Source organism: Pseudomonas peli (assembly GCF_900099645.1).
GTDB classification, from domain to species: domain Bacteria; phylum Pseudomonadota; class Gammaproteobacteria; order Pseudomonadales; family Pseudomonadaceae; genus Aquipseudomonas; species Aquipseudomonas peli.
Map to the genome: position 1 here is coordinate 1,136,253 of NZ_FMTL01000001.1, position 57,671 is coordinate 1,193,923.

At 61.3% G+C, this 57,671-nt stretch carries 53 protein-coding genes, 1 tRNA gene and 1 pseudogene (2 of these 55 cut by a window edge); 24 read left to right on the plus strand and 31 right to left on the minus strand.

Going from position 1 to position 57,671, the window contains the following annotated elements; translation table 11 throughout:
- From BLO50_RS05555 to BLO50_RS05630, 16 genes are all read left to right on the plus strand, one after another.
- Positions 1-2,299: the 3' portion of a hybrid sensor histidine kinase/response regulator gene (locus tag BLO50_RS05555; protein ID WP_208597422.1), read on the plus strand. It extends 482 nt beyond the left edge of the window; only the last 2,299 of its 2,781 coding nucleotides appear in the window; the start codon falls outside the window, past its left edge; it ends in the stop codon at positions 2,297-2,299.
- Positions 2,300-2,369: 70 nt separating this feature from the next.
- A complete protein-coding gene (locus BLO50_RS05560; protein WP_090249576.1) occupies positions 2,370-2,966 on the plus strand; it encodes a MarC family protein in 597 nt (198 codons plus the stop codon).
- 193 nt (positions 2,967-3,159) lie between these two features.
- Complete coding sequence (gene atzF / locus BLO50_RS05565; protein ID WP_169852816.1) at positions 3,160-4,962, plus strand: allophanate hydrolase; 1,803 nt, start codon at positions 3,160-3,162, stop codon at positions 4,960-4,962.
- A 4-nt stretch (positions 4,963-4,966) separates the two neighbouring features.
- Entirely contained in the window at positions 4,967-5,698 is a 732-nt protein-coding gene (locus BLO50_RS05570; RefSeq protein WP_090249581.1) for a GntR family transcriptional regulator, read from the plus strand.
- Positions 5,699-5,793: 95 nt separating this feature from the next.
- Positions 5,794-7,059 (plus strand): urea ABC transporter substrate-binding protein, encoded by a 1,266-nt coding sequence (gene urtA / locus BLO50_RS05575; RefSeq protein ID WP_090249584.1) that lies wholly within the window; start codon positions 5,794-5,796, stop codon positions 7,057-7,059.
- A 116-nt stretch (positions 7,060-7,175) separates the two neighbouring features.
- Positions 7,176-8,747 (plus strand): urea ABC transporter permease subunit UrtB, encoded by a 1,572-nt coding sequence (urtB, locus tag BLO50_RS05580; RefSeq protein ID WP_090249587.1) that lies wholly within the window; start codon positions 7,176-7,178, stop codon positions 8,745-8,747.
- Positions 8,747-9,835: an urea ABC transporter permease subunit UrtC gene (urtC, locus tag BLO50_RS05585; RefSeq protein ID WP_167354433.1), complete on the plus strand. Its 1,089-nt coding sequence runs from the start codon at positions 8,747-8,749 to the stop codon at positions 9,833-9,835. Before urtB ends, urtC begins: the two co-directional genes overlap by 1 nt.
- 145 nt (positions 9,836-9,980) lie before the next feature.
- A complete protein-coding gene (gene urtD / locus BLO50_RS05590; RefSeq protein WP_090249592.1) occupies positions 9,981-10,832 on the plus strand; it encodes an urea ABC transporter ATP-binding protein UrtD in 852 nt (283 codons plus the stop codon).
- Positions 10,833-10,879: 47 nt separating this feature from the next.
- Positions 10,880-11,578: an urea ABC transporter ATP-binding subunit UrtE gene (gene urtE, locus BLO50_RS05595; RefSeq protein ID WP_090249594.1), complete on the plus strand. Its 699-nt coding sequence runs from the start codon at positions 10,880-10,882 to the stop codon at positions 11,576-11,578.
- Between the two features lie 63 nt (positions 11,579-11,641).
- Positions 11,642-12,058, plus strand: coding sequence for a hypothetical protein (locus tag BLO50_RS05600; RefSeq protein WP_143003803.1), 417 nt, complete (start codon positions 11,642-11,644; stop codon positions 12,056-12,058).
- Positions 12,055-12,888 (plus strand): urease accessory protein UreD, encoded by an 834-nt coding sequence (locus BLO50_RS05605; protein ID WP_090249599.1) that lies wholly within the window; start codon positions 12,055-12,057, stop codon positions 12,886-12,888. The genes BLO50_RS05600 and BLO50_RS05605 overlap by 4 nt, the downstream gene beginning before the upstream one ends.
- Complete coding sequence (gene ureA / locus BLO50_RS05610; protein ID WP_003317023.1) at positions 12,888-13,190, plus strand: urease subunit gamma; 303 nt, start codon at positions 12,888-12,890, stop codon at positions 13,188-13,190. The genes BLO50_RS05605 and ureA overlap by 1 nt, the downstream gene beginning before the upstream one ends.
- 2 nt (positions 13,191-13,192) lie before the next feature.
- On the plus strand, positions 13,193-13,687 hold the full coding sequence (locus BLO50_RS05615; RefSeq protein ID WP_090249601.1) for a GNAT family N-acetyltransferase: 495 nt from the start codon (positions 13,193-13,195) through the stop codon (positions 13,685-13,687).
- A gap of 7 nt (positions 13,688-13,694) precedes the next feature.
- Positions 13,695-14,000, plus strand: a complete 306-nt coding sequence (locus BLO50_RS05620; RefSeq protein ID WP_090249604.1) for an urease subunit beta — start codon at positions 13,695-13,697, stop codon at positions 13,998-14,000.
- A 103-nt stretch (positions 14,001-14,103) separates the two neighbouring features.
- Entirely contained in the window at positions 14,104-15,804 is a 1,701-nt protein-coding gene (gene ureC, locus BLO50_RS05625; RefSeq protein WP_090249607.1) for an urease subunit alpha, read from the plus strand.
- 189 nt (positions 15,805-15,993) lie between these two features.
- A complete protein-coding gene (locus BLO50_RS05630; protein ID WP_090249609.1) occupies positions 15,994-16,434 on the plus strand; it encodes a hypothetical protein in 441 nt (146 codons plus the stop codon).
- 36 nt (positions 16,435-16,470) lie between these two features.
- Here BLO50_RS05630 and BLO50_RS05635 read toward each other — a convergent pair whose 3' ends face one another.
- The 6 genes from BLO50_RS05635 to BLO50_RS05660 all read right to left on the minus strand — a co-directional run bounded on the left by BLO50_RS05635 (position 16,471) and on the right by BLO50_RS05660 (position 21,348).
- Complete coding sequence (locus BLO50_RS05635; protein WP_090249612.1) at positions 16,471-16,737, minus strand: DksA/TraR family C4-type zinc finger protein; 267 nt, start codon at positions 16,735-16,737, stop codon at positions 16,471-16,473.
- Between the two features lie 74 nt (positions 16,738-16,811).
- Positions 16,812-17,675, minus strand: coding sequence for an isocitrate lyase/PEP mutase family protein (locus BLO50_RS05640; protein WP_090249614.1), 864 nt, complete (start codon positions 17,673-17,675; stop codon positions 16,812-16,814).
- 127 nt (positions 17,676-17,802) lie between these two features.
- Positions 17,803-18,795, minus strand: coding sequence for a type II secretion system F family protein (locus BLO50_RS05645; protein WP_090249617.1), 993 nt, complete (start codon positions 18,793-18,795; stop codon positions 17,803-17,805).
- A 43-nt stretch (positions 18,796-18,838) separates the two neighbouring features.
- Positions 18,839-19,558 (minus strand): substrate-binding periplasmic protein, encoded by a 720-nt coding sequence (locus tag BLO50_RS05650; RefSeq protein ID WP_090251278.1) that lies wholly within the window; start codon positions 19,556-19,558, stop codon positions 18,839-18,841.
- Between the two features lie 88 nt (positions 19,559-19,646).
- Positions 19,647-20,414, minus strand: coding sequence for a substrate-binding periplasmic protein (locus BLO50_RS05655; RefSeq protein ID WP_090249620.1), 768 nt, complete (start codon positions 20,412-20,414; stop codon positions 19,647-19,649).
- 88 nt (positions 20,415-20,502) lie between these two features.
- On the minus strand, positions 20,503-21,348 hold the full coding sequence (locus tag BLO50_RS05660) for a substrate-binding domain-containing protein (RefSeq protein WP_244152840.1): 846 nt from the start codon (positions 21,346-21,348) through the stop codon (positions 20,503-20,505).
- Positions 21,349-21,680: 332 nt separating this feature from the next.
- On the opposite strand from BLO50_RS05660, the gene BLO50_RS05665 reads away from it, so the two are divergent.
- From BLO50_RS05665 to BLO50_RS05680, 4 genes are all read left to right on the plus strand, one after another.
- Entirely contained in the window at positions 21,681-22,409 is a 729-nt protein-coding gene (locus BLO50_RS05665; protein ID WP_090251281.1) for a VC0807 family protein, read from the plus strand.
- Positions 22,410-22,433: 24 nt separating this feature from the next.
- Positions 22,434-22,871 carry a YqaA family protein gene (locus tag BLO50_RS05670; protein WP_090249625.1) on the plus strand — a complete coding sequence of 146 codons (438 nt, stop codon included), beginning with the start codon at positions 22,434-22,436 and terminating at the stop codon, positions 22,869-22,871.
- Between the two features lie 149 nt (positions 22,872-23,020).
- Positions 23,021-23,974, plus strand: coding sequence for a lysylphosphatidylglycerol synthase transmembrane domain-containing protein (locus BLO50_RS05675; RefSeq protein WP_090249629.1), 954 nt, complete (start codon positions 23,021-23,023; stop codon positions 23,972-23,974).
- A gap of 155 nt (positions 23,975-24,129) precedes the next feature.
- Positions 24,130-25,395, plus strand: coding sequence for an Hsp70 family protein (locus tag BLO50_RS05680; RefSeq protein ID WP_090249633.1), 1,266 nt, complete (start codon positions 24,130-24,132; stop codon positions 25,393-25,395).
- A 72-nt stretch (positions 25,396-25,467) separates the two neighbouring features.
- On the opposite strand, the gene BLO50_RS05685 is transcribed toward BLO50_RS05680, so the two are convergent.
- Complete coding sequence (locus tag BLO50_RS05685) at positions 25,468-27,783, minus strand: YgiQ family radical SAM protein (RefSeq protein ID WP_090251284.1); 2,316 nt, start codon at positions 27,781-27,783, stop codon at positions 25,468-25,470.
- A gap of 232 nt (positions 27,784-28,015) precedes the next feature.
- On the opposite strand from BLO50_RS05685, the gene BLO50_RS05690 reads away from it, so the two are divergent.
- On the plus strand, positions 28,016-29,893 hold the full coding sequence (locus tag BLO50_RS05690; RefSeq protein ID WP_169852815.1) for a diguanylate cyclase: 1,878 nt from the start codon (positions 28,016-28,018) through the stop codon (positions 29,891-29,893).
- 133 nt (positions 29,894-30,026) lie between these two features.
- Complete coding sequence (locus BLO50_RS05695) at positions 30,027-31,931, plus strand: diguanylate cyclase (RefSeq protein ID WP_090249636.1); 1,905 nt, start codon at positions 30,027-30,029, stop codon at positions 31,929-31,931.
- A 1-nt stretch (position 31,932) separates the two neighbouring features.
- Here BLO50_RS05695 and alr read toward each other — a convergent pair whose 3' ends face one another.
- From alr to rnr, 8 genes are all read right to left on the minus strand, one after another.
- Entirely contained in the window at positions 31,933-33,012 is a 1,080-nt protein-coding gene (alr, locus tag BLO50_RS05700; protein WP_090249640.1) for an alanine racemase, read from the minus strand.
- A gap of 100 nt (positions 33,013-33,112) precedes the next feature.
- Positions 33,113-34,507 (minus strand): replicative DNA helicase, encoded by a 1,395-nt coding sequence (gene dnaB, locus BLO50_RS05705; protein WP_090249643.1) that lies wholly within the window; start codon positions 34,505-34,507, stop codon positions 33,113-33,115.
- Positions 34,508-34,622: 115 nt separating this feature from the next.
- Positions 34,623-35,069: a 50S ribosomal protein L9 gene (rplI, locus tag BLO50_RS05710; RefSeq protein ID WP_090249644.1), complete on the minus strand. Its 447-nt coding sequence runs from the start codon at positions 35,067-35,069 to the stop codon at positions 34,623-34,625.
- A gap of 21 nt (positions 35,070-35,090) precedes the next feature.
- Positions 35,091-35,984, minus strand: coding sequence for a hypothetical protein (locus BLO50_RS05715; RefSeq protein WP_090249647.1), 894 nt, complete (start codon positions 35,982-35,984; stop codon positions 35,091-35,093).
- A gap of 36 nt (positions 35,985-36,020) precedes the next feature.
- Positions 36,021-36,251: a 30S ribosomal protein S18 gene (gene rpsR, locus BLO50_RS05720; RefSeq protein ID WP_069519637.1), complete on the minus strand. Its 231-nt coding sequence runs from the start codon at positions 36,249-36,251 to the stop codon at positions 36,021-36,023.
- A 28-nt stretch (positions 36,252-36,279) separates the two neighbouring features.
- A complete protein-coding gene (gene rpsF / locus BLO50_RS05725) occupies positions 36,280-36,702 on the minus strand; it encodes a 30S ribosomal protein S6 (protein ID WP_090249650.1) in 423 nt (140 codons plus the stop codon).
- A gap of 252 nt (positions 36,703-36,954) precedes the next feature.
- Positions 36,955-37,707, minus strand: coding sequence for a 23S rRNA (guanosine(2251)-2'-O)-methyltransferase RlmB (gene rlmB, locus BLO50_RS05730; protein ID WP_090249654.1), 753 nt, complete (start codon positions 37,705-37,707; stop codon positions 36,955-36,957).
- Positions 37,704-40,250 (minus strand): ribonuclease R, encoded by a 2,547-nt coding sequence (gene rnr, locus BLO50_RS05735; RefSeq protein ID WP_090249657.1) that lies wholly within the window; start codon positions 40,248-40,250, stop codon positions 37,704-37,706. Before rnr ends, rlmB begins: the two co-directional genes overlap by 4 nt.
- A 215-nt stretch (positions 40,251-40,465) precedes the next feature.
- Between rnr and BLO50_RS05740 the strand changes: the two genes are divergently transcribed.
- Positions 40,466-40,552 (plus strand) — tRNA-Leu (locus tag BLO50_RS05740).
- A gap of 106 nt (positions 40,553-40,658) precedes the next feature.
- On the opposite strand, the gene BLO50_RS22245 is transcribed toward BLO50_RS05740, so the two are convergent.
- The 14 genes and pseudogenes from BLO50_RS22245 to BLO50_RS05805 all read right to left on the minus strand — a co-directional run bounded on the left by BLO50_RS22245 (position 40,659) and on the right by BLO50_RS05805 (position 55,675).
- The gene (locus tag BLO50_RS22245; RefSeq protein ID WP_420875451.1) at positions 40,659-41,543 is read right to left on the minus strand and encodes a methyl-accepting chemotaxis protein; all 885 of its coding nucleotides are present in this window, start codon (positions 41,541-41,543) and stop codon (positions 40,659-40,661) included.
- Positions 41,517-42,446 (minus strand): annotated as a pseudogene (locus tag BLO50_RS22250) (HAMP domain-containing protein); the annotation flags it as partial. The pseudogene BLO50_RS22250 and the gene BLO50_RS22245, both read right to left, overlap by 27 nt.
- A 284-nt stretch (positions 42,447-42,730) precedes the next feature.
- On the minus strand, positions 42,731-44,026 hold the full coding sequence (locus tag BLO50_RS05750; RefSeq protein ID WP_090249662.1) for an adenylosuccinate synthase: 1,296 nt from the start codon (positions 44,024-44,026) through the stop codon (positions 42,731-42,733).
- A 64-nt stretch (positions 44,027-44,090) separates the two neighbouring features.
- A complete protein-coding gene (locus BLO50_RS05755; RefSeq protein WP_090249664.1) occupies positions 44,091-45,278 on the minus strand; it encodes an ATP phosphoribosyltransferase regulatory subunit in 1,188 nt (395 codons plus the stop codon).
- A gap of 37 nt (positions 45,279-45,315) precedes the next feature.
- Complete coding sequence (locus BLO50_RS05760; protein ID WP_090249667.1) at positions 45,316-45,501, minus strand: DUF2065 domain-containing protein; 186 nt, start codon at positions 45,499-45,501, stop codon at positions 45,316-45,318.
- Between the two features lie 100 nt (positions 45,502-45,601).
- Positions 45,602-46,471, minus strand: a complete 870-nt coding sequence (gene hflC / locus BLO50_RS05765) for a protease modulator HflC (RefSeq protein ID WP_090249669.1) — start codon at positions 46,469-46,471, stop codon at positions 45,602-45,604.
- On the minus strand, positions 46,471-47,628 hold the full coding sequence (hflK, locus tag BLO50_RS05770; protein ID WP_090249672.1) for an FtsH protease activity modulator HflK: 1,158 nt from the start codon (positions 47,626-47,628) through the stop codon (positions 46,471-46,473). Before hflK ends, hflC begins: the two co-directional genes overlap by 1 nt.
- Positions 47,629-47,724: 96 nt before the next feature.
- Entirely contained in the window at positions 47,725-49,026 is a 1,302-nt protein-coding gene (hflX, locus tag BLO50_RS05775) for a ribosome rescue GTPase HflX (RefSeq protein ID WP_090249674.1), read from the minus strand.
- Between the two features lie 14 nt (positions 49,027-49,040).
- On the minus strand, positions 49,041-49,301 hold the full coding sequence (gene hfq / locus BLO50_RS05780; RefSeq protein WP_090249679.1) for an RNA chaperone Hfq: 261 nt from the start codon (positions 49,299-49,301) through the stop codon (positions 49,041-49,043).
- Between the two features lie 101 nt (positions 49,302-49,402).
- On the minus strand, positions 49,403-50,380 hold the full coding sequence (gene miaA / locus BLO50_RS05785) for a tRNA (adenosine(37)-N6)-dimethylallyltransferase MiaA (RefSeq protein ID WP_090249682.1): 978 nt from the start codon (positions 50,378-50,380) through the stop codon (positions 49,403-49,405).
- Between the two features lie 28 nt (positions 50,381-50,408).
- On the minus strand, positions 50,409-52,286 hold the full coding sequence (gene mutL / locus BLO50_RS05790) for a DNA mismatch repair endonuclease MutL (protein WP_090249685.1): 1,878 nt from the start codon (positions 52,284-52,286) through the stop codon (positions 50,409-50,411).
- Positions 52,283-53,713: an N-acetylmuramoyl-L-alanine amidase gene (locus BLO50_RS05795; RefSeq protein ID WP_374725303.1), complete on the minus strand. Its 1,431-nt coding sequence runs from the start codon at positions 53,711-53,713 to the stop codon at positions 52,283-52,285. Before BLO50_RS05795 ends, mutL begins: the two co-directional genes overlap by 4 nt.
- Before the next feature lie 7 nt (positions 53,714-53,720).
- A complete protein-coding gene (tsaE, locus tag BLO50_RS05800) occupies positions 53,721-54,188 on the minus strand; it encodes a tRNA (adenosine(37)-N6)-threonylcarbamoyltransferase complex ATPase subunit type 1 TsaE (protein WP_090249687.1) in 468 nt (155 codons plus the stop codon).
- A complete protein-coding gene (locus BLO50_RS05805; protein ID WP_090249690.1) occupies positions 54,176-55,675 on the minus strand; it encodes an NAD(P)H-hydrate dehydratase in 1,500 nt (499 codons plus the stop codon). Before BLO50_RS05805 ends, tsaE begins: the two co-directional genes overlap by 13 nt.
- Before the next feature lie 60 nt (positions 55,676-55,735).
- Here BLO50_RS05805 and queG point away from each other — a divergent pair, with 60 nt between their 5' ends.
- Complete coding sequence (gene queG / locus BLO50_RS05810) at positions 55,736-56,797, plus strand: tRNA epoxyqueuosine(34) reductase QueG (RefSeq protein WP_090249692.1); 1,062 nt, start codon at positions 55,736-55,738, stop codon at positions 56,795-56,797.
- 45 nt (positions 56,798-56,842) lie between these two features.
- On the opposite strand, the gene orn is transcribed toward queG, so the two are convergent.
- Together orn and BLO50_RS05820 are read right to left on the minus strand one after the other, a co-directional pair.
- Entirely contained in the window at positions 56,843-57,385 is a 543-nt protein-coding gene (gene orn / locus BLO50_RS05815; protein WP_090249695.1) for an oligoribonuclease, read from the minus strand.
- Between the two features lie 75 nt (positions 57,386-57,460).
- Positions 57,461-57,671, minus strand: the 3' portion of a protein-coding gene (locus BLO50_RS05820; RefSeq protein WP_090249698.1) for a class I SAM-dependent methyltransferase. The gene runs 569 nt beyond the window's last position; the window shows 211 of its 780 coding nt (coding positions 570-780); its start codon lies off the right edge, out of view; its stop codon occupies positions 57,461-57,463.

Below are 57,671 nucleotides of genomic sequence, written 5' to 3' on the forward strand. Positions count from 1 at the left end.
TGCGCAGGCGATGGTCGCCGATGACAAGCGCCCATTGATGTTTGGCTTACTACTCGGCTGCCTGGGCATGCTGGTGGCCTATAACCTTGTGCGCTTTGCCTATACGCGTGCTGTGAGCGGCCTGTGGCTGGCGGCCACCCAGGTCTGCCAGCTGGTGGCGGTGGTCAGCCTGCTGGGGATCAGCACGCCCTGGCTCAGCGAATGGCAAAGCCTGCAACCGCAGATTGCAAACCTATCGATGCTGTTGGCCGCACTCTGCGCCCTGTGCTTTACCGCCAGTTTTTTCCACAAGGTCTGCCCGAGCACGCCGCTGAACCACCTGCTCACCGGCGAAGTGGTGGTGATCAGCCTGGTCTGCGTGGCCCTGCTGGTCGCAACCAATTTGCAGTTCAATCAACTGGTCTACCTGCTGAATGCCGTCGCCGGACTGAGCATCCTCATGGTTGCATTGACGCACTGGCGGCATGGCTACCAGCCGGCACGGCTGTTCAGCCTGGCAGTGCTACTTTTTTGTGCAGCCTTTATCTGCGCCCTGCCAATCCTGTTCGGCTACTGGGCGGTACAGAGTGAGTGGATCGCGTACGGCCTGCTCGCCACCACCGCCGTCAGCGGTTTTATCCTCAGCATGGCCTTGAGCGAGCGACAGCGACGCATCATGCAGGACCAGTTCAGCACCAGCCGCGCCCTCGCCGCCAGCTCCGCCGAATTGAAAGCCAAGGCGGAATTTCTCGCCAAAATCAGCCACGAAATCCGCACCCCGATGAATGGTGTGCTGGGCATGACCGAACTGCTGCTCGGCACGCCACTGTCCGCCAAGCAGCGCGACTACGTACAAACCATCCACAGCTCAGGCAATGAGCTGCTTACCCTGATCAACGAAATCCTCGATATCTCCAAGCTCGAATCCGGGCAGATCGAGCTGGATGACGTGCAGTTCGACCTCAACGCGCTGATCGAAGACTGCCTGGATATCTTCCGCGCCAAGGCCGAACAGCAGAAAGTCGAACTGATCAGTTTTATGCAGCCGCAAGTGCCACGGGTGATCAGCGGCGACCCCACGCGCCTGCGCCAGACCCTGCTGAGCCTGCTGGACAACGCCTTCAAACAGACCGACGAAGGTGAAATCCTTCTGGTGGTCGCACTCGACACCAATACCGAACACCCGCGCCTGCGCATCGCTGTGCAGGACAGTGGCAAACCGCTGGATGCCAGCGAGCGCGACGCACTGCTGAATGCCGAACTGCACAGCAAGGACTTCCTTGCCGCCACCAAAATCGGCGGCCGCCTCGGCCTGATCATCGCCCGCCAGCTGGTGCGCTTGATGGAAGGCGAATTCGGCATCCAGAGCGGCGGCAGCCAGGGTTCGACCCTGTGGTTGACCCTGCCGCTGGATGCAACGCGTCTGGAGCAACCCACCGCCGACCTCGACGCCTCGCTGCAGGGCGCGCGCCTGCTGGTGGTGGACGACAATGACACCTGCCGCAAGGTGCTGGTGCAACAATGCAGCGCCTGGGGCATGCAGGTCAGCGCCGTACCATCGGGCAAGGAAGCCATGGCTCTGCTGCGGACCAAGGCGCATCTGCGTGAATACTTCGATGCGGTGCTGCTCGATCAGGACATGCCCGGCATGACAGGCATGCAGCTGGCCGCACGAATCAAGGAAGACGCCAACCTCAACCACGACATTCTGGTGATCATGCTAACCGGCATCAGCAATGCGCCGAGCAAGATCATCGCGCGCAACGCCGGGATCAAACGCATCCTGGCCAAGCCGGTGGCTGGCTATACCCTGAAAACCACCCTGGCCGATGAACTGGCGCAACGCGGCAAGGGCGATTCACCGATGTTCAGCCCAACGCCGGTTAGCGCGCCGCTGAACGTGCCCAATGACTTCCGCATTCTGGTGGCCGAGGACAACACCATCTCCACCAAAGTGATCCGCGGCATGCTCGGCAAGCTCAACCTGCAGCCCGACACTGCCAGCAACGGCGAAGAAGCCCTCAGCGCGATGAAAGCTAAGCAATACGACCTGGTGCTGATGGATTGTGAAATGCCGGTACTCGACGGCTTCTCCGCCACCGAGCAGCTGCGCGCCTGGGAAGCCGCCGAACAGCGCACACGCACCCCGGTGGTGGCGCTCACCGCACACATCCTCAATGAGCACAAAGAACGCGCCCGTCAGGTCGGCATGGACGGGCATATGTCCAAGCCGGTGGAAATGTCGCAACTGCGCGAGCTGATCGAACACTGGGTCGCCGAACGGGAAATCCGCCGCCAACGCGACGCCCTGCCGTCCTGAGCAGGGTGATTGCCCGGCAACCGCTACACGCTTACCCTGCCACCCTTCTTTATCGAGACGAGTCCTTTCCATGGCGTCCGCGCTGTTCAGCCTGTATTTGAAACTGCTGGTGCTCTATAGCCCGTTCTTCGTGCTGTCGTGTTTTATCGGCCTGAGCCGTGGCTACACGGTCAAGGAGCGCAAGCGCCTGGCCTGGAAAGTCGCCCTTGGCGTGCTGATCGCCAGCGTGCTGCTGTACCTGTTCGGTAAACATATCTTTACCCTGTTCGGCATCACCATCGACGCCTTCCGCATCGGTGCCGGCAGCGTGCTGTTTATCTCGGCCCTCGGCATGGCCCAGGGCAAGTCGGCAGTGCAGAGCGATAACGTGCAGCAGGACGTGACCATCGTGCCGCTGACCATCCCGCTCACCGTCGGCCCTGGCACCATCGGTGCACTGCTGCTGATGGGTGCTAGCCAACCGGATTGGGGCGATAAAGCCGTGGCCGTGCTGGGCATCGCCCTGGCCAGTCTCACGGTGGGCGTGGTGCTGTATATGTCCAACCAGTTCGAGCGCCTGCTCGGCGATCAAGGTCTGCAGATCGTCAGCCGCCTGATGGGTCTGTTTGTCTGCGCCCTGGCCGCGCAGATCATCTTTACCGGGGTAAAGAACTACCTCGCCCTCTGACCCCGCCCGGAAGCTCTTCGGGCTGCACCACAAGCTGGCAATCGGCCCCGCTGCGGTGCACCGACCGTTCTGCGCAGCCCTCTAAAAAGCCGCAATACGCGGCTAACGCATTGAAATAGATCAACTTGGCAAACCTGGCACTGGGCTTGCTCTGACCACTCCATCACTTGGATACAAGATGGAATATCAGCGCATGTCCAACGCCCCGATCGCCCTCACCCTCACCGACTGGCAACAGACCTACCGCGACGGCCAATCACCCGCCGAGCTGCTGCATAGCCTGCGCCTCGAGCTGAGCACAGAGGACAATGCCTGGATCACCCTGGCCAGCGAAGCGCAGCTCGATGCACAGCTCGATGGATTGTCAGCGCTACTCGACGCCGCCAACGGCGAGCTAAGCAAGCTGCCGCTGTACGGCGTGCCCTTCGCCATCAAGGACAATATCGACGCTGCCGGCTGGCCCACCACCGCTGCCTGCCCGGAGTTCGCCTACACCGCTGCAGCCGACGCCACGGTGGTGGCGAAGCTGCGCGCCGCCGGCGCCATCCTGATCGGCAAGACCAACCTTGACCAGTTCGCCACCGGCCTGGTCGGCACTCGTTCACCTCACGGCGCGGTGTGCAACAGCTTTAACCCCGACTACGTCAGCGGTGGCTCCAGCTCCGGCTCAGCCAGCGTGGTGGCGCGCGGCTTGGTGCCCTTCTCGCTGGGCACCGACACCGCCGGCTCCGGCCGTGTTCCAGCGGGCTTCAATAACATCGTCGGGCTCAAGCCGAGCAAGGGCTGGCTGTCCAATAGCGGCCTGGTGCCGGCCTGCAAAACGCTTGATTGCATCTCGGTGTTTGCCCTGACCGTCAGCGATGCCCTGAGCGTGGCGCAGATCGCCGGCGGCTATGACGCAGCTGACCCTTACAGCCGCAAGAACCCCAATAGTGCCAAGGTCGGCATGCCGGCCAAGCCGCGCCTGGCAGTGCCAAGCAACCCCGAGTTCTTTGGCGATACGCAGAACCAGGCGGTGTTTGAGCAAGCCCTGGGCACACTGCGCGAACTGGGTGTTGATCTGGTGGAAATCGATTTCACGCCCTTCCAGCAACTGGCCGAGCAACTGTATTACGGCAGCTGGGTCGCCGAACGCACTGTGGCGCTCGAAGGCGTCGACCCGGAACATATCAACCCGGTGGTGCGCGGTATCGTCGGGAACGGTCACACGTACAGCGCCTCTGATGCCTACAAGGCCGAATACACTCGCGCTGCACTGAGCCGGACGATCAACGACATCCTGGCCGGTTTCGATGCTCTAGTCGTACCGACATCGCCAACCCTTCGCAGCCTGGCCGAGATGGAAGCAGAACCGGTGCTGTTCAACAGCCAGTTCGGCACCTACACCAACTTCACCAACCTCGCCGACCTTGCCGCCCTCGCTGTACCCGCCGGTATGCGTGCCGACGGTCTGCCCGCCGGTATCACCCTGATCGCTCCGGCCTGGCACGACCAGGCACTCGCCGCCTTTGGCCAGCGCTGGCAACAGGCGCTCAACCTGCCGCTGGGCGCCACCGGTCGCGCACTGTCCGCGCATGTTGCAAGCAGCAGTCCAGCCCCCGGCAGCGTGCGCGTCGCCGTGGTCGGGGCACACCTGACCGGCATGCCGCTGAACTTCCAGCTCACCAGCCGCGACGCCGTATTGGTTGAGCAAACCACCAGCGCCGCCACGTATCGCCTGTATGCCCTGCCCGGCACCATGCCGCCGAAACCCGGCCTGGCACGGGTGACCGAGGACGGCGCAGCGATCATCGTCGAACTGTGGGATATCCCCCAGGCGCGCTTTGGCGAGTTTGTCGCGGAAATCCCCGCACCGCTGGGTATCGGCAACCTGCAGCTGGCCGATGGCCGTTGGGTCAAAGGCTTTATCTGCGAGCCATATGCGCTCGCTGGCGCCCGCGATATCACCAGCTTCGGCGGCTGGCGCGCGTTTATCGCCAGCCAGCAGCAGGGCTGAACCCATGCAGCTGAGCGGCACACCCAGCAGCGGTAAGGAGCGCCCGGACAACCTCGCCCAGCGCATCTACCTGCAGCTCAAGGACGACATCTTCGAGTTCCGCCTGCTGCCCGGTGATCGCTTCTCCGAAGGCGAGATCGCCGAGCGCGTGGCCGCCAGCCGCACCCCGGTGCGCCAGGCGCTGTACCGCCTGCAGCGCGAAGGCTACCTGCAAGTGTATTTCCGCAGTGGCTGGCAGGTGATGCCGTTCGACTTCGCGCATTTCGAGGAGCTGTATGAAGTACGCATCGTCCTCGAACTGGAAGCCGTGCGGCGGTTGTGCGAACGCCCCCAAGACGAGCACAGCGACGCACTGGTGCAACTGCAGCGCACCTGGCTGGTGCAACCCGAGCAGCGTTTACAGGACGGCCGCGAAGTCTCGCGCCTGGATGAGCGATTTCACTGCCAGTTGCTGGAAGCCGCCGGCAACCGCGAGATGGCCCGCCTGCACGCCGAGGTGAGCGAGAAAATCCGCATTATCAGGCGCTTGGACTTCACCCAGAGCCCGCGCGTGGCGGCCACTTATGACGAACATGGCGAAATTCTCGCGGCAATTTTGTCGCGGCGATGCGAAGAGGCACAGCTATTGCTCAAGACCCATATAGAGGTCAGCAAGGCCGAAGTGCGCAAGATCACCCTGCACATGCTGCACAGCGCGCGTCAGCGCACCATGCCGGCACCAGAGGTGAAGACCTGAAGTGAAGACCCAGGGCCCTGCCCTGTTTCAACTGCCAGACAAACAACTAAAAACCAGCAGCTCAAACACTTAAGTTCGTGAATGGAGATCGCACCATGCAACGTCGCAACCTGATCAAGGCCTTTACCCTCACCGCGTCCATCGCCGCCATGGGCATGACCTGGACCGTGCAAGCCGCCGAGACCATCAAGGTCGGCATCCTGCACTCGTTGTCAGGCACCATGGCCATTTCGGAAACGTCGCTGAAAGACATGGCGTTGATGACCATCGACGAGATCAACGCCAAGGGTGGCGTGAATGGCAAACAACTGGAAGCCGTGGTGGTCGATCCGGCCTCGAACTGGCCGCTGTTCGCCGAGAAGGGCCGCCAGCTGCTGACCCAGGACAAGGTCGACGTGGTGTTCGGCTGCTGGACCAGCGTGTCGCGCAAATCCGTACTGCCAGTCTTTGAAGAACTCAACGGCCTGCTGTTCTACCCCGTGCAATACGAAGGCGAAGAAATGTCGCCGAACGTCTTCTACACCGGTGCCGCGCCAAACCAGCAGGCCATCCCGGCGGTCGAGTACCTGATGAGCGAAGATGGCGGCGCCGCCAAGCGCTACTTCCTGCTCGGCACCGACTACGTCTACCCACGTACCACCAACAAGATCCTGCGCGCCTTCCTGATCAGCAAAGGCGTGGCTGAAAAAGACATCGAAGAGGTCTACACCCCGTTCGGCCACAGCGACTATCAAACCATCGTCGCCAACATCAAGAAGTTCTCCGCTGGCGGTAAGACTGCGGTGATCTCCACCGTCAACGGCGACTCCAACGTGCCGTTCTACAAGGAACTGGCCAACCAGGGCCTGGAAGCCACCGACGTCCCAGTCGTGGCCTTCTCCGTAGGTGAAGAAGAACTACGCGGCATCGACACCAAGCCACTGGTTGGCCACCTCGCTGCGTGGAACTACTTCCAGTCAGTAGAGAACCCGGTCAACACCGAGTTTGTTGCCAAGTGGAAGGCCTACGCCAAAGCCAAGAACCTGCCAGGCGCCGACAAGGCCGTGACCAACGACCCGATGGAAGCCACCTACGTCGGCATCAATATGTGGGCGCAAGCGGTCGAGAAAGCCGGCACCACCGAGGTCGACAAGGTTCGTGAGGCGCTCTACGGCCAGACCTTCGCTGCACCAAGCGGCTACACCCTGACCATGGACAAGACCAACCACCACCTGCACAAGCCAGTGATGATCGGTGAAATCCAGGAAGACGGGCAGTTCTCCGTGGTCTGGGAAACCAGCAGCCCGGTCCGCGCCCAACCGTGGAGCCCGTTCATCGAAGGCAACGACAAGAAGCCGGATTACGCGGTCAAGTCGAACTAAGTACCTGCCAGTAAGCCCGGATGACATCCGGGAACGCCCTGCCCGGATCGCCTCCGGGCCAAGGCTGACCAGCCGCCGCGCCCACGCAGCGGCTGGTACTCCCAAAGGACTGCCCTATGCCCACTGTCGTTACCCGAATTCTGCTGAGCCTGCTGTTGCTGCTGTCCCTGGCCGCGCACGCCGGTGACGCCCAGGACTTCGTCACCGCCAACCCGGCCAAGCAGGCCAGCCTGCTCGAACGCTGGTCCGCCGCGCCCGATGCCGCGCGCCTGCCGCTGCTAGAAGCCCTGCAACAAGGCCGCGTCGCTGCTGACAGCGCCAAAACCGCCTTTATCGAAACCGCCGGCAACTACCAGGCCGCCGAAGGTGAAGCACAGCCCCTCGACACGCCAAAGAAGCTGCGCCTGAACAACCGCCTGCGCGGCCTGATCGCCACTGCGGTGGCCAGCCACCAGCTGCTGGTTGATGACCCGGTGCTGCGCCTAGCCGCCGCCCAGCAACTGCAGAAGAGCGCCAAGCCGGCGCAGCTGCAACTGCTTAACGCCCAGGTCGCCAGCGAAACCGATGATGCGGTGCGCGATGCCCTGACCCTGGCCCTGGCCAACCTGCAACTGGTCGACAGCGACCTCGCCGTGCGCCTGGCTGCCGTGCGCCTGCTCGGTGAAACCGGCGACCCGCTGGCTCGCACCCGCCTGGAAACCCTACTCGACCCGGCCGTGGAAAGTGACCCTACGGTACGCACCGCCGCCGAAACCAGCCTGGCCCAGGTCAAACGCAAGCTGCTGATCGGTGAGCTGCTTGGCCAAGCCTTTAGCGGCCTGTCGCTCGGTTCGATCCTACTGCTGGCCGCACTCGGCCTGGCCATCACCTTCGGCCTGCTCGGCGTGATCAACATGGCCCACGGCGAGATGCTGATGCTCGGCGCCTACTCCACCTATATGGTGCAGGTGCTGTTCCAACGTTTCGCCCCGGAAGCCCTGGCGCTCTACCCGCTGGTGGCGCTGCCGGTGGCGTTCTTCGTCACCGCTGCCATCGGCATGGCGCTGGAACGCACGGTGATTCGCCATCTCTACGGTCGCCCGCTGGAAACCCTGTTGGCCACCTGGGGCATCAGCCTTATCCTGATTCAGCTGGTGCGGGTGATCTTCGGCGCGCAGAACGTTGAAGTGGCCAACCCCTACTGGCTGTCCGGCGGCATTCAGGTGTTGCCGAATCTGGTGCTGCCGTACAACCGCATCGTAATCATCGGCTTCGCCCTGTTCGTGGTGGTGCTGACCTGGCTGCTGCTGAACAAGACCCGCCTGGGTCTTAACGTGCGTGCCGTGACGCAGAACCGCAATATGGCGGCCTGCTGCGGCGTGCCGACCGGCCGGGTGGACATGCTGGCGTTCGGTTTGGGCTCCGGTATCGCCGGCCTCGGCGGTGTTGCCCTGAGCCAGATCGGTAACGTCGGCCCGGACCTCGGCCAGAGCTACATCATCGACTCGTTCCTGGTGGTGGTACTCGGCGGCGTCGGTCAACTGGCCGGTAGCGTGATGGCGGCCTTCGGGCTGGGCATCGCAAACAAGATTCTTGAACCGCAGATCGGTGCCGTGCTCGGCAAGATCCTTATCCTCGCGCTGATCATTCTGTTTATTCAGAAACGCCCGCAAGGTCTGTTTGCTTTGAAAGGACGGGTGATCGACTGATGACTATGCCCATGAATCAAACGTTGCTGGCGCGCGCCAGCGCCAAACTCGGCCCGCAAGCCTCCATGGCCATCGGCCTGCTGGTACTCGCCGTGCTGCTGGCCATGCCGCTGCTGCACCTGCTGCCGGCGGACAACGCCCTGCATGTCTCGGCCTACAGCCTGACCCTGGTCGGCAAAATCCTCTGCTACTGCATCGTCGCCCTGGCGCTCGATCTGGTCTGGGGTTACGCCGGCCTGCTGTCGCTCGGCCACGGCCTGTTCTTCGCCCTCGGCGGTTACGCCATGGGCATGTACTTAATGCGCGAAGCCGCCGGCGATGGCCTGCCGGCCTTTATGAGCTTCCTCGCCTGGACCGAGTTGCCCTGGTACTGGTACGGCACCAGCAACTTCCTCTGGGCCCTGTGCCTGGTGGTGTTGGCGCCGGGTTTGCTCGCGCTGGTGTTCGGCTTCTTCGCCTTCCGCTCGCGGATCAAGGGCGTTTACTTCTCGATCATGACCCAGGCGCTGACCTTTGCCGGCATGTTGCTGTTCTTCCGCAACGAAACCGGCTTTGGCGGCAACAACGGCTTTACCAACTTCCGCACCATTCTCGGCTTCGACATCACCTCGGCTCACACCCGCGCAGTGCTGTTCCTCGCCACCGTTGTTCTACTCGTGGCCAGCCTGTACCTGGGCTGGCGGCTTGCGCGTAGCAAGTTCGGCCGGGTGCTGACGGCGCTGCGTGATGCGGAAAACCGCCTGATGTTCTGCGGTTATGACCCGCGCGGCTACAAGCTGTTTATCTGGGTGCTCAGCGCCGTGTTGTGCGGCCTGGCCGGCGCGCTCTATGTACCGCAGGTGGGCATCATCAACCCCAGTGAAATGTCGCCGACCAACTCCATCGAGGCGGCCGTGTGGGTCGCCCTCGGCGGGCGCGGCACGCTGATCGGCCCGTTGCTCGGCGCCGGTTTGGTCAACGGCATGAAGAGCTGGTTTACCGTAGCCTTCCCCGAGTATTGGCTGTTTGCCTTGGGCTTTCTGTTTATCGTCGTGACCTTGTTCTTACCGAAAGGTGTGATCGGCCTTCTGCGTAGGAAGTCATCATGAGCGCTGCTGCGCATTCCATCTGCGGCGTTGCGCGGTGCTCGCTCCTCGCCGTACACATTCGTACTGTCTCGTCGCTGCGCGCCGTGCGCCTTGCAGCTGAAATTGCTCGCGACGCGCTCATAACGACTTCCACAGGAGAGCAATGATGCGCGCCACTCCGGTACCCGAATTTATGCTCGAACCCGCCTATGACCCGTCCGGCAGCGGCCGTGACCCAATCGGTGCAGGCGCCCTGGCCAGCAAGGGTCTGAACGTGCGCCACGGCACCATCCTGACGCTGGAAGATATCAACGTCAGCTTCGATGGTTTTAAGGCGCTGACCAACCTGACGCTGTATATCGGCGTCGGTGAACTGCGCTGCATCATCGGCCCCAACGGCGCCGGCAAGACCACCATGATGGACGTGATCACCGGTAAGACCCGCCCGGACAACGGCGTCGCCTACTTTGGCGAAACCCTCGACCTGACCCAGATGAGCGAGGTGGAAATCGCCCAGTCCGGCATCGGCCGCAAATTCCAGAAGCCGACGGTGTTCGAGGCGCTGAGCGTGTTCGAAAACCTCGAACTGGCGCAGAAAACCAACAAGTCGGTGTGGGCCAGCCTGCGCGCCAAGCTGACCGGCGAGCAGAAAGACCGCATCGACGACGTGCTGCAGACCATCAAGCTCGACGCTTCGCGCCAGCGCCCGGCCGGGCTGCTGTCCCATGGCCAAAAGCAGTTCCTGGAGATCGGCATGCTGCTGGTGCAGGACCCACAACTGTTGCTGCTCGATGAGCCGGTGGCGGGCATGACCGACGCCGAAACCGAGTTCACCGCCGAGCTGTTCAAGTCGCTCGCGCGCAAGCACTCGCTGATGGTGGTGGAGCACGATATGGGCTTTGTCGGCAGCATTGCCGACCACGTCACCGTGCTGCACCAGGGCAGCGTACTGGCCGAAGGCTCGCTGGAGCAGGTACAGGCCGATGAACGAGTGATTGAGGTTTATCTGGGCCGCTAACGCCGCGATCACGACCGTCCAAACTCCACAGAATTGAGAGCCTGAACATGCTGCAAGTTGAGCAACTGCATCAGTACTACGGCGGCAGCCATATCCTCCGTGGCCTGTCGTTCGACGTGAAGGTCGGCGAAGTCACCTGCCTGCTCGGCCGTAATGGCGTGGGCAAGACCACCCTGCTGAAATGCCTGATGGGCCTGATCCCGGCCAAAGAAGGCGCGGTGAAGTGGGAAGGCCAGCCCATCACCGCCTTCAAGCCGCACCAGCGCGTGCACGCCGGCATTGCCTACGTACCCCAGGGCCGGGAAATCTTCGGCCGCTTGACCGTGGAAGAAAACCTGCTGATGGGCCTGTCACGTTTTCCCGGCAGCGACGCCAAGGTGGTGCCGGAATTTATCTATGAGCTGTTCCCAGTGCTGCGCGAGATGAAGCAACGCCGCGGCGGCGACCTTTCCGGCGGCCAGCAGCAACAGCTGGCCATCGGCCGCGCGCTGGCGAGCAAGCCGCGCTTGCTGATCCTCGATGAACCCACCGAAGGCATCCAGCCCTCAGTGATCAAGGAGATCGGTTTGGTCATCAAAAAGCTCGCCGAACGCGGCGATATGGCCATCCTGCTGGTCGAGCAGTTCTATGACTTTGCCGCCGAACTGGCCGATCAGTACCTGGTGATGAGCCGTGGCGAAATCGTCCAGCAGGGCCGTGGCGAAACCATGGAAGCCGACGGCGTGCGCGGACTGGTCGCAATCTGAATGGCGACGCTGGCCCTTTACTTTGCGCATAATCAGGCTTTCGCCCACGGATTCGAGGCCCCGATGTTTGCCCTGCGTCACGCTCTGCTCCCGCTCACCGCACTGACGGGTATCGCCCTGCTGATCTGGGCCGGCAGCCAGCCGGACTACTGGATGCTGCGCGCCCTACCCGCCGGCAACGAACTGCCCTACCCGCTGAAACCAGTGCTGATTTTCTGCGCCATTGCCGTGGCCGAATGCGGCCTGCTGCTGGCGATACTGCGTCCGCGCTCCTACTGCCGCTCCTGGGGCCGTGCGCTGTGCGCCTGCCTGCTGGCCATCGGTCTGGCGCTGTTCTGGCTGCAAGGCACGCTGCATGCCCCGCCCTACTACGGCATGCACCTGCAATGGTGGCTGGTGGTCAGCTTGGGCCTGGTTCTGCTGTGTGTTTACTCCGCCGTGCAAGCTTGGCGTCAACAGCGCAACCGGGTGAGCGCATGAACGCTCCCGCCGCAGTCTTCACCCCCAGCTGGCACGCCGAGCTGGCGCTGGGCTATGGCCGCGATGGCGATTGCACGCGGCCGACCTTGCGCCGGCATAAAGGCCCGCTGCGGGTGCAGAAGCACCTGTACGCCGAAGGCCCCGAGGTGTGCCAACACATCATCGTCCACCCGCCCGGCGGCATCGCTGGCGGTGATCGCCTGGACATTTCGGCCACGGTCGGCAGCAACGCTTGGGCGCAATTGACCAGTCCCGGCGCAGCCAAGTGGTACCGCGCCGCTGGCCCGGCTTACCAGAGCCTGAAACTGCGCGTAGAAGCCGGCGCCACCCTGGAATGGCTGCCGCAGGAAACCATCGTCTACGCCGCTGCTCAGGCGGAACTGACCACCGAGATCGACCTGCACGGCGATGCCAAGCTGCTCTACTGGGACATCGTTGCCCTCGGCCGCCCGGCCAGTGGTGAACGCTTCGACACCGGCCACTTTCAAGCGCAGCTGAATATCCGCCGCGACGGCCAGCTGCTCTGGCACGAACGCCAGCGCGTCGTGGGTGGCGATGGCCTGCTCGACTCACCCATCGGCCTGGCGGGCAAACCGGTGTTTGCCACCCTGCTGATCAGCGGTGAAATCGACAGCGACCTGCTGGAGCGCTGCCGCAACCTGAGCACACCGGTGCGCGGCGACCTGACCCAATTACCCGGCCTGCTGGTGGCCCGCTGCCTGGCCGACGAAGCCTTGCACGCGCGCGCCTGGCTGATTGCCCTCTGGCAGCTGTTGCGCCCGGCCCTGCTCGGCCGCACCGCAGTGCCCCCACGTATCTGGAGTACCTGATGGACCTGACACCGAGAGAAAAAGACAAACTGCTGATCTTCACCGCCGGCCTGGTGGCCGAGCGGCGCCTGGCCCGTGGGGTAAAGCTCAACTACCCGGAAGCCATGGCCTACATCTCCGCCGCGCTGCTGGAAGGCGCGCGCGACGGCCAAACCGTGGCCGAGTTGATGCACTACGGCACCACTCTGCTGAGCCGTGATCAGGTGATGGAAGGCATCGCGGAGATGATTCCGGAGATTCAGGTGGAAGCCACCTTCCCCGACGGCACCAAGTTGGTCACCGTCCATCAGCCGATTGCTTAAGCATGATGATTCACGACGCTACTGCCGCCGACCTGCCTGCCATCCTGGCCATCTACAACGATGCCGTGCAGCACACCACGGCGATCTGGAACGAAACTCTGGTCGACCTAAGCAATCGTCAGGCCTGGCTGAGCGAGCGCACGGCGGCTGGCTTTCCGGTGCTGGTGGCCCATAGCGACGCGGGCGAGGTGCTCGGCTATGCCAGCTACGGCACCTGGCGCGCCATCGAAGGCTTTCGCCACACCGTGGAACACTCGGTGTATGTGCGCAGCGACCAACGCGGTCAGGGCCTAGGCCCCTCGCTGATGCACGCCTTGATCGAACGCGCGCAAGCGGCCGGTCTGCACGTGATGGTCGCAGCCATCGAGAGCGGCAACAGCGCCTCGATCCGCCTGCACGAGCGCCTTGGCTTCGTTACCACCGGCCAGATGTCGCAGGTCGGCCGCAAGTTCGGCCGCTGGCTGGACCTCACCTTTATGCAATTGACCCTGGAGTGAAGCAGCGATGATCCCCGGCGAATACCAGATTCAGGACGGCGAAATCGAGCTTAATGCCGGCCGTCGCACGATCAGCCTGAGCGTGGCCAACAGCGGCGACCGGCCCATCCAGGTCGGCTCGCACTACCACTTCTTCGAAACCAATGACGCGCTGACCTTTGACCGCAGCGCCGCGCGCGGTATGCGCCTGAATATTCCGGCCGGCACTGCGGTGCGCTTCGAACCCGGGCAGAGCCGCGATGTGGAACTGGTCGATCTGGCTGGCCATCGCCGCGTATTCGGCTTTGCCGGGCGGGTGATGGGCGACCTCTAATCCACGATTTTCGTAGGGTGGAAAACGCTTAAGGCTTTTCCACCCCAGCAGACTCACGGTGGACAAGCTTCGCGTTGTCCACCCTACGGACAGGACCCACAGCATGAAAATCTCCCGCCAAGCCTATGCCGATATGTTCGGCCCCACCGTCGGCGACAAGGTGCGCCTGGCCGATACCGAGCTGTGGATCGAGGTCGAGAAGGACTTCACCACCTACGGTGAAGAAGTGAAATTCGGCGGCGGCAAGGTGATCCGCGATGGTATGGGCCAGGGGCAGCTATGCGCCGCCGATGTGGTCGACACGCTGATCACCAACGCGCTGATCATCGATCACTGGGGCATCGTCAAGGCCGACGTCGGCCTCAAGGAGGGACGCATTGCCGCCATCGGCAAGGCCGGTAACCCGGATATTCAACCCGACGTGACCATCGCCATCGGCGCCGGCACCGAGGTAATCGCCGGTGAAGGCATGATCCTCACCGCCGGCGGCATCGACACGCACATCCACTTTATCTGCCCGCAGCAGATCGAAGAGGCGTTGATGAGCGGCGTCACCACCATGATTGGCGGCGGCACCGGGCCGGCCACCGGCACCAACGCCACCACCTGCACCTCCGGGCCCTGGCATATGGCGCGCATGCTCCAGGCCGCTGACGCCTTCCCGATGAACCTGGGTTTTACCGGCAAGGGCAACGCCTCGCTGCCCGAGCCGTTGATCGAACAGGTCAAGGCCGGCGCTATCGGCCTCAAACTGCATGAAGACTGGGGCACCACCCCGGCGGCGATCGACAACTGCCTTAGCGTGGCTGACCAGTACGACGTGCAGGTGGCGATCCACACCGACACGCTGAACGAGTCCGGCTTCGTCGAGACCACCCTCGGCGCGTTCAAGGGCCGCACCATCCACACTTACCACACCGAAGGCGCGGGTGGCGGTCATGCACCGGACATCATCAAGGCCTGCGGCTTCCCCAATGTGCTGCCGTCCTCGACCAACCCGACCCGGCCGTTCACCCGCAATACCATCGATGAACACCTGGACATGCTGATGGTCTGCCATCACCTCGACCCGAGCATCGCCGAGGACGTCGCCTTCGCCGAAAGCCGTATTCGCCGCGAGACCATTGCAGCCGAGGACATACTGCATGACCTCGGCGCCTTCAGCATGATCAGCTCCGACAGCCAGGCCATGGGCCGCGTTGGCGAGGTCATCACCCGCACCTGGCAGACCGCCGACAAGATGCACAAGCAACGCGGCCCGCTGGAAGGCGACGGCCCGGGCAACAGCAACTTCCGGGTCAAACGCTACATCGCCAAGTACACCATCAACCCCGCGATCACCCACGGCATCAGCCATGAGGTGGGCTCGATCGAAGTGGGCAAATGGGCCGACCTGGTGCTCTGGCGCCCGGCCTTCTTCGGCGTTAAACCGACGCTGATTCTCAAAGGCGGGGCGATTGCCGCGAGCCTGATGGGCGACGCCAATGCCTCGATCCCCACACCGCAGCCGGTACATTACCGACCGATGTTCGCCAGCTACGGCGGCAGCCGCCACGCCACCAGCATCACCTTTATCAGCCAAGCGGCGTTCGAGGCCGGCGTACCCGAACAACTGGGGCTTAAGAAGAAGATCGGCGTGGTCAAAGGCTGCCGCGAGGTGCAGAAGACCGACCTGATCCACAACGATTACCTGCCGACCATCGAAGTAGATCCACAGAATTATCAGGTCAAGGCCGATGGCCAGCTGCTCTGGTGCGAGCCGGCGGATGTACTGCCAATGGCGCAGCGTTATTTCCTGTTCTGACACAGACAGAGGCCTGGCTGCCGGCAACAGGTTGCCCGATTACCGGCAAGCTGTTGCCGAACGGCCCGCCTAACGCGCTGAGCGGGAGGGCTTCGTACGCCGCAGAAGCCGCTCAGCCCGGCGGATGCAACGATTTGGCGCAGTTTTTGCTCGGCACAAGGCTCATTTAGCCGGTCGAAAGGAACCGCCATGAGAATTGATGCAGGAGCCACCTACCCAGCCGCCAACCAACGTGCGTCAGCGGCCAACCAGAACCGAAGCACTGATACGTCCTTCTCGGCGGTGCTGGCCAGCACCGCATCGAGCGCGCCGAAAACCGCACCCGCAGACTTCAGCAGCATGACCCGCCAGGATCTGCGCGACTGGACCAACGGCCAAATCCGCAGCGGGCAGATGTCTCTCGATGACAGCCGCGCGTTTATGGCCATGAGCATGAAAATACCGGTCGCGAGCGGCCTGACAGGCGAGCTGCCCGCGACAAACGACAGCACGCGCTATGACTTTACCCAGAAGGCCCGCGCCGGCATTGAAGGCGCCACGGCGCGTAACGACGCATCAACATTGAAGATGCTGCAGTCGGCCATGTCGATCATGCAGAGCCAGACTGGCGGCGTGGATATTCGCGCCTGACGCTGGCTACGCGGGCGATGGGCGTTGCGGTGCGCCTCAGCGCAGCTGGCTGTCCTTGCTGCCCCGGCGGTTATAGCCGCTGAATCGAGCCTGTTCTTTGTCATGCGCGATCTGGCAGGCTACGCACAGGTGCACGCCAGGGATGGCGTTGCGCCGCGCCTCGGGAATGGCCGCGGCGCATTCCTCGCAATGGCTCAAGCTTTCGCCGCGCGGCAGCTGGCTGCGGGCGCGCTGAATGGCGTCCTCGATGCTGCTGTCGATCTGCTCCTGTACCGCACCATCATTTGCCCAGCCACCGGCCATCGCACTTGTCCTCCGCCGTGTATGCCTCTAGATATGCGCCGCCTGCGGGCAAATCTCAAGCGCACGCGGTCGCCTTACTCCTTGACCTCCATAAACTCGCGCGCCCAGACAATGTAGTCCTCGGGCTGAGTGTATTTGTGGGTCAGCTCGGTGGCGTTAAGGTCGCACGCATCGACACCGCGCTGCTCACGCAGGCAGTCGTAAGTGGCCTTGATCGCGGCGAAGTAGGCGGCATGGCCGTTGACCACGATGCGCACACCTAGGCTGGCCAGACGCGCGTTATCACGCAACGACGGGTTGCCGTAAGTCACCAGCATCAACGGAACGCTGAGGTGCGCAGCAATCTGCTCCAAGTGAGCAAAATCCTCGACCCCAACCAGGCAGATGGCATCAGCGCCGGCCGCCTGATAGGCCTGGGTACGGCGAATCACTTCGCTGACATCCAGCACGCCGGCATGGGTGCGAGCGATGATCGCCAGGTCCGGATCAACCCGCGCTTCCAGGGCCGCACGGATCTTGCCGACACCTTCGTCGATGCTGATCAGGTCGGTGGACTTACGGCCGAATTGCGCGGGTAGCAGGGTGTCTTCGATGGTCAGCGCGGCAATCCCCGCGCGCTCCAGTTCCACCACCGTGCGCATTACGTTGAGCGCATTGCCATAGCCGTGGTCAGCATCGGCGATGACCGGTAGGCGGCTGACGCGGCCGATCCGCGTGGCCTGCTCGACAAACTCGCTGAGGGTGATCAGGGCGAAATCCGGTGCGGCCAGAACTTGTAGTGAAGCTACAGAACCACCCAAAATGCCGACTTCAAAGCCAAGATCAGCGGCAATTCGAGCGGCCATAGGATCAAATACAGAAGCGGTGTGATAGCAGCTATTCGAAGCAAGAAGCGCACGAAATTGTGCGCGAAGGTCGTGATGCGAGGCTCTTTGCATGGGGTGCACCATCGTTCATGGTCAATTCTGAGCGAGTGATTATGTAGCAAAACTACAAAACCCGTCATGTAGTAAAACTACATAGTCGACCAGTAACCTTGCACCCTCCTTTCAGTCCACCGTGCCACTAACCCAACTCTGCCGGTAAGCGCGGCCCAAAGCCTGTGCCAGTCAGCAGCCCATAGGCCATCCACAGCATCACCCCGGCATACAGCGCACGCGGCAACCAGGTCGCCAGCTGTTCGGTCAGGCTATCGAGTTTCTGTGTTTCCACCCCGGCGTAGTTGAGTAGGCTGGCTGGCAAGGTGCCACTGGCCTCCCCCGTACGAATCAGGCCAAGAGCCAAGCCATGGCCGGGGAAGTCCAGACTGGCCAACGCCTGCGTCAGGCTCTGACCACGCTGAACAGCCAGCTGCACACCACTGAACCGCTTGCGCAGTGGCGCATGGCGGATCACCGCGCAGGCCTTGGGCAGGGCGTCGAGCATGGGCATGCCAGCCTCCAGCATCAGCCCCAGGCTCTCGAAAAAGTCCCGCAGATTACGCCGCAGCAACGCCGTGCCAAAGACCGGCACGCCCACCAGCAGGGCATCGAGCGGCGAAGCCGCGGCCGCCGGCGCGCGCTCACGCCGACGATAAAGCCCACGCCCCAGCGCATAGAGCGTACCCAGCGCCAGCACCGGCCAGAGTACGCCCCACAGATACCCGGCAATACTCAGCTGGCCACCGACCAATGCAGGCAGCGGCTGGATAAACAACGCCAACACCAGCACCGCGGCGGGCAACAGCAAGCGTGATTTTACAGCCGCGCCCTGCTGCGCAAGGTGGCTGTAGCGCTCGGCCAGTCGCTGATAAACCGCAGCCAGACAACCGCTGGCCTGGGCGGCGCGCAGTAGGGTGCTGTCCAGCGGGGTGAACACGTCACTGCGCAGTCCGGCACTGGCCATATCGCTGCCGCTGGCTATCTGTGCCTGCAGGCTGGATAACGCGGCCTTGCTGCCCACCGGTAGCGATACGCTGAGCAATGCCTGCGTCACAGGCACCCCAGCTTTTTCCATAGCGGCCAAGTGGGCAAATAACTGCGCACGGGCCGAAAAATCCAGCGATACAGGACGGGGCATTAACAATGCTCGATACGTAAGTGGGCGATCTGCAGAGGGTGGACTACTCAGTCGCAGTGGGCGGTTGGGCGTGTGGCATCCAACGGCGAAAAATCTCAGTGAAACTACCATCCTGATGCATACCATCCAGTGCACGACGCCAGCGCTGCACAACCGCGGCATCCGTTTGCGGGGAAAAGGCGATGTAGTAGGCCGAGCGCATAAACGGCAGGTGCGCTTGCACTTGGTCGGCGCGCAACCCACCGCGCGCCAGCTCAGCGTCCAGCGTCAGGTCTTCGGTGGCAATCAATTGCACACGGCCATGTTTGAGCATGGTCACCATGCTCTTCGAACTGGTCACCCCATAGAGGTTCGTGAAACCTTGCGCCGCCAACGTCTCATAGGTGTACCACTGCTTCGGCACCGCCAGAGGGCCACTGTCGGCCGCCTGCTGCAGGTTATCGAACTGCAGATTGCGTGATTTCAACGAGTAGAAACTGGTGGTGCCGATCAACAAGGGCCCCACCCATTGAAACTTGGCCTCCCGCTCAGGGGTGCGCACGGTGGAGAAAATCGCTGTATCGGCCTGCTGCTGGGCCAGGTGGTAGGCACGCGTCCAAGGCAGCAACTGGATGCGCGCCTCATCGCCCGTGCGCCTGATGAGCTCACGCACCACTTCCACCGCCAAGCCATGCAGCTCGCCATTCTGACTGAAGCTGGTGGGTGGTGCTTCCTCGGTCAGCAGCTGCAACTCAGCACGAAGCGAACCGGACAAGCAGCACATCAGCCAGATACTGAGCAGGCAACATCGTTTCAGCAAGATGGAATCTCCGGGCACTGCAATCAGACTAGCTCAGTGCCAACGAATTGCGTCAAGGCGCCGGGGCCAGTACCGGCATGCTGTTAGGGTCAGAAAACCAACGCCGATGGATGCGCAGCAGGCCGCCATCACGGGTCAATTGATCCAGCGCCTGCTGCCACCGCTGCACCAATGCCGGGTCGGTATTTTTGGAAAAAGCGATGTAGGAGTTAGTACCCATCAGGGTGAATTGCAGCTCCACATCCCGGGCGCTCATGCCCTGCTCCGCCAGCATGTCATCGAGCGCCAGACTGCTGGCCACCAGCAATTCGATACGGCCATGCTTGAACATCTTGGTCATATGCTGCGGCGTCGGCACCGCATAGAGGTTTTTTAACCCCTTATCACTGAGGTACTCGTAGGAGTACCACTGCTTGGGAACCGCAACGGTACTGAAGCGCTCGACATCTTTGAGCGAGCGCACATTCAGCCCGGCACCACGCCGGGCATAAAAGCTGGTATGCCCAAGGGCTATCGGACCAACCCACTGGAATAGGGACTCTCGTCGCGCGGTGCGGACGATTGAGAACAGACCGGTATTGGCCTCACGCTGCACCTGATGGTAACCCCGGGTCCAGGGCACCACTTGGATGCTTGCCGAGGCGCCAGTGCGCTGGATCAGTTGCTCGACGACTTCAACCGCCATGCCGGTGAGCTTGCCATCGTCGAAATAACTCAGCGGGCGGTATTCCTCGGTATACAGCTGCAACTTCGCCGCCAGCGCCAGGCTGGAGTAACCGATGAGCAGCAACAGAGCACCAAGCAGGGACATAAGCCGCATGGCAACACCTCGGACAAACGAGGACAAGACCCGGTTCATGATATGCAGGCCACGACATCACAGCCAGTTCGCGGCCTCACAAAACCGCTTAGGGCTGGCCGGAGAGCGTGTTCTGCAACTGCGTTTGCTCCCACTGCGCCAAGCTGCCCTGGTCAATTCGCTCAGCGTCCAGGGCGACCACCACACGCTCCGCCGGCAACTCGCCACGCGCAGCACGTGCGGCTAAATGCACCGCACGGAAGCCCAGCAGATGCGCCTGCTGGATATACAGGCTGTGAATTTCTCCCGACCGCAACGCCTCGATTAATAACGGGTCGCCATCGAAGCCCACATGCAGCAGCTGCCCGGTTTTACCCAAACGCCGCAACGCAGCCAATACCGCACGGGAGCTCGTGCTGTTCGGCGTAAACAGCCCATCCAGCTGATCGACCTGCCCTTGCAGCGCCTGCACGGCCAACTGCCTGTCTTCGCCTACATAGACATCCAGCAGCACCTGCAAGCCCCCAGCCTCTGCGGCGTGGCGAAAGCCACGCTCGGTGGTCGACGTCACGTCGGGGCGCAAACGCAATAACGCGACGCTGCCCCGACCACCCAGAGCGCGCACTAGGTATTGCCCAGCCTGCTCACCGGCGCGGTAGTTATCGGTCGCGACGAGGCCGCGCGCCACGCTACCCGGCATGTCGCGGTCAAAAAAAATAGTGGTTATTCCGCTGGCTGACAGCTGATTAACCCGCCGCGTGATCTCCTCACCGCTGGGTGCGATGACCAGCGTTCGGCAACCGCGCGCCAGTACCCAGTCAATCATTTCCAACTGGGTCTCCACGCTGCCTTCATGGGTGGGCCCACGAACAAGCACTTCCAGCCGATTCTCGGCCCCGGCCTGGCGCGCCCCCGCTTCCACCTGGCTCCAGTAGGGCGTGAAGCTGGCGGTCACCACTCCCACGCATGCCATCGCCGAGGACGCCCACCCACTCAACAGCAAACATAACGCCACCAGCGGTTTCCACAAGCCTCGGCAATGCATGGCGATCACTCCCAAAAACGAGACCAACAAGCACCCGTGTGCCACTGCCGGACTGATCTAGAGCCAGTACTAGCAGACTAGCATCAAGCAGTTAGCCTCGCCGGGCGCAGAGCAGTGACGGCCCGTCAAAAACTGAACGGCAGCCCCGGCCTCACACTTTTTCACACTCCAGGCGACGGCTGGGCTGGTAGCCGCCGCTCAAGCAGGCGATGATCGCGCCTCTCTCCTACACCTTGAATGACATGACCGATACCACGCACAGCACTCAGGCCACGCACAAACCCCGCCCGCTGATCGATCTGCTGGTCAGCATCCTGATTCCTTCCCTGATCCTGATGAAGCTGAGCGGCGAGAGCCGACTGGGCGCTGATGGCGCGCTGATGCTGGCGCTGGCCTTCCCGCTGGGCTGGGGCAGCTTCGAGCTGATCAAGTACCGCAAATTCAACTTTATCGCCCTACTCGGGCTGGTCAGCGTGCTGCTGACTGGCGGCATCGGCCTGCTCAAGCTGGACAACCAGTGGCTGGCGATCAAGGAAGCGGCGATCCCCGGCATCATCGGTATTGCCGTGCTGGTCTCGACGCGCACCCGCTTCCCGTTGATTCGTACCATGCTGTTCAACAAGACCGTGCTCAACGTCGACAAGATCCATGAGCGCCTGGAGCAGGCCGGCAATACCGCGCTGTTCGAAACGCGCCTGCTCAGAGCGACCTACTGGCTGAGCGGCACCTTCTTCTTTTCCTCGGCCATGAACTACGTGCTGGCCAAGTGGATCGTCATCAGCCCGGCCGGCAGCGAAGCCTTCAACGCCGAACTGGGGCGGATGAATCTGCTCAGCTACCCGATGATCGCGATCCCCTCGATGATCATGCTGATGGCCATTTTCTATTATCTGTGGCGCACCATTCACGGGCTGACCGGCCTCAAGCTGGAAGACGTGATGGCCAATGCCGAGCAGGAAAAACAGCCTTAAGCCAGGCAATCCGGCGCACCCGGGATGCTGACGTTCTCTGCCTACCTGGGCCTGTTTATTTCGGCCCTGGGCGCCGCCACGCTGCTGCCACTGCAATCGGAAAGCGTACTGGTAGCGTTGTTGCTCAGCGGCACCTATTCACCCTGGGTACTGCTGGCGGTAGCGAGCGTCGGGAACATTCTCGGTGCGCTGCTCAACTGGCTGCTGGGCCGTTACCTTGAGCACTTTCGTCATAAGCCCTGGTTCCCGGTTAGTGAGGCGCGCTTGCAGCAAGCACAGCGCGGCTATGCCCGTTATGGCCGCTGGTCACTGCTGCTGAGCTGGGTGCCGATCATCGGTGACCCGCTGACCCTGGTGGCAGGGGTGATGCGCGAACGTCTGTGGGTTTTCCTGCTGATCGTCGGTCTGGCAAAAACCGCCCGCTATGCTGTATTGGCAACCCTGACCCTCGGCTGGAGCTGATTGCGCCTACACGACACACGCCGTAACGCCAACGGCAATTCTGAGGTTGAGCATCGGCCATGCCTCCGTGATACTGCGCAGCCTTCGCACGGGCGTGTGCGAAGACCGTAACCGTGCGAAGGAGTGATCTGAGTGGAGCGGCATCCGTAATGAAAAGGAGCGATCTGGCCTGGACCCTAGTGGGGCTAAGCGCCGTGCTGCTGTCGTGCTACTTGCTCTATCACCAAGTGCGCACCATTTCCCTCGATGAAATTGCCGATAGCCTGCGCGCCATTCCGCGCCTGGATTGGCTGCTGGCCGCCGTGGCCACTCTAGGCGCTTACAGCGCCCTGGCCTGGTACGATCGCATCGCCCTGGCTCACCTGGGTAAAAAGATTTCCTGGCGCTTTATCAGCCTGTGCTCCTTCACCACCTATGCGCTGGCCCACAACATCGGCGCCTCAGTGTTCTCCGGCGCCCTGGTGCGTTATCGCGCTTACCGCAGCAAAGGCATGACGCCGCAGGAAATCGGCATCCTGATCGTCTTCTGCTCCTTCACCTTCGTCCTCGGCACCATCCTCGCCAGCGGCTGCGTGCTGGTGCTAGAGCCGGATCTGATCCACCGCGTGGCCAAGGTCACACCGCTGGTCTCCGAGATTATTGGCGTGCTCCTGCTGCTGTTGGTTGCGCTCTATGTGCTCGGTTCCTGGCGGCACTTCAAGCCCTGGCACTGGGGCAAGCTGCATCTCGAATACCCGCGCCTGGGGATTGTCGGCCGCCAGCTGCTGGCCGGACCGCTGGAGCTAGCCTGTGCGGCAGCGATCATCTACTTCGCCCTGCCGGCTGAGCACAACCCTGGCTACTTGGTGGTATTCGGCGTGTTCCTCGCCTCGTTCTCCCTGGCACTGTTGTCTCACGCACCTGGCGGCCTGGGCGTACTGGAAGTGACCTTCCTCGCGGCAATGCCCGAGCTGCCCGCCGCTGACGTGCTTGCGGCACTGATTGTGTTCCGCTGCTTCTACCTGCTGCTGCCGTTCGCCCTGTCGTTGCTGGTGGTGCTGGGCTTTGAGTGGTCGCAGTGGCAGAGCCGCCGCAACACCCCTGACAACCCGCCCCTGCCCTGAGTCGCACACACCGGATAACCGGGGGCAGCATTGCGCCGCGCACTCGCATAGAATGCGCGGCCGTTTTTGCGGCACGCCTTCACAACAGCCACTCGCCGGCTTCGTGACAGGATGCCCAGAAACTTCCCGGTACTTATTCAGGAACAGCGCGCCGCATGACTCTCTCTACACCCGCCCGCGCCTGCGGAATCGACTTCGGCACCTCCAACTCCACCGTAGGCTGGCTACGCCCCGACGCCGAAACCCTGATCCCACTGGAAGACGGCAAGATCACCCTGCCCTCGGTGGTGTTCTTCAACCTCGAAGAGCGCCGCCCGGTCTATGGCCGCCTGGCCCTGCAGGAATACCTGGAAGGCTACGAAGGCCGCCTGATGCGCTCGCTGAAAAGCCTCTTGGGCAGCAAGCTGCTGAAAAGCGAAACCACCGTGCTGGGCAGCGCCCTGCCGTTTAAAGACCTGCTCGGATTTTTTATCGGTGAGCTGAAAAACCGCGCCGAGGCCACTGCCGGCCGTCCCTTTGAAGAAGTAGTACTGGGCCGCCCGGTGTTCTTCGTCGACGATGACCCGGTGGCTGACCTGGAAGCACAAAACACCCTGGTGGCCGTGGCGCACAAGCTCGGTTTCAAGGACGTGTCGTTCCAGTACGAGCCCATCGCCGCAGCCTTCGACTATGAGTCGGGCATCAGCCGTGAAGAGCTGGTACTGATCGTCGACATCGGCGGTGGCACCTCGGACTTCTCCCTGGTACGCCTGGCGCCCGAACGTCGCGCAGTGGCTGATCGCCACAACGACATCCTCGCCACCGGCGGCGTGCACATCGGCGGTACCGACTTCGACAAGCAGCTTTCTCTGGCTGGGGTGATGCCACTATTCGGCTACGGCAGCCGGATGAAGAGCGATGCGCCGATGCCTACCAGCACCCACCTCAACCTGGCCACCTGGCACACCATCAACGCGGTGTACTCGGCACAGTCGCAGCGCCAGCTGCAGAGCATGCGCTACGACATCGTCGACCCTACCGGTATCGACCGGCTGTTCCAGCTGATCGAGCGCCGTGACGGCCACTGGCTGGCCATGCAGGTCGAGGAAAGCAAGATTGCCCTGACCGAGCAGGATGCGCGCCCCATCGACCTCAGCCGCCTGGAAGAGGGCCTGGTCGCCGAGCTGACCCGCACGCTGTTTAAGGATGCCATCGAGCCACTGCTGGAGCGCGTGCGCGCCAGTGTCACCCAGCTGTTAAGCGATGCCGGCGTCAGTGTCGAGCAGGTCGATACGGTGTTCTTCACCGGTGGTTCCAGCGGCATCCCGGCTCTGCGCCAGAGCGTCGCAGCCATGCTGCCCAATGCGCAGCACGTGGAAGGCAATACCTTCGGCAGCATCGGCAGCGGCCTGGCCATCGAAGCGCAGAAGCGCTACGGCTGATCAAATGCCGCAAGGTGCCCGGCCACAATAAAAAACGCCAGCTTGAAGCTGGCGTTTTTTATTGCTGCAGAATCAGCGCGGCACGGCCGGCTTCTTCACCGGCTTCTTGCCTTTGCCCTTGGCAGCATCGGCACGTTCCTTGGCCGCCTGCTGATTACGCGCCTGCGCAGCAGCTTTGGCCTGCTCGCGCTTGTCCCAAGGGTTACCGCCCGCCGCCCCGGTGTCACGCGGTGGCAAGCCGGTGTGCTGGGTCAGCATCGGTTTGCTCTTGGTGGTGTCTTTGGCGACCTTGTGGCTACCGGCCGGCGTCGAATTCTTGCGGCGCGCGCTCTGGTAGCTGTCAGTGGCGGGTTGATGCAGCGGGATCAGTTGGTTCTTGCCTGGCCCAATCAGGTCAGCGCGGCCCATGCGCTGCAGCGCTTCACGCAGCATCGGCCAGCCTTTCGGGTCGTGATAGCGCAGGAACGCCTTGTGCAGGCGACGCTGCTCTTCGCTCTTGACGATGGTCACGCCGTCGCTCTTGTAGCTGACCTTGCGCAGCGGGTTCTTGCCCGAGTGGTACATAGCCGTGGCGGTGGCCATTGGCGACGGGTAGAACGCCTGCACCTGGTCGGCGCGGAAACCATTGCCCTTGAGCCACAGCGCCAGGTTCATCATGTCTTCGTCGGTGGTGCCCGGGTGCGCGGCGATAAAGTACGGAATCAGGTACTGCTCTTTGCCCGCCTCTTTCGAGTACTTCTCGAACATGCGCTTGAACTTGTCGTAGCTACCAATGCCCGGCTTCATCATCTGATTCAGCGGGCCTTCCTCGGTGTGCTCCGGGGCGATTTTCAGGTAGCCACCGACGTGGTGGGTGACCAGCTCCTTCACATACTCCGGCGACTCGACGGCGAGGTCGTAACGCAGGCCCGAGGCGATCAGAATCTTCTTCACCCCAGGTAGCGCGCGAGCGCTGCGGTAGAGCTGAATAAGGCTGGAGTGATCGGTGTTCAGGTTCGGGCAGATGCCAGGGAACACGCACGACGGTTTGCGGCAGGCGGATTCGATTTCCGGGCTTTTGCAGGCAATGCGGTACATGTTGGCGGTCGGCCCGCCAAGGTCGGAAATCACCCCGGTAAAGCCTGGCACCTTGTCGCGGATCTCTTCGATCTCGCGGATGATCGACTCTTCCGAGCGGTTCTGAATAATCCGGCCTTCGTGCTCGGTGATCGAGCAGAAGGTGCAACCACCAAAGCAGCCACGCATGATGTTCACTGAAAAGCGGATCATGTCGTAGGCAGGGATTTTTTCTTTGCCATACGCCGGGTGCGGGACGCGCGCATAGGGCATGCCGAACACGTAGTCCATTTCCTCGGTAGTCATCGGGATGGGTGGCGGGTTGAACCACACATCAACCTCACCATGCTTCTGCACCAGCGCGCGGGCGTTGCCCGGGTTAGTTTCCAGGTGCAGCACGCGGTTGGCATGGGCGTACAGCACCGGGTCGTTACGCACCTTTTCCATGGACGGCAGACGGATCACCGTCTTGTCACGAGTCATCCGTGGGCTGGCGAGAAGCTGCACGACCTTCGGCTCGTTCGGGTCTTCCTGTGGGCCCTTCTCCTGCTCGATGGCGCAGGCCTGGGTATCCTGAGTGTTCACGTACGGGTTGATGATCTTGTCGATCTTACCCGGCCGATCAATACGGGTGGAGTCCACCTCATACCAGCCCTGCGGCGTATCACGACGGATAAACGCGGTGCCGCGCACGTCGGTGATGTCTTCGATCTTATGGCCGTAGGACAGGCGCTGGGCCACTTCAACGATGGCGCGCTCGGCGTTGCCGTACAGCAGAATGTCGGCGCTGGCATCGATCAGGATCGAATTGCGCACACGGTCTTGCCAGTAGTCGTAATGGGCGATGCGGCGCAGGGAGGCTTCGATACCGCCGAGGACGATCGGCACGTGTTTATAGGCTTCTTTGCAGCGCTGGCTGTACACCAGGCTGGCACGGTCCGGGCGCTTACCAGCTAGGCCGCCGGGGGTGTAGGCGTCGTCGGAACGGATTTTCTTGTCGGCGGTGTAGCGGTTGATCATCGAGTCCATGTTGCCGGCCGCGACGCCGAAGAACAGGTTCGGCTCGCCGAGCTTCATAAAGTCGTCTTTCGACTGCCAGTTTGGCTGGGCGATGATCCCTACACGAAAGCCTTGCGACTCCAGCAACCGGCCGATAATGGCCATGCCAAACGATGGGTGATCCACATACGCGTCACCGGTCACGATGATGATGTCGCAGCTGTCCCAGCCAAGCTGATCCATCTCTTCCCGGCTCATCGGCAGGAAAGGCGCAGGCCCGAAACACTCGGCCCAGTATTTTGGATAATCGAATAACGGCTTGGCGGCTTGCATGGACATGGAAAGTGACCGGCGGTGGCGAACAGGATGGAAAATCGCGGGCGCGGAATATAGCACAAAATTTAACCAAACCCGACTCCAGAGCTAGGTTTAATGACTGAAATCCCCCTAGCGCTGTAGCAGCAGCGTAGTGGCTTACGGCTATACTCGGACGCACAACATCGGTCTCCAATAGCCGGGACAAGGGGTGAACGTGGTGCAACGCTTAGCTTTTTCAATCCTAATCATGCTGAGCCTAGCCTTTCTGCCCGGCCTTTCGAGCGCAGCCATCACGCTCACGCCCACCAGCAGTGGCATTTCCCTGAACACCGACATAGAACTGCTGGAAGACAGCAGCGCACAACTGACCATTGCCGATATGGCCGACCCGGCTATTCAGAGCCGCTTCAAACCGGCCAATGGCCGCGCCAGCGTAGGCCAGAGTCTTAACCCTTGGTGGATCAAGGTTACCCTCCAGCGCACTAGCGATGCACCCAGCCAGTGGTGGCTGGAAGTCAGCTCGGTCACCCAGCTCGACCTGCGCCTGTACCTGCCCGAGCCGAATGGCCGTTGGCAGGAGCGCCAATCTGGCGAGCTGGTCAGCCATAAAGAAGGCCGCGATCACGAATTCCGCCACATGCTGTTCAAGCTGCCGGAGCTGAGCCAACAACCCCTGACTTTTTATCTGCGCAGCTATGACCCGGCCGGCAACTCGTTCCCGATGCGCGCCTGGCAGCTGGATCAGCTGACCCAAGGAGCCGCAGAAGAGAACCTCGCACTTGGGGTGGTCTACGGCATCATCGCCGCGCTACTGCTGTACAACCTGTTTATCTTCTTCAGCCTGCGCGACTCGGCCTATTTCTGGTACGTGCTGACCACCGCCGGCGCTCTGCTGATGATCCTCAGCATGAGCGGCCATGGCTTTCAGTACCTGTGGCCAAACAATCCCGTGCCCTTCTGGCTGGACCGCGTCACTCTGCCTTCTCTGTGGGGCTTCTGCGCCTGCCGCTTTACTCAATGCCTGATGCAAACCCGCACCCATGTACGCTGGGCTCATCATCTATTAAGCCTGGCCTGCGTCTGCTATGTGATTGCAGTTGCCCTTGAGGGTCTGGGACAACGTCATACCGCAGCCTGGATCATCGCCCTGTTATCGCTGACCAGCATCCCAGCAGCGCTGGGCTCGGCACTGATTCGCTGGCGCCAGGGTTACTTCCCGGCACTGCTGTATCTCTGTGGCTATGGTTTGATTCTCGGCAGCATCAGTCTGGCGCTGATGCGCGCCACCGGCCTGGTACAACCGGCCATCTGGAATGCTTACGTATTCCCACTGTCGGTGGCGGCCGAATCGATTCTGTTCTCCTTCGCCCTGGCATACCGCATCCAGACGCTCAAGCAGGAAAAAGCCGAAGCCCTGGAGCAGGCAGACCGCGAAAAAACTGCGCGCCTGGCGCAGATGCAAGGCAGCGCCGATGAACTACAAAGTGCGGTCAAGCTGCGTACTGCCGAACTGGCACAGGCCAACCAGCAACTCTGCGAACGCGAGCGCGAGCTACAGCACGCCGCCTTCCACGACCCGCTAACCGAGCTGCCTAACCGGCGTTTTCTGGTCGAGCGCTGCGAGGCCGCACTGGCCAATGCGCGGCGGCACAATGAAGCCACCGCCCTGCTGCTGATTGACCTCGACCATTTCAAGCCGATCAACGACAAATATGGCCACGATGCCGGCGACCTGATGCTGCAAACCATCGCACAGCGCCTGCGCGAACATGTGCGCTCGGGAGATGCCGTTGCACGCCTGGGAGGTGATGAGTTTGCCGTGCTGATCTGCGGCGAAGACGCCGAACAGCACGCACGCGAAATCGCTCGCCGCTTACTGGATGAACTGGCCAAACCGGTGGCCTATGGCGCGGATCGGCTGACCGTGACCATCAGCATCGGTGTGGCGCTGTACCCGCGCCACGCCAGCAATTTCACCACGCTTTACAAGGCGGCGGATGAAATGCTCTACAAGGTCAAGGGCCGTGGTCGCTCGGGCTCAGCGGTGTGCGGAGAAGATGGCGAACTGAGCAGCAGTGCACGCCTGCAACTGGACGTGCTCAACGTACCCAGTGGTTTGAGCTGACGGCTCAGCAGTCGAGATCACCTCGCGCAGCCCAGCCATCCACCCAACCAACGACGTGCCGGCAACTTCTGTGAACGATCACGCCGCTGCGCCTATACTCGCGCAACCGCCACTCGACACCAGGAAGTCAGCAGTGCAGCGCCTCACCCTATCCATTCTTCTACTGCTGAGCCTGTTTAGCGGTCCGAGCGTTGCCAGCACGGTGCAGCTGAGCACCTCCAGCAGTGGCAGCGTGCTCAACGGCCAGATCGAACTGCTGGAGGATGTCGACGGCCAACTGAGCATTGCCGACATGGCCGACGCCGCCGTGCAAAGCCGCTTTCAACCCGCCGCCGGACGCACCAGCGTTGGTCAGAGCAGCAACCCCTGGTGGATCAAACTCAGCCTGCAACGCAGCAGTGACGCGCCTGCACAGTGGTGGCTGGAAGTCGGCGCGGTCACCCTGCTCGACCTGCAAATCTTTCTTCCCAGCGCCACGGGCCAATGGCAACTGCGCCAGGCGGGTGAACGCGTCGGTTTTGCCGAAGGCCGCGACCATGACTACCGCCGCGCCGTGTTCCGCCTGCCATTACTTGGCGAACAGCCACAGACTATTTACCTGCGTACGTACGACCCGGCGGGCAACTCCTTCCCGCTGCGTATCTGGCAGCTGCACGACCTCGAACAACTGGCCAAGCGCGAACATCTGGTGCTCGGTCTGATCTACGGGGTGATCCTCGCCCTGCTGCTTTACAACCTGTTTATCCTGCTGGCCCTACGCGATCCGACCTACCTCTGGTATGTGCTGACCATGGCGGCGTCATTGATCTTTATCGCCAGCATGAGCGGTCATGGTTTTCAGTACCTCTGGCCGGACGGCCCAGTACCGGCCTGGCTGGATCGCATCACCCTGCCCATTCTGGTTAGCCTCGGCATCCTGCGTTTTGCCCAGGCGCTGCTATCCACCCGCACCACCCTGCGCATTGCCCATCACATCCTCAACGGCTGTATCGCGGTGTACCTGCTGGCCCTGGCGGTCAACCTGGCCGGTTATCGCAGTGAAACGGGCTTACTGATCGGGCTGATCCCGATTGTTACCGTGCCCACCCTACTGTTCAGCGCGGCCATCCGCTGGAAACAGGGCTTTACCCCGGCGCTGTTCTACCTGCTGGGCTACGGCAGCGTGCTGCTGAGCTTTGTGATTCTGGTGCTGCGCGCCGCTGGCGTGGTACAGCCAGGCGAGTCCACCGCTTACCTGTTCCCACTGGCGGTGGCGGCCGAAGCGATTCTGTTCTCCTTCGCACTGGCCTATCGCATCCAGATTCTCAAGCAGGAGAAAGCTGACGCCCTCCAGCAGGCCGACCGCGAAAAAACTGCACGCCTGACCCAAGCCCAGGCCAACGCCGCCGAACTGCAACATTCGGTTGACCTGCGCACCGCAGAACTGGCCGCCACTAATGAACGTCTGCGCCAACGTGAACAAGCACTGCAGCACGCGGCATTTCACGACCCGCTGACCGAGCTGCCAAACCGCCGTTATCTGGTGGAGCGCTGTGAAACAGCACTGGCCAATGCGCGCCGCCACAGTGAAGCACTGGCCCTGCTGTTGATCGACCTCGATCACTTCAAACCGATCAACGACAAACACGGCCACGATGCCGGTGACCTGATGCTGCAACAGATCGCCCAACGTCTGCGCGAGCATGTTCGCGCCGGAGATACCGTGGCACGTCTGGGCGGCGACGAGTTTGCCGTGTTGGTAGGGGGCGCCGATGCCGAAGAGCATGCCCGGGAAATCGCTAATCGTTTGCTCGCCGAGCTGGCCAAGCCGGTGATGTACGGCGCAGAACGGCTGACCGTGACCATCAGCATCGGCGTCGCGCTGTACCCACAGCACGCAGGTACCTTTACCGCGCTGTACAAGGCGGCCGACGAGATGCTCTACCGAGTCAAGACACGTGGTCGCTCAGGCTCAGCGGTGTGCGGCGAAGATGGCGAGCTGAGCAACAGCGCGCGCCTGCACCTGGATGTGCTCAGCGTACCCAGCGGTCTGCTCTGACTCAGCTGTTGCGGTAGCGACGCGGCACTCGTGCAGTGACCTTGCTGAGCAGCTCGTAACCAATGGTTCCGGCTGCCTGCGCCACCTCATCCACCGGTAACTGCGCCCCCCACAGCTCGACCGCATCGCCCACGGCGGCATCCGGCACGTCCGTAAGGTCTACCATCAGCATATCCATGGACACCCGCCCGACCAGTGTCACGCGCTGGCCACGGACGACAACCGGCGTGCCGGCCGGCGCATGGCGTGGGTAGCCATCGGCATAACCGCAACTTACGGTGCCGATACGCGACGGCCGCTCAGCACGCCAGGTGCAGCCATAGCCAACCGCTTCACCCACCCCCACATCGCGACAGGCAATCAGCTGCGCGGTCAGGCTCATCGCCGGGCGCAAGCCCAGCTCAACGGCGCCCAGATCAGCAAAAGGTGTTGCGCCATAGAGCATGATGCCCGGACGCAGCCAATCCATATGCGCAGCCGGTATGGTCAAAATCGCCGCAGAATTGGCCAGCGAGCGCTTGGCGAAATCCAGATCCAGCAGATCGAGAAACTGCTCCAGCTGCAGCTCAGTGGTTTCACTGCCGCGCTCATCGGCGCAGGCAAAGTGACTAAGCAGACTCAGCTCGGCAACCTGCGCTGCACCCTGTAAACGACCATGCCAATCACGCACAGCAGCAGCGCTGAAGCCCAGGCGATGCATACCGCTGTCCAGCTTCAGCCACAGATTCAGCGGCCGCGATAGATTAGCGGCGAGCAGCTGCTGCGCCTGTTGCTCGCTGTGCAGCACCACATCCAGACCTAGCTGCGTGGCGAACTGGTACTCGTCCGCTTCAAAGCAGCCCTCGAGCAACAGAATCCGCGCCTCACCGTGCAGCGCACGCACCTCTGCGGCTTCCTCCAGGCTTGCCACAGCAAAGCCATCGGCGACATCATGCAAGGCCGTCACCACCTCGCGCACGCCATGCCCGTAGGCATTCGCTTTGACCACCGCAAACGCCTGCCGCCCCGGCGCACAGCGCCTGGCCACCGCGTAGTTATGGGCAATGGCAGACAAATCGACAGTGGCTACAAGGGGACGCATGGAGAAAAGTCCTTAAACAAAACGGGCAGCCAGTTTACCCACTGGCCGCCCGTTTTTATTGATCTGACACGGCAACACGCTGCGTTGCGCGCCCGCCGCTCTACTCGTCGTCGAACTGGTAGCTGCCCGGCGCGAGGTTTTCGAAACGCGAGAACTTACCGAGAAACGCTAGCCGCGCCGTGCCCAATGGACCGTTACGCTGCTTGCCGATGATGATTTCGGCAACGCCCTTGTACTCGGTCTCGGGGTGATACACCTCGTCGCGGTAAACGAACATGATGATATCGGCGTCCTGCTCGATGGCCCCGGACTCACGCAAGTCGGAGTTGATTGGGCGCTTGTTCGGGCGCTGCTCCAGGCCACGGTTAAGCTGCGAGAGGGCAATAACCGGGCAGTTGAATTCCTTGGCCAGGGCTTTGAGCGAGCGGGAGATTTCGGAAATCTCGTTGACTCGGCTGTCGCCGCTGGAACCAGGAATCTGCATCAGCTGCAGGTAGTCGACCATGATCAGGCCGATCTCGCCGTGCTCACGCGCCAAACGGCGGGTACGTGCGCGCATCTCCGAAGGCGAGATACCGGCGGTATCGTCAATAAACAGTTTGCGGTCGTTGAGCAGATTGACCGCCGAGGTCAGACGCGGCCAATCGTCGTCGTCCAGGCGACCGGCACGCACCTTGGTCTGATCTATACGCCCTAGCGAGGCGAGCATACGCATCACGATGGAGTCGGAAGGCATCTCCAGCGAGTACACCATCACCACCTTGTCGCTGCGCATCAGCGCGTTTTCCACCAGGTTCATGGCGAAGGTGGTCTTACCCATCGACGGTCGACCGGCGACGATGATCAGGTCGGCCGGCTGCAGGCCGCTGGTCAGGTTGTCCAGATCGGTAAAGCCGGTGGACAGACCGGTGATCGCGTCGCCAGCATTGAACAGGGTATCGATACGGTCGATGGCCTTGACCAGAATATCGTTGATCCCCACCGGGCCACCGGTCTTCGGCCGCGCCTCGGCGATCTGAAAGATCAGGCGCTCGGCCTCATCAAGAATCTCGGCGCCAGTACGGCCTTGCGGCATATAGGCACTGTCGGCAATTTCGCCGCTGATGCCGATCAACTGGCGCAGCGTGGCGCGCTCACGAATGATCTGCGCATAGGCCTTGATGTTGGCCACCGAGGGCGTGTTCTTCGCCAGCTCGCCGAGGTAGGCCAGGCCGCCGACTTGCGACAGCTGCCCTTCCTGGTCCAGCTGCTCGGAGACAGTCACCACGTCGAAGGGGTGGTTACGCTCAGCCAGCTTGAAAATCGCGCGGAAGATCAGGCGATGGTCATGCCGATAGAAGTCGCCATCGGACACCGCATCGAGCACCCGCTCCCAGGCATTGTTGTCGAGCATCAGGCCGCCCAGTACGGCTTGCTCCGCCTCGATCGAGTGCGGCGGCACCTTCAGGGCGGAGGTTTGCAGATCGTACTGTTCGGGCAGGCTGATGTCGTTCATAAGGCTCGGGCAAAGAATTCTGTGTTGGAAAAACAAAGGGCACGGCATCGCTTTCGCAATGCCGTGCCCGATGTTAGCGAGCCTGCACTCAAGTGCAAGCCCGTTGAGCAGCCAGTTAGGCGGCTACAACAACAACCTTAACGGTTGCTTCAACGTCGCTGTGCAGGTGCACGGCTACGTCGTATTCGCCGAGTTGACGAATGGTGCCGTTCGGCAGACGCACTTCAGCTTTGGCCACTTCAACGCCAGAGGCGGTCAGGGCTTCAGCGATGTCGTGAGTACCGATGGAGCCGAACAGTTTGCCTTCATCGCCCGCGGTAGCGGTGATGGTGACTTCCAGTTCAGCCAGCTGAGCAGCGCGGGATTCAGCGTAAGCTTTCTTCTCGGCAGCCAGTTTTTCCAGCTCGGCGCGACGCGCTTCAAACGCAGCAACGTTTGCAGGAGTAGCAGCAGTGGCTTTGCCTTGCGGCAGCAGGAAGTTACGACCGTAACCGGACTTAACATTCACTTTATCGCCCAGGTTGCCCAGGTTGGCGACTTTTTCCAGCAGGATCAGTTCCATTTGGTAATAACCTCTTAACTTTTAACCTTCACCGTTCGCGGGGCCCGAGCCTTGTTTGCGCTCAAAGCGACCACGAAAATCAAGCAGACTGTCGACAATGGCCAAAACCACCAGTAACGGATAAGTCAGCTGCATAAACAGCAACAACGTGATGTACAACCCGACCAGCCAGAACTTACCTAGCCGACCTTGCGCCACCATCCCATGCAACAGGCCGATGCCCGCAAACGCCAACGGCACACTGCACAACGGCGTCAGCATGGCCATTTGCGGACCCAGATTGGGTCCCAACAGCATGCCAACCAGCAGCAACATCGCCAGCGGGGTCGGGAGGCGTAGTGCGCGAAACTCGCGACCGAAGCCACCCGGGTTATACAACTGCGCCTGCCAGAAGCGCCCAAGCATCAGGCTCAACAAGCTGACTATCTGCAACAACGCCGCGATCAATCCGGTCAGTACCGGTGCAATCAGGCTATCCAGGCGCGCTCGCTCATCCACCGACATCTGTTGGTGAACCCCATCAAGCATTTGCGGCATCAGCTTTTGCAGCTCAAGCGCCATTGCTTCGATGGGTTCGCGGAATACCGCACCCAAGACCAGCCCATACACCAGGCCCAATGCCACACTGCACAGCAGCACACGATTCCAGGACAGGTTGGCGCGTAACAACAACGCCAATCCCAGCGCACCGAGCAACACCAACAGGGTGCGCGGCTCACCGAAATACCACCAGCCAATGGCCGGCAGCAGGGCCCAGGCGAGGATGCCAGCGGCATCACTCCAACCGCGCCGCAGAAGCACCAGGCTTCCAGCGGCAGCACTCAACCAGAACAACAGCGGCAACGCCGCAGAAACCATCACTACGAGAGTGGCCTGCATACGGCCGCGCATAATGAATTCAGCTATGGCGCGCATGCGATCTATCCCTTACTTCTTGTCGAACATCCGGTCTCAGCGGCCGTGGCTGTCGGTGTAAGGCAGCAGGGCCAGGAAGCGGGCACGCTTGATAGCGGTAGCCAGCTGACGCTGATAACGAGCCTTAGTACCGGTGATACGGCTAGGAACGATCTTGCCGGTTTCCGAGATGTAAGCTTTCAGCGTGTTGAGATCTTTGAAATCGATCTCTTTCACTTCTTCTGCGGTGAAACGGCAGAATTTACGACGACGGAAGAAACGTGCCATGAGAGTGGCTCCTCAATAGATCCGTGGATTACTCGTCAGCGTTGTCGCTGTCGTTGTTGTCGCTGTCATCGCCATCAACAGAATCGGCGTTGTCAGGACGGTCACGACGCTCACGGCGCTCACTGCGGTTTTCTTCGGCCTTGAGCATCTCGGACTGGTCAGTTACGGCCTCGTCGCGACGGATGACCAAGTTACGGATCACGGCATCGTTGTAACGGAAGTTGTCTTCCAGCTCAGCCAGGGCTTTACCGGTGCACTCAACGTTAAGCATCACGTAGTGAGCTTTGTGGACGTTGTTGATGGCGTAAGCCAGCTGACGACGGCCCCAATCTTCCAGGCGGTGAATCTTGCCGCCGTCTTCTTCGATCAGCTTGGTGTAACGCTCAACCATGCCGCCGACTTGCTCGCTCTGGTCCGGGTGAACCAGAAAGATGATTTCGTAATGACGCATAAATGCTCCTTACGGGTTGTAGCCTGCCGCGAAATGCGGTCAGGCAAGGAGTGAATTTCACTTGTTTGTCTTGCTGAAACAGAAAGGCGCAAAAGCACCTGCCGTCACGGCAAGGGGCGACATTCTAGTGAAGCCGCCTGCTACACGCAAGGTGAACTGGTGATTATTTGAACAATGCTGCGCGATTGCGCGGACAGAAAAGTCATTGCCGAGGTCAACGGCAGCGGGCGCCTTGCAGGCGCCCGCTGCGCATTATTTCTTGCCACCAGCCTTGCGCTGGCGCAAGGCCTCGAACAGACACACACCGGTCGCAACCGACACATTGAGGCTGCTAACGCTGCCTGCCATCGGCAACTTAACCAGGTAATCGCAATGCTCACGGGTCAGGCGACGCATACCTTTGCCTTCAGCCCCCATGATCAGCACAGTCGGCCCAGTCAGGTCATGCTCATACAACTCCATCTCAGCCTCACCGGCCGTGCCCACAACCCACAGGCCGCGCTGCTGGAGTTTCTCCAGACTGCGCGCCAGGTTGGTCACTGCAACTAGCGGGATCACCTCTGCTGCGCCGCAGGCGACTTTGCGCACGGTAGCGTTGAGCGTGGCGGACTTGTCCTTCGGCACAATCACCGCCAGCGCACCCGCCGCATCAGCGGTCCGCAGACAAGCACCAAGGTTGTGCGGGTCTGTCACGCCGTCGAGCACCAGCAGTAGAGGCGCACCTTCGGTGCGGTCGAGCAGCTCGTCGAGCATCGCCTCGCCCCAGACCTGACTGGGGCTGACATCCGCCACCACACCTTGATGCACGCCTTCGACCCAGGCATCCATCTCACGGCGCTCACACTGACCAACAGACACCCGCGCATCCGCCGCCAGCGCCAGCAACACCTGCACGCGCGGATCATTACGCCCTTCGGCTAGCCAGATTTGCTTAACCCGCTTTGGATGGTGACGCAGCAGCGCTTCTACAGCATGCACGCCGTAGATTTTCTCCAACTGGCTCATGACTTCGCCTTACGCTTGCGTGCACTGCCGGACGCCGACGCCCCACCAGCCGGAGCGCCCTTGCGGTGCGCACCTGGCTTACCAGACTTACTGGCTGGCTTGGCAGACTCACTCTTGGCAGCGCCCTTGCCGGCCTTGCTCTTCGAATCACTGAGCAGCGATTTTTTCAGCGCACGGCTTTTTTCCACATCGGTGTTACCTGGCGCAGCACGCTCGCCGCGACGCCCGGTTTTACCCGCAGCCGATTCAAAACCACCACGGCGCTGACCGGCCGGCATAGCCGTTTTGCCTTCAGCCAGTTCAAAGTCGATCTTGCGCTCGTCCAGATCGACGCGCATGACCTTGACCTCAACACTATCGCCCAGACGGAAACTGCGCCCGCTGCGCTCGCCCGCCAGGCGATGATGCACGGGGTCAAAGTGGTAGTAGTCACCCGGCAAGGCGGTGACGTGCACCAAACCCTCGACGTAAATGTCCTTCAACTCAACGAACAGACCAAAGCCTGTCACCGCCGTGATCACACCCGGGAACGTTTCGCCGACGCGATCCTTCATAAACTCGCATTTGAGCCAGTTCACTACATCGCGAGTCGCCTCATCGGCGCGGCGCTCGGACATCGAGCACTGCTCGCCAAGCTGCTCTAGAATCGCATCGTCGTATGGGTAGATCCGCGCCCGCGGCATGATCGCCGCACCGGCACGCTTGACGTGCGGGGTATCAAGCTTGGAACGGACCACACTGCGGATCGCCCGATGGATCAACAGATCCGGATAACGACGAATTGGTGAAGTGAAGTGCGCATACGCCTCGTAGTTCAGACCGAAGTGACCCTGGTTATCCGCGCTGTACACCGCCTGACTGAGCGAGCGCAGCATGACGGTCTGGATCAGGTGGTAATCCGGACGCTCGCGGATACTTTCCAGCAGCAGCTGGTAGTCCTTGGGCGACGGACCGTCCTTCGACTTGCCGCGATGCAGCGACAACCCCAGCTCGGTGAGGAATGCTTTGAGCTTCTCCACACGCTCCGGCGGCGGACAATCATGCACGCGATAAAGCGCCGGAATTTCATGCTTCTGCATAAACGCAGCAGTGGCCACGTTGGCAGCCAGCATGCATTCTTCGATCAACTTGTGCGCATCGTTACGCTGGGTTGGGCGAATCTCGGCAATCTTACGTCCAGCCCCGAAGATGATCCGGGTTTCCTGGGTTTCAAAATCAATGGCCCCGCGCTCATGGCGCGCAGCCAGCAACACCTGGTACAGCGAGTACAGCTGCTTGAGGTGCGGCAGTACTTCTTTGTACTCGCCACGCAGCGCCTTGCCTTCGCTACTTTTCGGCTGCTCAAGCATGGCACTGACCTTGTTGTAGGTCAGACGCGCATGGGAGTGGATGACCGCCTCATAGAATTGGTAGTCGGTCATCTTGCCGGTCTTGGAGATACTGATCTCACAGACCATAGCCAGACGATCGACATGCGGGTTCAGCGAGCACAGGCCGTTAGACAATTCTTCCGGCAGCATCGGGATTACCCGCTCCGGGAAGTACACCGAATTGCCACGCACCTGAGCCTCGGCATCCAACGCCGAATCGATTTTCACATAGTGAGAAACGTCAGCGATGGCGACATAGAGCTTCCAGCCGCCGGAAAACAGCCGCCAGTTGCTGCCGTTTTTCTCGCAATACACCGCATCATCGAAGTCGCGCGCGTCTTCACCATCAATGGTGACGAACGGCAAGTGGCGTAGGTCGATACGCTTCTCTTTGTCCTTCTCTTCAACTTCTGGCTTGAGCTTGTGCGCTTCTTTTACAACCGCGTCCGGCCAGACGTGGGGAATGTCGTAGCTGCGCAATGCAACGTCGATCTCCATACCGGGCGCCATGTAGTTGCCAACCACCTCAACCACGTCGCCCTGGGGCTGGAAGCGCGTAGTCGGCCAGTGAGTAATTTTCACCTCAACAAACTGACCCTGTTTGGCGCCGGCATTCCGCCCTGGCGTCACCAGCACTTCTTGCTGAATTTTCGGGTTATCGGCCACAACGAAGCCAACGCCGCTTTCTTCGTAATAGCGGCCAACAATGCTTTCGTGGGCGCGGGAGATCACCTCAACCACCGCACCTTCACGACGGCCACGGCGATCAAGACCAGACACCCGCGCCAAAGCACGGTCACCATCGAACACCAGGCGCATTTGCGCGGGACTCAGAAACAGATCATCACTGCCATCATCCGGCACCAGAAAGCCGAAACCATCACGGTGCCCGCTCACGCGCCCGAGAATCAGGTCGAGCTTATCAACAGGGGCATAGGTGCCGCGGCGGGTATAGATCAGCTGGCCATCACGCTCCATGGCGCGAAGACGGCGACGCAGGGCTTCGAGCTGCTCTTCAGTGGCCATGCCAAATTCATCAGCCAGCTCTTCGCGAGCTGCTGGAGAGCCGCGCTCATCCAAGTGCTTCAGAATCAGTTCACGACTTGGAATGGGGTTTTCATATTTTTCCGCTTCACGAGCGGCCTCGGGATCGAGGGATTGCCAATCGGCCATTAGAGGTAATTCACCTTATCTACACAAATTCGGTTTGCCATGTGCCTATTGAAGCGCGAAACCACTGTCCAGGTCAGCACGGCACACAGAATAAAATTTTTTAACAACAGGGGTTTACAAGTAAAAACCCGATCCGTATTATGCGCGCCACAACGACGGGAAACGAAGTTAACCAAGTTGTAGTTGATAGCAAATAAGCAAGTTTTGCAATCAATGCCCAGGTGGTGAAATTGGTAGACACGCCAGCTTCAGGTGCTGGTGACCTTACGGTCGTGGAAGTTCGAGTCTTCTCCTGGGCACCAATTCAAAAAAACCGAGCCACTGGCTCGGTTTTTTATTGCCTGCGATTTAACCCCCATATGTGTAAACAACTTGGTGGGCGCTCAGGTGCGCCCACCCTGAATCGGCCTAAACGCGAAACTGACCCAAACTGGCTTTAAGCTTCTTCGCCAAGCCATCCAACACGCGACCGCTATTGGCCGTAGCCGCAACAGCCTCAGCCGCGCGCTGCGCCTCAACATGAATAACCTCAACACGCCCACGCACGGCATCAGCCCCCTCCGCCTGATGCGCAGCCGCCTCTGTCGCGGCATTGATCGCGCCGTGCACTTCCTCCACCGCCTCACGCACCGACTGCTGCACTCGCGCACTTTCGCGCAGGGCCGATAAGCCTTGATCAGCCTGCTTACCGGCCTGACTAATAGCCTCAACCGCTTCGCGTGCACCCTGCTGCAATGCGCCGATATGGGTCTGAATATCGCCAGTGGACTGCTGCGTCTTACTGGCCAGCGCGCGCACCTCATCGGCCACCACAGCAAAACCGCGACCACTCTCGCCCGCCCGGGCCGCCTCAATGGCCGCATTCAGGGCCAATAAGTTGGTTTGCTCAGCAATTGAGCGAATCACCGTTAGCACCACTTCAATCTGCTCACTCTGCTTGGCCAGCCGCTCGATGACCGAAGCCCCCGTTTCCACACGCCTCACCAACTCTTCGATCGAGCCCCCCACGCGCAGCGCAATCGCAGCATTGTCATCAGCAGCCTGACGAATCGCACCAACGCGCTGCAAGGCCTCGCGCATAGCATGGCTTTCCGCCTGCGCTTCGCTGGCCATTTCAGCCAACGCCTGCAAACTACCGGCGACCTCATCACGCTGACGCTCGGCCGCTGACTCCGCCGCCGCACTGCGCGAGGCCAAATTGCCGATTTCCTGCCCAGTGAGCGATGCCACCTCACCCGCCTCGCGCACAATCGGCTGCAACTTGGCGACGAAGCGATTGACCGCCGCCGCCATGTCGCCAATTTCATCACGGCTATTGAGTTCGACCCGACGGGTCAGATCCCCCTCGCCGGCCGCCCAGTCATTCAACACCGCAATCAAGGTATGCAGCTTGCTGACTACTCGCCGCCCGAGCACCAAGGCCAATACCAACAGAATCAGCAGTGCCACGACAGTAAGGCCCATGCTGATATTCCAACGCAAACCAGCTGCAGCCTGCTGCACCACCTGGCGACTGCTCTGCTCCATACCGCCAGCCGCCTCACGCGCAACACTCAATCGAGCCGCCAGAGCGTCCGCACTGCTGGTGGCCGCGCCACTTAAGCTGTCTGAAACCAACCGCCCACTGCTGTCGATCAAACTGACGAAACGCTGATCCAGCTTCGCCAACTCCTCATCCACCGACGCAGTAGAAACCCCCAAAAGAACCTTGCCGATATCCGAGCCCATTGGACTGATCGTCGCCTCGGCGATATACACACCCGGATCATTGGCGGCAGCCTGCAGCACCTTATCCAGTGCGCCACCACCTTCCCCCTTGGCCATCAAGGCACGTACACGTGCGTCCTGCCGATTGAGATGGCGTGTCAGCCGTTCGCCTTGCGCATCGAGGTACACCGCAAATAGCACCGCCGGGTTGCGATGCGCTCCACGGACTAACTCAGTGAGCGCGGGCACATCGGCATCCCAGATAGCCTTTGGCGCAACGGCCGATAGCAGCTGCGCCAGCTCGTCCGCCGAACGCTTAAGATTGCTGTCCAACACGCCGCGAATTTGCGCCTGCTCCTCGGCCAGCCGGGTAGAAAGGCCTTTGGCCAATTGCGCTTGAGTGCTGACGGAAAGGCCATCCAGACCGCCACGCACTTCATCACCAGCTTTAGTCAGCTCGTCTACCAATCGCGCCGTATCGGACTGCATGCCTTTGGCCAAATCTGCCTCAAGCGTTGCCACCGTGGTCCGGGTCAACGCCACAGCCACAATGACTTGCACCAACAAGGCCACGCCCAGCGCCAGAAACACCGGCAACAACAAACGACTGCGCAGCACAGAAATAATGGCAAACACGGCAGACACTCCTAACAGCGGTAATGCCTATAACGGCGGGGAAGCTGATTTATAAAGGCTAGCTCGGATATTTTTACGCGGACCAGAAACGACAAAGGGCCGCCAATTGGCGACCCTTTGTGCACTGCCTGTGACTATCAGGCAAACGGATGACGCAACACAATAGTCTCGTTGCGGTCCGGGCCGGTGGAAACAATATCAATCGGCGCACCGACCAACTCTTCCACACGCTTGATGTAAGTACGCGCAGCCGCTGGCAGCTCTTCCAGGGTTTTCGCACCCAGGGTCGACTCGCTCCAGCCTGGCAGCTCCTCGTAAACCGGCTGCAGACCCAGGTAGCTGTCGGCATCAGTCGGCGCATCAACCAGCACGTCGCCGTTTTGATCTTTGTAGCCAACACAGATACGGATGGTTTCCAGACCGTCGAGCACGTCCAGCTTGGTCAGGCACAGACCGGAGATGCTGTTGATCTCGATGGCGCGACGCAGGATCACGGCATCAAACCAACCGCAACGACGCGCGCGGCCGGTGGTGGAGCCGAATTCGTGGCCACGCTTGGCGAGGAACGCGCCGGTTTCGTCGAACAGCTCAGTCGGGAACGGACCCGAGCCAACGCGGGTGGTGTAGGCCTTGGTGATACCGAGGATGTAATCCAGGTACATCGGACCAAAACCAGAACCGGTGGCGATGCCGCCTGCCGTGGTGTTGGAGCTGGTGACGTAGGGGTAGGTGCCATGGTCGATGTCCAGCAGCGAACCCTGCGCGCCTTCGAACATGATGTCCTTGCCCTCACGACGCATGTCGTGCAGCACGGCGGTCACGTCGGTCATCATCGGCTTGAGCAGCTCAGCGTATTCCATGCACTCGTCGAGCGTCTTCTGGAAGTCGATGGCCGGCTCTTTGTAGTAATTGACCAGTACGAAGTTGTGGTAATCCAGCAGCTCACCGAGCTTGGCGGCGAAGCGCTCACGGTGGAACAGATCGCCAATGCGCAGGCCGCGTCGCGCCACCTTGTCTTCGTAGGCCGGGCCAATACCACGACCGGTGGTGCCGATCTTGGCATCACCACGGGCTTTCTCACGAGCCTGATCGAGGGCTACGTGGTACGGCAGGATCAGCGGGCAGGACGGGCTGATACGCAGGCGCTCGCGCACCGGCACGCCTTTCTCTTCCAGCTTGATGATTTCACGCATCAGCGCATCGGGCGCAACCACCACGCCGTTGCCGATCAGGCACTGCACGTTTTCGCGCAGAATACCGGAGGGGATCAGGTGCAGAACGGTTTTTTCGCCGTCGATCACCAGGGTGTGGCCAGCATTATGACCACCCTGGTAACGCACAACAGCTGCAGCCTGTTCGGTCAGCAGGTCGACGATCTTGCCCTTGCCTTCATCGCCCCACTGGGTGCCCAGGACTACGACATTCTTACCCATAACACTAACCCTCTTCGCAAACTTGATGCCGGCCATAGCCGACGGAAACTTTTCGCCTTGCCGCTCAGGCTGTCAGCGCAGCTAACTGCCAGCGGCCATCACGCAACAGCAGCTGACGATCACAGCCTGCAGCCTCGGCGTCAGCCGCGACCTGCCCAGGCAATGCCTGAACCACGCGCTGACCGTCCTGGCGCAAGCGCACAATCGCCTGCCACAAAAACACATCATGGTTATCCGGAGCCCAGACACCGGCAGGCTCTTCACCCAACTGCATCTGCCCCAGGCTTACCAGGGTTTTCAGGTCTGTGGAGAAGCCTGTCGCCGGACGCGCGCGGCCAAAATCAGCGCCGATGTCGTCATAACGGCCGCCCTGGGCGATGGCATAACCCACACCAGGGACGAAGGCCGCGAACACTACGCCGGTGTGATAGTGATAACCGCGCAGCTCGCCCAGATCGAAGTACAGCGGTAATTCCGGGTAGCGCAAGCTCAGCGCATCGGCAATCGCCATCAGGTCATCCAGCGCCGCATGCACATCGTCCGGCGCATCGACCAGGCAGGCCTGAGCCAGGTCCAGCACTTCACGACCGCCGCACAGCTCGCTAAGCGCGCGCAGCATTTTGTGCAGGTCATCCGGCAGGGTTTCAGTCAGCTCAACGACTTCATCCAGCGCCTTGCGCTGCAGCGCGTCGAACAACTGCTGCTCGACCTCGCCAGACAGCTCGGCAGCACGCGCCAGGCCGCGGTAGATACCAACATGGCCAAGATCCATGTGCACATCCGGCACCGCTGCCAGCTCTAGGGTGTTTACCAGCAGGCTGATCACTTCCACATCACTCGCCGGGCTGGCGTCGCCATACAGCTCGGCACCCAGCTGGATCGGGCTACGCGAGGTGGTCAGCGCACGCGGCTGGGCATGCACCACGCTACCGGCGTAGCACAGTCGGCTCGGTCCTTCACGGCGCAGGGTATGCGCATCAATGCGCGCCACCTGCGGCGTGATGTCGGCACGAAAGCCCATCTGCCGGCCGGACAACGGATCGGTAACCTTGAAGGTGCGTAGATCCAGATCCTGGCCCGCGCCAGTCAGCAGCGATTCCAGGTACTCGATATGCGGAGTGACCACAAATTCATAGCCCCAGCGCTGGAACAGATCCAGCACCTGGCGGCGCGCCACTTCAATACGCCCTGCGTACGGCGGCAGTACTTCTTCGATGCCATCTGGCAGTAGCCAGCGGTCTACCGTTGCCATTTAGCCATTCCCCTCTTGAACCGGGCGGCACAAGCCTTCAGTGAAGCCAATAAAGAACGGTTGTTCCCAGCAGCATGCTGGCCAACCCCAGCAGACGCAGCTGTCTATCAGACAACTGCATCAGTTGTAAAAGCGTGTCACGCCAATGGCGCGGACACAGAAAGGGCAGGATGCCTTCCAGCACCAACACGAGACACAACGCGATGCCTAATTCCTGCCACATGCTTCCCACAGACGCAAAAAAGCCGGGATTTTCCCGGCTGCCGCATCATACCACGTTTTCCGAAAGGATCACCCCGGCGGCTGCCCGCCGGGGTGATGACTCAAGGCTTGGACTTCTCCAGATAGCGGAAGAAGTCGCTACTCGGATCCAGCACCAGCACATCACGCTTATCAGCGAAGCTCTCGCGATAAGCCCTCAGGCTGCGATAGAACGAATAGAACTCCTGGTCCATGCCATACGCCTTGGAGTAGATCGCAGCGGCCTGGGCATCGCCCGCACCGCGCAGCTCTTCAGCTTGACGGTAGGCATCTGCGAGCAACACGCGACGCTGACGGTCGGCGTCGGCGCGAATACCTTCGGCCAGCTCCTTACCCTTGGCGCGGTGCTCACGGGCCTCACGCTCACGCTCGGAACTCATGCGATCGAACACGCTGCGATTCACTTCTTTCGGCAGGTCGATGGCCTTAACGCGCACGTCCACAACCTCGATACCCAGCTCTTTCTGCGCAGCCTTATTCAAGGAGGCGGTCACATCAGCCATCAGCGCATCACGCTCACCGGATACCGATTCATGCAAGGTACGCTTACCGAACTGGTCACGCAGCGACGCTTCAAGACGACGCGCCAGACGCTCGTCGGCAATCTGCTTCATACCGGACGTCGCAGTGTAGAAACGCTCAGCGTCAAGCACTCGCCATTTGGCGAAGGCATCAACCATCAGCGCTTTCTTTTCCAGCGTGAGAAAACGCGAGCTGCTGGAGTCCAGAGTCAGCAGACGCGCATCAAACTTACGCACCTGGTTGACGTACGGAATCTTCACATGCAGGCCCGGCTGTACGTCCGGCTGGACGATACGACCAAACTGCAACAGCACCGCACGCTCAGTCTGCGACACGATATAGAAGCTATTCCAGGCGACCAGCGCCAGCACCACGCCAACAATAAGGGCGATCAGCGATTTATTGCTCATCAACGGCTCTCCCTTGTACGCAGTTCAACCTGACGCGGATCGATGGTTACCCGCGAGCCGGCGTCTGCAGTACCCGCAGCACCAGATATCGAGCTAGGCGCGGACGTGCTGCGGCCATCAATCATCTTGTCCAGCGGCAGATAAAGCAGATTGTTCTGCCCCTTGTCGCCAGTCACCAGCACCTTGCTGGTATTGCTCATCAGCTCTTGCATGGTGTCCAGATACAGACGCTCGCGAGTGACCTCAGGCGCCTTACGGTACTCGGTCACCAATGCAGTGAAGCGATCCGCCTCACCCTGTGCGCGAGAAACCACTTCGTCGCGATAACCGCTGGCATCCTCAATCAGGCGCTGCGCCTGACCACGGGCTTCCGGCACCACACCATTGGCGTAGGTTTCCGCCTGATTCTTCTCACGCTGCTCGTCTTCACGGGCGCGGATCACGTCATCGAATGCTTCCTGTACTTCGCGCGGCGCGGCCGCACTCTGCAGGTTGACCTGAGTGACGGTGATACCGGTGCGGTAATTATCGAGGAAGCGCTGCAAGCGATCCTTGACCTCACTGGCCATCAGCTCACGGCCTTCGGTGAGCACCTGATCCATCTCGGTGGAACCCACCACGTGGCGCACGGCGCTATCGGTCGCATGCTGCAGACTGACTTCCGGCTGATCAACGTTGAGAACGAAATCCTGCAAGTTGCTGACCCGGTACTGCACGGTCAACGGCACTTCGATGATGTTTTCGTCTTCGGTCAACATCTGCCCTTGTTTGCTGTAAGCGCGCTCGCGGGTGACGTTTTCCTGAAACTTGCGATCAATCGGCGGGAAATAGATATTCAGACCCGGGCCGACTGTTTCGTAATACTTGCCGAAGCGCAGCACCACGGCCTGCTCCTGCTCATCAACGACATAGATCGCGCTGTACAGCCAGACTGCAGCCAACAGCCCCAGGCCCACGAACAGCAAGCCGAAGCCGCCGCCATTGCCCGAGCCAGTCCCACTGCCTCGTTTCTTGCCGCCACCGAACAGCCCATTCAGGCTCTCCTGCAGCTTGCGGAAGGCCTCATCGATATCCGGCGGCCCCTTGCGATCACCGTTCTTACGGCCACCCCATGGGTCCTGATTATTCGAGTTGCCACCCGGCTCATTCCAAGCCATAGCGCTCTCCATCTGATAAAGCAAAGACGCGCCCACGGCGCGCCCGCCAATGCTACAGAATGCATGCAACCAGCGGCAAAGTCGCTGATGCAGGCTTTATTGCAAAGTGTGTTGCTCAATAAATTCCTGCGGCTTCAAGCCTTCACGACTAACCAGCCGATTTAGCTCGATCCGCGGCAAGCGCACCGCCAGCAAACTGCTGCCGTCTTCGGTGTGGGACTCGCTTTGCACCGCACCCAAGGCGAAAAACTGTGCGCGCAAGCGCGCAAGGCGCTGCGGCAGCTGCAATGTACCGACAAACAGGTCATCACCCAACAGCTCGGCTATCGCCTGACGCAGTAACGGTAAACCACGCCCGTCACGCGCCGACAGCCAGACCCGCTGCGGCTTGCCGTCGGCATCGCGCTGAATCTGCGGCTCCACACCCTCAAGCAAATCGAGCTTGTTATACACCTCAAGCATCGGCAGTTCATGGGCACCGATTTCACCCAACACCGCCAACACCTGCTCGATCTGCTGATCGCGCTCGGGCTCGTGGGAGTCGATTACGTGCAGCAGCAGATCGGAATTGCTCGATTCCTCAAGCGTCGCACGGAACGCCTCGACGAGTTTATGTGGCAAATGCCGGATAAAGCCCACGGTATCGGCCAGCACGATCGGCCCCAGATCATCCAGTTCCAGACGACGCAGGGTGGGATCGAGAGTGGCGAATAGCTGATCAGCCGCGTAAACATCCGAGGTGGTCAGGGAGTTGAACAGGGTCGACTTGCCGGCATTGGTATAGCCCACCAGCGATACCGAAGGAATATCCGCACGCTGGCGGCCGCGCCTAGCCTGCTCGCGCTGACTGCGCACCTTCTCGAGCTTCTGCTTGATCTGGCGAATCCGCACGCGCAACAGGCGGCGGTCGGTTTCCAGCTGCGTCTCACCCGGGCCACGCAGGCCGATACCACCTTTTTGCCGCTCAAGGTGGGTCCAGCCGCGCACCAGCCGCGTACTCATATGGTCGAGTTGGGCCAGCTCGACCTGCAACTTGCCTTCATGGGTACGCGCACGCTGAGCAAAAATGTCGAGGATCAGACCGGTACGGTCCAATACTCGACACTCGAAAGCGCGCTCAAGGTTGCGCTCCTGGCTCGGCGTAAGCACGTGGTTGAAGATAACCAGATCAGCCTCGGCGGCCTTGACCTGATCACGCAACTCTTCAACTTTGCCACTGCCGATCAGGTATTTGGCCGTCAGCCGATTACTCGGAACACTGAGGAACGCAACGGTTTCAGCACCGGCCGAGATGGCCAGCTCCTGAAACTCCTGCGGATCCTCGCGCGCCTCGGAATTTTGGCCGTCCAGATGTACCAGAATGGCCCGCTCTCCACCTTCATGGCGCTCGAAGAACAATGCAGCCTCCTAAATCAGGCGTTACCAGGCTCAGCTTCAGCTTGCTCGGTTTCGCTGGCGCTCGGCAGACGCACCGGACGGCTAGGCACTACAGTGGAAATGGCGTGTTTATAGACCATCTGGCTGACAGTGTTTTTCAGCAAAATCACGAACTGGTCGAAAGATTCAATTTGGCCCTGCAGCTTGATGCCGTTAACCAAATAAATAGAAACCGGGACGCGTTCCTTACGCAAGGTGTTCAGGTAAGGGTCTTGTAGCGAATGCCCTTTTGACATGTGCCGCACTCCTTTAAGGATAATTTTTCAATAATTTTAGTAAACCAACTAACGGCTTAAAGCCGCCATACCCCCAAGGATAGACGGCCAACGGCAAGGTCTCAGGTCAATATGGAGACCGCAGCCAGGTATTTCAAGGCACGCGGCAGATTGTCACAGTCGGCACTATCGAGCCAATGCACATCCTGCTGCCAACCGCGTAACCAGGTGAACTGTCGCTTGGCCAACTGGCGCGTGGCGATAATGCCGCGCTCCTGCATCTGTACAGCATCTAACTTGCCGTCCAGATGATCCCAGACCTGCCGATAACCCACCGCTCGTATAGACGGCAGCCCAACGTGCAAGTCACTTCGCTGACGCAAGCGTTCGACCTCGGCCACCAGCCCCTGTTCCAACATCAGGCGAAATCGCAGGGCTATTCGCTCGTGCAACAGCTGCCTTTGCGCCGGGGCAATGGCCAATTGCGCCACAGTATAGGGGAATTGACGCGGCGCCGATGCGCCACCGGCAGTATTTTCTGTCGCCTGGCGCTGACGATGAACGGTCATGCTCTGCCCGCTCAAGTGATAGACCTCAAGGGCGCGAATCAAGCGCTGCGGGTCATTGGGATGGATACGCGCAGCCGACTCCGGATCGACCGCACGCAGCTCGGCATGCAGCATCGCCCAACCTTCGGCCTGGGCGCGCGCCTCCAGCTCGGCGCGCAACGCAGCATCTGCGCTGGGCATTTCGGCCAGGCCTTCAAGCAACGCCTTGAAATACAGCATAGTGCCGCCCACCAGCAGCGGAATACGTCCGCGCGCGGTGATTTCAGCCATGGCCGTCAGGGCATCGGCACGGAACTCGGCTGCCGAATAGCTCTCGGCCGGGTCACGAATATCGATTAAGCGGTGAGGAAACTCAGCCAGCGCGGCCTTGTCCGGCTTGGCCGTGCCGATATCCATATCACGGTAGATCAGCGCAGAATCGACGCTGATCAGCTCGCACGGCAGAACACGCGCCAGTTCGATGGCCAGATCGGTCTTGCCGGCCGCTGTTGGCCCCATCAGGAAAATCGCCGGAGGCAGGCGCTCGGACATGCTAAAAAGTCTCTAAATGGCGCGGCGCTTAGCGGCCGCGCAGGAACAGCTTGTCCAGATCGTCCATGCCCATCTGCGTCCAGGTCGGCCGACCGTGGTTGCACTGGCCGCTGCGCTCGGTGTGCTCCATATCGCGCAGCAAGGCATTCATTTCCGGCAAGGTCAGGCGCCGGTTGGCGCGCACGGCGCCGTGGCAAGCCATGGTGCCGAGCAGCTCATTGAGGTGTGCCTGAATGCGGTCGGTGGTGCCGTATTCGAGCAGATCACCCAGCACATCCTGCACCAGACGAGTGGCCTCGGCCTGCTTGAGCAATGCGGGAATCTGTCGGATAGCCAGGGTTTCCGGGCCCAAACGCTGCAGCTCAAACCCCAAGCGCTGAAACCATTCGGCATGCTCTTCGGCGCAGTCGGCTTCACGCTGGCTTACGGCAATCGACTCCGGCACCAGCAGCGGCTGACCACGTAGGCCTTCGCTGGCCATGGCAACTTTTAAGCGCTCGTAGGTGATGCGCTCATGGGCTGCGTGCATGTCCACCACAACCAGGCCCTGAACGTTCTCGGCAAGAATATAGATGCCCTTGAGCTGGGCAATGGCATAGCCCAAGGGTGGAATATCACCTTGCGCACCCGGTAAGCCAGCAGGAGCCGGCGCAGTGGTCATCGGAGAGAAAAACTCGCGATAGGCGCCCTGTGCTTCGGCGGCCGGCAAGGCTGCTTCCGGACGGGAGCCTTGATAGCCGGCACCCGGCGAGCGCCATACTGAGGCGCTGGGCGCTGGCTGGAGTAGGCTAGCGGCCAAACCAATTTCACCCTGCGGGCCGAACTCGCCCGCAGCCTGGCCGGTGGGGCGCAGCATCTCATTAACCGTCGCCGGGGCCGCCAGCTGATCCTCCGGACGCACCTCACCCAGGGCTCGGTGCAGCGTGCCGTAGAGGAAGTCATGCACCATACGCCCATCACGGAAGCGCACTTCGTGCTTGGTCGGGTGCACGTTGACGTCTACCACCGACGGATCAATTTCCAGAAACAGCACAAATGTAGGATGGCGACCGTTGAACAGCACGTCGCGGTAAGCCTGGCGCACTGCGTGGGCAACCAGCTTGTCGCGCACCATGCGCCCATTTACGTAGAAATACTGCAGATCTGCCTGGCTACGGGAGAAGGTCGGCAAGCCAACCCAACCCCACAAATGCAGACCGTTGCGTTCGATATCGATCGGCAGCGCCTGCTCGAGAAACGCAGGGCCACAGACCGAGGCCACCCGCCGCGCGCGGCTCTGCTCATCCGGCGCCTCATGCAGACCGAGCAGGGTCTTGCCGTTGTGACGCAGGTGGAAGGCCACGTCAAAACGTGCCAGGGCCAGGCGTTTGATAACTTCCAGCAGATGATCGAATTCGGTCTTCTCAGTCTTGAGAAACTTACGCCGTGCCGGGGTATTGAAGAACAGGTCGCGCACTTCTACCGAGGTGCCGACCGGGTGCGCTGCGGGCTGCACACGGGGCTGCATATCACGGCCTTCGGTTTCCACCTGCCAGGCCTGCTCGGCACCCTCGGTACGTGAGGTCAACGTCAGGCGTGCGACGGAGCTGATCGACGCCAGCGCCTCACCACGGAAGCCCAGGCTCATGACCTGCTCCAGGTCTTCAAGCTCGCGGATCTTGCTGGTGGCGTGGCGGGCCAGTGCGAGCGGCAGGTCATCCGGGGAGATGCCGCTGCCGTTATCACGCACCTTGAGCAACTTCACGCCGCCCTGCTCAACATCCACCTCGATACGTTTGGCGCCGGAATCCAGGCTGTTTTCCAACAGCTCCTTGATTACCGAGGCCGGGCGTTCAACTACCTCACCGGCAGCAATCTGGTTCGCCAGCCGCGGGCTGAGCAGCTGGATACGCGCAGCTTCACTCATGGCTGCACAGCCAGAGCAGTCGCGGGAATCTGCAAACGCTGGCCGACCTTGATCACATCGTTTTTCAGCGAGTTGGTACTGCGCAGCACGGCCAGGCTAACTTGATAACGCTGTGCAATCAGCGCCAGGCTTTCGCCAGAGCTGACCACATGTTCGCGCGGCCCGAGGGCAATCTTGCCGTTGTCACGCAGCCAAGCCACGTGAGTGCCAGGCGGCGGGTTTTCATGGAAGAACTGCCGAACGCCTGTGACGATCGAGCGCGCCAGCGCTTGCTGATGGCTGGCACTGGAGAGTTTGCGGGCTTCATTGGGATTGGAGATAAACCCGGTTTCCACCAGGATCGACGGAATATCCGGCGATTTCAGCACCATAAAGCCGGCCTGCTCTACCCGCCGTTTATGCAGTGGCGTTACCCGACCCATATTGCCCAGCACCTTGTTGCCGACGTTCAGGCTGGATGACAACGATGCCGTCATCGACAGGTCGAGCAGCACCCCGGCGAGCATCTTGTCCTTGTCGTCCAGGCTGACATTGCCGGCGCCGCCGATCAGGTCCGACTGGTTTTCCGCATCGGCCAGCCAGCGCGCAGTCTCCGAGGTGGCGCCGCGATCTGACAGGGCATACACCGACGCACCGAATGCAGCGGCACGCGGTGCAGCATCAGCATGGATGGAAACAAACAGATCGGCGCCCTTCTTGCGGGCAATCTCAGTACGTTTACGCAGCGGAATAAAGTAGTCGCCAGTGCGTACCAACTCGGCACGGAAGCCTTTTTCGGCATTGATCTGCCGCTGCAGCTCCTTGGAAATCGCCAGGGTTACGTGCTTTTCATACTGGCCTTTAACCGGCGACAGGGCGCCCGGATCTTCACCGCCATGGCCAGCGTCGATGGCAATCACGATATCGCGCTTGCCGTTGGGCACTGGCGTCAGTTTCGGCGGCGCTTGCGTTGGCGTGACCGGAACTTGCGGTGCGGTGGCTACGGCCGTGCTCGGCAAGCTCGGTGCCGCGCCACTCTCCTGATCGAACAAATCAACCACCAGACGATGCCCGTACTGCTGGTTAGGTGCCAGGGTGAAGCTCTTAGGCGTGACCGCTGCGGAAAGGTCAATCACCACACGCAGATCTTGCGGGGTGCGTTGTGCCGAGCGTACGCCGGTGATCGGGGTATTACTCAAGGTCAGCTGATCGAAGCTGGTAGCCAGCTTGGCCCCACTGACATCAATGACGATACGATTGGGCGCGGACAGCAGAAATACGCTGTGCTGCACTGGACCGGACAGGTCAAACACCAGGCGCGTGTTATCCGGCGCACGCCACAAGCGGACGCTGCGCACATCCGAAGCGGCCATTACATCGGCGACCAACGCCACCAATGCCACTCCAATTGCGATGAAACGCGCGCCTATGCGCATAGCCAACCCCATATCAAATTCATGCCCTGACGGCCAAAGTGGCGCACCAGGCGTTGCCGCGCTCGCCTTCCGCCCGCAGATGCAGCGCCCGGCCGGCTCCGTGCGGGCTAATGGTAATGTCCATGTCCGCCTTTGGCAAAACGCCTGCGCCGCGCTGCGGCCACTCGACCAGACACAGGGCATCACCTTCGAAATAGTCACGAATGCCGAGAAACTCCAGCTCCTCAGGATCAACCAAGCGGTACAGGTCGAAGTGATAGGCCCGTACTGCACCTAACTCATAGGGTTCGACCAGGGTAAAGGTCGGGCTTTTCACCGCCCCGACATGCCCCAGGCCGCGAATGATGCCGCGCGACAAGGTAGTTTTACCGGCGCCGAGATCGCCATGTAGGTAGATCACCCCAACGCCGCCGCTCGCCTCGGCGATGCGCGCGCCCAGCGCCAGCATCGCGCCCTCATCGGCGGCAAACAGTTCTAATTCAGACACGCAGACTGCTCCTGCAATAATTCACGAATAACCGCACATAAATCACTGGCCGCCAGACCACGGCCCTGCTGCGCCAACTGCTCACCCGCGCAGGCATGCAGATAGACCGCCAGCTGGGCCGCTTCCAGCGCAGGCAGACCCTGGGATAGCAGCGCACCGATCAAACCGGCCAACACATCGCCCAAGCCAGCGCCGGCCATGACGGGATGGCCACGATCACACAACCACAAACCACCATCCGGCGCAGCAATCAGGCTGCCCGCGCCTTTAAGCACGCATACCGTTTGATAGCGCCGCGCCAGGGCGCGTGCGGCGGCCGGACGATCAGCCTGCACCTCGGCCGGACTTATACCCAGCAAGCGCGCTGCTTCGCCGGGGTGCGGCGTCAACACGGTACCTGCTGGTAACTGGACCTGCGCGTGCGCCAACAGGTTCAGCGCATCAGCATCCCACACCTGCGCAGCGCGGCTGACGGAAGCCGCCGACAGCAGACTGCGCCCCCACGCATCCTGACCCAGCCCAGGGCCGACCACCCAGACGCTGGCATTCGCACCCAGCGCCAGCAACTGGTTGGCCGAAGCCACGCCAGCGGCCATTACCTCGGGTAAGCGCGCCTGCGCAGCAGGCAAATGCTCACCACGGGTCGCCAGACTGACCAGCCCGGCACCGGCGCGCAGCGCGGTTTGCGCCGCCAGCAGGCCGGCGCCGGCAAAGCCACGATCCCCACCCACGACTAACACATGGCCTAACTGGCCCTTATGCACGCTGCGCGAGCGAACCGGCAATTGCGGCAAGCTGGCCTGCGTCAAGCGCTGCGCGATAAAGGCTTGAGCAGCGACCAGGGCCGCATCAGCCTGCAGATCATCAAACTGCAATTCACCCAGACAATCCGCCGACTGCCCGGTAAATAGGCCCAGCTTTAGGCCGATCAGGGTGACCGTCAGTTCTGCACGCACGGCAACGCCCAACACTTGGCCGGTATCGGCGCAGAGCCCGGACGGAATATCCGCAGCCAGCACCGGCAGACCACTGAAATTCAACAACCGGATAGCCTGGGCATATGGTTCGCGTACTGCGCCTTGCAAGCCCGTGCCGAGCAGAGCATCGAGCACCACGCCCTGCAGCTCGGCGCACTCGCTCCAGGGCTGCACCGCCACACCAGCAGCCAGCGCATGGTCACGGGCCAACGCGGCATCACCCTGCAGCTGCGCCGCATCGCCGACCGCCAGCACCTGCACCCGCCAGCCCGCACGCAACGCCAAGGCCGCCACCAGATAGCCGTCACCGGCGTTATTACCGCGCCCGGCCAGCACCGTCAGCACACCGGCATCTGGCCAGCGCCGACGCAAAGCACGCCAGATGGCATGCGCGGCGCGGCTCATCAGCTCGAAACCCGGCGTGCCAGCAGCGATCAATCGCGCATCCAGCTCACGCACTTGGGCGGCGCTGTACAGCGGCAGAGGAAGATTGTCAGGCGAATGCAGCATGCGTCGGCTCCGATGTCTGGCAGAATTATACCCACCTGCGCCCCGGTTACCCGCCCTCATATGAACACTGACACCCTTGACCTTATCGCCCTCGCCCAGTCGATCAAAGACTGGGGCCGCGAGCTGGGCTTTCAACAGGTCGGGATTGCCGATGTGCAGCTGGGCGAACACGAGGCGCACCTGCAGCGCTGGCTGGATGCGGGTTACCAGGGCGAGATGGACTATATGGCCGCCCACGGCAGCAAACGTTCCCATCCGGATGAACTGGTGCCTGGCACCCTGCGCGTGGTATCGCTGCGCATGGACTACCTGCCCGGCGACACGCAAATGGCCCAGCGCCTCGGTGAGCCGGAAAAAGCCTATGTATCGCGCTACGCCCTGGGCCGCGATTACCACAAGCTGATCCGTAAGCGCTTGCAGCAGCTGGCCGAACGCATTCAGCAGCAGATCGGGCCGTTCGGCTACCGCGCCTTTGTCGACAGCGCGCCAGTGCTGGAGAAGGCCATCGCCGAACAGGCCGGGCTTGGCTGGATCGGCAAGAATACCCTGGTACTCAACCGCAAGGCCGGTAGCTACTTCTTTCTCGGCGAACTGTTTGTCGATCTGCCGCTGCCGGTCGACCCGCCCCACGCCAGCGAGCATTGCGGGCGTTGCACGGCCTGCATGGATATCTGCCCCACAGCCGCCTTTGTCGGCCCCTATGTGCTGGATGCGCGGCGCTGTATTTCCTACCTGACCATCGAACTCAAGGGCTCAATCCCTGAAGAGCTGCGCGCGCCCATCGGCAACCGGGTGTTTGGTTGCGACGACTGCCAAATGGTCTGCCCATGGAACCGCTTTGCCAAACCCACCGAACAGGGAGACTTCCAACCGCGCCATAGCCTGGACAATGCCGAGCTGGCCGAGCTGTTCTGTTGGAGCGAAGAAGAATTTCTTAACCGCACCGAGGGCTCGCCGCTGCGCCGCGCAGGCTACGAGCGCTGGCTACGCAACCTGGCCGTCGGCCTGGGCAACGCACCCTCAAGCATCCCAGTGCTAGAAGCACTCAAAGCGCGCCGCGAGCATCCATCAGAATTAGTGCGCGAGCACGTCGAATGGGCGCTGGCGCGCCACGGCCTGTAACCGAGCACGCAGAAAAAAGCCCGCTGTAGCGGGCTTTTTCGTACATCACACTTTAAGAAAGTGCTGACGGTAGTGCTTCAACTCGGCGATGGACTCTCGAATATCGTCGAGAGCCTGGTGCGTGCCCTGCTTCTGGAACGACTCCTTAACCTGCGGCGCCCACAGGCCAGCAAGGATTTTCAGGGTCGACACATCCAGATAGCGGTAGTGAAAGTAGGCTTCCAAGTTCTGCATGTATTTGTAGAGAAAGCGTCGGTCCTGGCCAATGCTGTTGCCGCAGATAGGCGACTTACCCTTTGGCACCCACTGTTCAAGGAAGGCGATGGTCATGGCTTCCGCTTCGGCCGGACCAATAGTGCTTTCCCGTACGCGCTGGGTCAGGCCGCTCTGCCCGTGAGTACGGGTGTTCCACTCATCCATACCGGCGAGCAACTCATCACTCTGGTGCACGGCAATCACCGGACCTTCCGCGAGGATGTTCAGGTCGCTGTCGGTAACGATGGTGGCCATCTCGATGATGACGTCTGTTTCAGGCTCCAGACCGGTCATTTCCAGGTCGATCCAGATCAGGTTATTGGCGTTTTGCATGCGCGGCTCCTCAACTAAGGCCGACAGTTTAACAGGCCGCCGGAGAACTACTGCGCTCGGCTGACAGCATTGCGCTCAAGCCGCGCCGCGCATGCGCCACACCAGTAGCCGCGACTTGCGCCAGTCGTGCAATTCGATCTGCTGATCCGCTGGCTGCCCCGGCACATCGAAAGTGTTGCTGATCAACAGGCTGCCGGCCGGCATCTGCGCGCAGGCCTTGGCCCACAGCTCGGGCATCGGCGCAGGCGAGAGGAAGCAATACACCACATCAAATAGCGCCAGGTCG

What these genes read in the sequence shown, in the direction of transcription:
- BLO50_RS05560 (WP_090249576.1), top strand. Translation starts at nt 2,370, where the DNA reads ATGGCGTCCGCGCTGTTCAGCCTGTATTTGAAACTGCTGGTGCTCTAT.
- atzF (WP_169852816.1), top strand. Translation starts at nt 3,160, where the DNA reads ATGTCCAACGCCCCGATCGCCCTCACCCTCACCGACTGGCAACAGACC.
- BLO50_RS05570 (WP_090249581.1), top strand. Translation starts at nt 4,967, where the DNA reads ATGCAGCTGAGCGGCACACCCAGCAGCGGTAAGGAGCGCCCGGACAAC.
- urtA (WP_090249584.1), top strand. Translation starts at nt 5,794, where the DNA reads ATGCAACGTCGCAACCTGATCAAGGCCTTTACCCTCACCGCGTCCATC.
- urtB (WP_090249587.1), top strand. Translation starts at nt 7,176, where the DNA reads ATGCCCACTGTCGTTACCCGAATTCTGCTGAGCCTGCTGTTGCTGCTG.
- urtC (WP_167354433.1), top strand. Translation starts at nt 8,747, where the DNA reads ATGACTATGCCCATGAATCAAACGTTGCTGGCGCGCGCCAGCGCCAAA.
- urtD (WP_090249592.1), top strand. Translation starts at nt 9,981, where the DNA reads ATGCGCGCCACTCCGGTACCCGAATTTATGCTCGAACCCGCCTATGAC.
- urtE (WP_090249594.1), top strand. Translation starts at nt 10,880, where the DNA reads ATGCTGCAAGTTGAGCAACTGCATCAGTACTACGGCGGCAGCCATATC.
- BLO50_RS05600 (WP_143003803.1), top strand. Translation starts at nt 11,642, where the DNA reads ATGTTTGCCCTGCGTCACGCTCTGCTCCCGCTCACCGCACTGACGGGT.
- BLO50_RS05605 (WP_090249599.1), top strand. Translation starts at nt 12,055, where the DNA reads ATGAACGCTCCCGCCGCAGTCTTCACCCCCAGCTGGCACGCCGAGCTG.
- ureA (WP_003317023.1), top strand. Translation starts at nt 12,888, where the DNA reads ATGGACCTGACACCGAGAGAAAAAGACAAACTGCTGATCTTCACCGCC.
- BLO50_RS05615 (WP_090249601.1), top strand. Translation starts at nt 13,193, where the DNA reads ATGATGATTCACGACGCTACTGCCGCCGACCTGCCTGCCATCCTGGCC.
- BLO50_RS05620 (WP_090249604.1), top strand. Translation starts at nt 13,695, where the DNA reads ATGATCCCCGGCGAATACCAGATTCAGGACGGCGAAATCGAGCTTAAT.
- ureC (WP_090249607.1), top strand. Translation starts at nt 14,104, where the DNA reads ATGAAAATCTCCCGCCAAGCCTATGCCGATATGTTCGGCCCCACCGTC.
- BLO50_RS05630 (WP_090249609.1), top strand. Translation starts at nt 15,994, where the DNA reads ATGAGAATTGATGCAGGAGCCACCTACCCAGCCGCCAACCAACGTGCG.
- BLO50_RS05635 (WP_090249612.1), bottom strand. Translation starts at nt 16,737, where the DNA reads ATGGCCGGTGGCTGGGCAAATGATGGTGCGGTACAGGAGCAGATCGAC.
- BLO50_RS05640 (WP_090249614.1), bottom strand. Translation starts at nt 17,675, where the DNA reads ATGCAAAGAGCCTCGCATCACGACCTTCGCGCACAATTTCGTGCGCTT.
- BLO50_RS05645 (WP_090249617.1), bottom strand. Translation starts at nt 18,795, where the DNA reads ATGCCCCGTCCTGTATCGCTGGATTTTTCGGCCCGTGCGCAGTTATTT.
- BLO50_RS05650 (WP_090251278.1), bottom strand. Translation starts at nt 19,558, where the DNA reads ATGTGCTGCTTGTCCGGTTCGCTTCGTGCTGAGTTGCAGCTGCTGACC.
- BLO50_RS05655 (WP_090249620.1), bottom strand. Translation starts at nt 20,414, where the DNA reads ATGCGGCTTATGTCCCTGCTTGGTGCTCTGTTGCTGCTCATCGGTTAC.
- BLO50_RS05665 (WP_090251281.1), top strand. Translation starts at nt 21,681, where the DNA reads ATGACCGATACCACGCACAGCACTCAGGCCACGCACAAACCCCGCCCG.
- BLO50_RS05670 (WP_090249625.1), top strand. Translation starts at nt 22,434, where the DNA reads ATGCTGACGTTCTCTGCCTACCTGGGCCTGTTTATTTCGGCCCTGGGC.
- BLO50_RS05675 (WP_090249629.1), top strand. Translation starts at nt 23,021, where the DNA reads ATGAAAAGGAGCGATCTGGCCTGGACCCTAGTGGGGCTAAGCGCCGTG.
- BLO50_RS05680 (WP_090249633.1), top strand. Translation starts at nt 24,130, where the DNA reads ATGACTCTCTCTACACCCGCCCGCGCCTGCGGAATCGACTTCGGCACC.
- BLO50_RS05685 (WP_090251284.1), bottom strand. Translation starts at nt 27,783, where the DNA reads ATGCAAGCCGCCAAGCCGTTATTCGATTATCCAAAATACTGGGCCGAG.
- BLO50_RS05690 (WP_169852815.1), top strand. Translation starts at nt 28,016, where the DNA reads ATGCTGAGCCTAGCCTTTCTGCCCGGCCTTTCGAGCGCAGCCATCACG.
- alr (WP_090249640.1), bottom strand. Translation starts at nt 33,012, where the DNA reads ATGCGTCCCCTTGTAGCCACTGTCGATTTGTCTGCCATTGCCCATAAC.
- dnaB (WP_090249643.1), bottom strand. Translation starts at nt 34,507, where the DNA reads ATGAACGACATCAGCCTGCCCGAACAGTACGATCTGCAAACCTCCGCC.
- rplI (WP_090249644.1), bottom strand. Translation starts at nt 35,069, where the DNA reads ATGGAACTGATCCTGCTGGAAAAAGTCGCCAACCTGGGCAACCTGGGC.
- BLO50_RS05715 (WP_090249647.1), bottom strand. Translation starts at nt 35,984, where the DNA reads ATGCGCGCCATAGCTGAATTCATTATGCGCGGCCGTATGCAGGCCACT.
- rpsR (WP_069519637.1), bottom strand. Translation starts at nt 36,251, where the DNA reads ATGGCACGTTTCTTCCGTCGTCGTAAATTCTGCCGTTTCACCGCAGAA.
- rpsF (WP_090249650.1), bottom strand. Translation starts at nt 36,702, where the DNA reads ATGCGTCATTACGAAATCATCTTTCTGGTTCACCCGGACCAGAGCGAG.
- rlmB (WP_090249654.1), bottom strand. Translation starts at nt 37,707, where the DNA reads ATGAGCCAGTTGGAGAAAATCTACGGCGTGCATGCTGTAGAAGCGCTG.
- rnr (WP_090249657.1), bottom strand. Translation starts at nt 40,250, where the DNA reads ATGGCCGATTGGCAATCCCTCGATCCCGAGGCCGCTCGTGAAGCGGAA.
- BLO50_RS22245 (WP_420875451.1), bottom strand. Translation starts at nt 41,543, where the DNA reads ATGGCGGCGGCGGTCAATCGCTTCGTCGCCAAGTTGCAGCCGATTGTG.
- BLO50_RS05750 (WP_090249662.1), bottom strand. Translation starts at nt 44,026, where the DNA reads ATGGGTAAGAATGTCGTAGTCCTGGGCACCCAGTGGGGCGATGAAGGC.
- BLO50_RS05755 (WP_090249664.1), bottom strand. Translation starts at nt 45,278, where the DNA reads ATGGCAACGGTAGACCGCTGGCTACTGCCAGATGGCATCGAAGAAGTA.
- BLO50_RS05760 (WP_090249667.1), bottom strand. Translation starts at nt 45,501, where the DNA reads ATGTGGCAGGAATTAGGCATCGCGTTGTGTCTCGTGTTGGTGCTGGAA.
- hflC (WP_090249669.1), bottom strand. Translation starts at nt 46,471, where the DNA reads ATGAGCAATAAATCGCTGATCGCCCTTATTGTTGGCGTGGTGCTGGCG.
- hflK (WP_090249672.1), bottom strand. Translation starts at nt 47,628, where the DNA reads ATGGCTTGGAATGAGCCGGGTGGCAACTCGAATAATCAGGACCCATGG.
- hfq (WP_090249679.1), bottom strand. Translation starts at nt 49,301, where the DNA reads ATGTCAAAAGGGCATTCGCTACAAGACCCTTACCTGAACACCTTGCGT.
- miaA (WP_090249682.1), bottom strand. Translation starts at nt 50,380, where the DNA reads ATGTCCGAGCGCCTGCCTCCGGCGATTTTCCTGATGGGGCCAACAGCG.
- mutL (WP_090249685.1), bottom strand. Translation starts at nt 52,286, where the DNA reads ATGAGTGAAGCTGCGCGTATCCAGCTGCTCAGCCCGCGGCTGGCGAAC.
- BLO50_RS05795 (WP_374725303.1), bottom strand. Translation starts at nt 53,713, where the DNA reads ATGGGGTTGGCTATGCGCATAGGCGCGCGTTTCATCGCAATTGGAGTG.
- BLO50_RS05805 (WP_090249690.1), bottom strand. Translation starts at nt 55,675, where the DNA reads ATGCTGCATTCGCCTGACAATCTTCCTCTGCCGCTGTACAGCGCCGCC.
- queG (WP_090249692.1), top strand. Translation starts at nt 55,736, where the DNA reads ATGAACACTGACACCCTTGACCTTATCGCCCTCGCCCAGTCGATCAAA.
- orn (WP_090249695.1), bottom strand. Translation starts at nt 57,385, where the DNA reads ATGCAAAACGCCAATAACCTGATCTGGATCGACCTGGAAATGACCGGT.